This window comes from Asticcacaulis sp. YBE204, from assembly GCF_000495855.1.
GTDB lineage: Bacteria > Pseudomonadota > Alphaproteobacteria > Caulobacterales > Caulobacteraceae > Asticcacaulis.
Map to the genome: position 1 here is coordinate 57672 of NZ_AWGF01000010.1, position 57363 is coordinate 115034.

Sequence of the window (57363 nt, forward strand, 5' to 3'; positions counted from 1 at the left end):
AGGTCATGGTCATGGCCGTCATCGTCGGTATCGGCTCGGGATTTTTCGACACCTTCATCACAGCGTTGGATGGTGCGGACCCCGACCTGATGCAGGCCATGACCCTAGTGCTGGCCTCGCTCACTCTTCTCGGCCTCGGACTGTTCGGCCCAACGGTCGCTTCCGGCCTCGTATCCGGCGCACCCCAACTTGGCGCGGGTTCCGTCGCCGGTACACTCGGTGCAGCGGCGGGTGCCGGTCTGTTGGCCGGAGGTGCGGTGACGGGTGCCGCCCGCGCTCTGGCCGGAACTGGCGGCGGTGGCATGCACGCGATTGCCTCGGCCGCGTCCAAACTCGGTGGCGGCTCAGGCGGGACGTCAGGAGGGGCAGGGGCATCGCAACCTCCACCGCCCACGCCGCCGCCGTCACCCGGCGGCGGGCAGGGCAGCCCGTCGAGTGCCACAGCGGGCGCATCGGCCTCCGATGGGGCGACACCGCCTGACTGGGCCAAAAAAATGCAGTCCGAACAGCGCACGCGCGCCCGCATTCAGATGGTGCAGGCCGCCATTCTCGCCGGCGATCAGGCCTCCGGTTCGGCCTCTCCCAACCTCTCGCAAAAGGACTAGACCATGTTCAAACGACCCGTTCAGCGCTTCGGCGCGACCCCGGAGCCCGTCACGCCCTACCAAAAGGCCGCGCAGGTCTGGGATAACCGCATCGGCTCTGCGGTCACGCAAGCGGCCAACTGGCGACTGCTGGCTCTGGGCGCGCTCGCCCTCAGCTTTGGCCTCGGCGGTGGGTTGATCTGGAGCAGTACGCAAAGCCGTGTTGTGCCCTATGTCGTCGAGGTCGATGGTCTGGGCGCAGTGCGGGCGGTTGCCCCGGTCACGACGACCTTCAATCCCACGGACGCGCAAATCGCCTGGCATCTGGGCCGCTTCATTACCCTGGTCCGATCCCTGCCGACGGACTCGGTGCTGGTGCGTGGTCAGTGGCTGGACGCCTATGACATGGCCACAGGCGATGCCGCGGCCTTCCTCAGCGAGCACGCCCGGTTGAACGATCCGTTCGCGAATGTCGGCCGCCGGTCCGTCACCGTCGCGCTCAACAGCGTCGTCCGGGCCTCGAAGTCGTCGTTTCAGGTGAAGTGGACCGAGCACGCCTTTGAAAATGGTCAGCTTGTGCGAACAAGCCGCTGGACAGCAATTGTCGGCATCAAGGTTCAGACGCCGACACGCGAGGACGTTCTGCGCAAGAACCCACTTGGCCTTTACGTCACCGACCTCGCCTGGTCGACCGATTACGCCCCCGACACCTCCAAACCCAATCCCTGAAAGAGAGACTGATGAAGCCGCATGTCCTGTGGGGCCTTGCGCCCCTGTCCCTGGTCGCCACGTTGGCCGTGGCCGCCCCCGCCAAGAAGCCGCCTGTCAAATATACCGTCGCGCCGTCGGAAGCGTCGATCCACGTCGAGAAACTGCCGCCCACCGGCAGAGTGGAAGCGGCCAACCGGGCGGCTATCCGTGAACCGGCGAGCGAAAGCTACCTCAATGCGATCCAGACCTATCCCTATATGGAGGGGGCGCTCTACCGCGTTTATTCCGCCCCCGATCGCGTGACCGACCTGATGCTAGAGCCGGGTGAAACCGTGCAGGCGATTTCCGCAGGCGATACGGCGCGCTGGATTATCGGTGACACGAAAAGCGGCGAGGGGGCCGCCGCCCGAACGCACATCCTTATCAAGCCGCACACGTCAGGCCTGAAAACGAACCTCGTCGTGCTCACGAGCGTCCGCACCTACCACCTCCAGCTTGAAAGCACGCCATCGACCTATATGGCTGCGGTCTCGTGGCGGTATCCCAGTTCGCCGGTCGTGACCGTACACACGCCGGCAAAGGCCGAACCTCTTGAGGGAAATGGTCCGTCGCCCGATTTGACAAAGCTGAACTTCGGTTACGTCATCGAGGGGGCAACGCCGGCTTGGCGACCGCGGCAGGTTTTCGATGACGGTCGCAAAACCTACATCGTCTTTCCGCGTGAAGCGGCGACCTCAACTGCACCGGCCCTCTTCCTTGTGGCGAATGACGGCCAGTCGCAGCTCGTCAACTATCGCGTCGAGGCCAATGGGATATACGTCCTTGACCGCCTGATCGAGGTGGCGGAACTGCGACTAGGCACGACTCCGCAAACCGTCGTGCGCCTCCACCGATCGGATGCCGCGATCGTAACGACCAAATCGAAGGGTCGTCGCCATGACTGATCCCGTTGTGACCGAGAAAGTCGATCCGGAGACCCTGGTGTTGCGGGCCAAGCCTCGCCGTGCCGTGCGCTTCCGGCGCAACCTGATGATCGGCGTTGGCGCTGTAGGGGCATTGCTTTTAGCGGGCGTCACATGGCTGGGACTGTCGCCGCCGCTCATCAAGGCAGTTGAGGTTGCCGAAAAATCTCAAGACCTGGCGAAGCGCGTTCGACCACCCGTCGAGACCTTGGGTCGCCTGCCGAAGACCTATGCCGATGCCCCGGTCTTGGGGCCGCCCTTGCCAGGCGATCTCGGCGGGCCGCTTCTCGAAGCGGAACGAGACAACGCGTTGGACGTAACCGACAGTGCTACGGACCTCAGATCAGCCGGACGCCAAACGGCCCCGTCGTCTGAAGCGTCCCAGCCGGCGGTTAGCGGGCTTTTCGTGGCGGTGGCCATGCGCCTCAGCCCGCCACAAAGCCCGGCTCTTGCAGAGGCGTTGGGCAAGGCCAGCAATACGCCAACTATATCCGTACCAGCGGGCACGATCCTGGCAGCGACGCTCATAACCGGGCTGAACTCAGATCTCCCGGGTGTGGTGCTGGCCCAAATCACCGAGGCAGTCTTTGATGGGAAAGGACAGCGTGTCGTCATTCCGGCGGGCAGCCGTCTCATCGGTCGGTACGAGCGGGTCAGTATGGCGCGGCAGGCGCGTATCAATGTGCGATGGGAAACACTGGTCCTGCCAGCGGGCGAGGCTCTGACGCTGACAGATGCGGTCGCCGCCGATGGCGCTGGTTATGTCGGCTTGGCCGATCACGTTGACTACCACCCCGGAACGCTCGCCAAAGGCGTTGGCCTGTCTACCATGCTGGCGCTGGCAGATACCCGATCGGAGGGCGGAGATGATCTGAGCGGCGCGCTGCGCGAGGCGGCAGGCCGCACCTTCAACCAAGCCGGTCAACGAATCGTACAGCAGGCTATCGACATGCCAGCCACCATTACGGTGCGGCCTGGATGGCCGGTCAGGATTATTCTTGTCAAAGGACTGGCACTGCCGGTCGAAAAAGGGGGGGCGACCAATGGCTGAACTGAAGTTGCCCAAGCTGCCCGATCGGACGCCCATTAAGCTGACGATCGTTATCGGGGCTGAGTTGAACGAGGCGCTGAAATCCTATGCGGATAGGTACGCTCAAGCATATGGCTCTACGGAACAGATTGTCGACCTGATCCCCTTCATGCTCGACGCTTTTCTGGCCAGCGATAAAAGCTTCAATCGGACGGGGAGGCGATAAGTTCAAGCGTCCCGCTCTGGAGACTCGTCCAAAAGTTGAAAAGGGATGCGAGCATCTCACGCACGGCGTTCACCTTATGACCGTCAACATGCCCCGGCCTCTAAAGCTTAGCGATACCGGATTAGGCCTGTAAACCGGTACCTAGACTGGCCCAAGAACATTTTGAAAATCTTCGAATTGTCCGTATATCTGGATCAAAGACGGAACTATGACAACCATGACCTCGAAGTCTCCTGACTTAAACCAGTTCGCTGCCGCAGAGCTTACTGGCATGTCGCCCGAACTATTGGAGTGGCTAACAAAGCACGCACCAAAAACGGGCGAAAACCGGAAACTGAAGTTGCTAGTGTCGTTCAAGGGGCAAGATTTTACGCTAAAGAAGAGCTGCTGAGTTTCGACTCGTACTTGCGGGCCCCATGGCCGTCGAAAGGAGCCAATAGGCCTAATGTTCCGGCAGGAATTAAGAAGGAAATCAAAATCGAGGCGAACAACAGTGCGCTTTTTGGTCGGGGCATTCTGACAGTTGTGAGGCGGCCCATATCGAGCCCGTCGCGAAGACCGATAGCAACTACCCTTCCAACCTGATCTGGCTCTGCGCAAATTAGCACACAGTATATGATAAAGGCATTTTTGGTCCTTGACCGGAGGACCTCGAATTTATCCCGAGTTTAAGAAGCGGCTGCTTTCTTACAACGCTTACAATGGGGTACACAGGTTGCACACGGTCCGTCTCCTCGTTTGCGACAGGAAACGCTATCCAGGACGGCTTGCCAAGGGCCAAGTGCCAACCGAATGCAGCCACGCCACATAATGGGCTGCCAAGCCGTCTCGGCTGATGCCATAGAACTCGTCGGTCGTGTCCGACCGGATGACGCTTAGACGCGATTCCGGTCGCTCCCACCGACAGATCCAACATCTACAGAATTCATAATCAGGCGGCCCCGATTCAGAGCGTCAGGCGCCTGGAATGCGTGAACACCTCAAAACCGTCGGAACGCGCAACGGCAATGAGCGTCAGGTTGGCGGCTTCGGCGACCCGCACCGCCAGCGCCGTGGGCGCAGAAACGGCAATAAGAATGGGCGCACCGATGGCGACGGTTTTCTGAACCATTTCGACCGACACCCGGCTGCTGAGGATCACGACGCCATTGTGCCCTTTAATCGCGTGTCGCGCCAGAGCCCCGGCCAGCTTGTCGAGCCCATTGTGCCGGCCGACATCCTCGCGGATCAGAAAGGCCGCGCTTTCAGGGCACCAGAACGCCGCCGCGTGCGTGGCGCGCGTTTGAGCGCCCAGACTTTGGGCGGCACTGAGCCGCGCCACCGCGTCGATCACGTCCGCACCTGCAATCTGCCGATTCGAGGTCAGCGGTGGCGGGCGTCGAACGGCTTCTTCGAGGCTTTCCACGCCGCACAGGCCGCAGCCGGTCGGACCCGTGCGCAGGCGACGCCGGGTGGAGAGCACCTCGGCCACTTCGGTTTTCAGCCACATCCGGGCTTCGATACCGTGTTCGCCGCTGACGATGTCCAGCCGCCGGATATCGGCGGGTGTCGCGATCAAACCCTCGGTCAGGCTGAATCCGACCGCAAAGTCTTCGAGGTCGGCGGGCGTCGCCATCATCACCGCTTCGGTCGAGGCATTATAGACGAGCGCCACGGGGGTTTCTTCGGCGATGTCGCGATCGCCATCGGTGAACGCGCCGTCTCGCCACACGCGCCGACCGGCGCGCCGTGACGGCGTGCGGGCAATCGTTTCCGCAAATGACATCGTCTCGGCCATGACTCAACCATCCGGCACGTTGCGTCACCATGCAAGACCGGGCGCCCGCTGCGGATCAAAACCCTATCCGATACTTATTTTCCAGACCGGCGCATGACGCCTTCGCCATCGAAAACTTACCCCGCTTTCGGGCCTCCTGCGCTGAGGCGCGCGGCTTCCGATCGCGCGCCATCAAACCGAAGGATCACCCCATGTCTGCACCCGTGCCTTATAGCGCCGACCTCGAACAGATCGAGGACGACGAAGCCGAGGTCGCGCGCGATCTTGTCGATACCCTGCTCAAGATCAGCAAGAAGACGCATGAGGATTCCGGCCACGGCTGGCGCAGCGTCCACGCCAAGAGCCACGCTCTGGTGACGGGTAAGCTTGAGGTGCCGGGCAATGCGCCGGACCTGGCGCAAGGCCTGTTTGCGCAGCCCGCTACCTACGACGTAGTACTGCGTTTTTCCACGACCCCGGGTGATGTGCTGCCCGACAGCGTCTCGACCCCGCGCGGTCTTGCGATAAAGGTACTGGGACTGGACGGCGGCGCAACCCAGGACTTTGTCATGGTCAATGGCCCGACCTTTCAGGCGCCCAATGCCAAGGCGTTCCTCGCCAATCTCAAACTCCTGGCGGCGACCACCGACAAGGCCGAAGGCGCCAAGGTCGCCGCATCGGCGGTGCTGCGGGCGACCGAAGGCGCGCTCGAAGCCATGGGCGGCAAGAGCACGATGCTGCGGGCACTAGGCGGAGAACCGCCGCATCATCCGCTCGGCGAGACCTATTTCGCGCAGGTGCCGATTCGTTACGGCGACTATGTGGCGAAGTTCCGCGTCGTGCCGGTGGCGCCCGAGCTGACCGCGCGCAAGGGCGAAAAGATCGATATCACTCATGATCCGCTGGCGCTGCGCAAGGCGATGATCGCGCACTTCGCCGATCAGGGTGGGACGTGGGAGATACAGGTTCAACTGTGCACCGATCTTGAGACCATGCCGATTGAAAAAGCCAATGCGGTATGGCCTGAAGACGAAAGTCCCTTCGTGACGGTAGCGACCCTCGTCGTGCCGCCGCAAGTGGCCTGGTCGGACAAAACCTCTCAGGCGATGGATGACAAGCTCTCGTTCAGCCCGTGGCATCATATCGAGGCGCACCGTCCGCTGGGGCAGATCATGCGCCTGCGCCGGCCGGCCTATGAGGCGTCGTCGCGCTTCCGCCGCAGTGAAAACGACCAGCCGCTGGCCGAACCGACGGATGTGAGCGAGCTTAACGCGTAAGCGGTTTTTCGATGCGCACCGGTATCGATTTCGATGCCGGTGTCTTCGACAGCCGGTCGTGGTGCGTCACCGGCATCAGGACATTGCATTCCGGATAATAGGCCGCGATCGTACCCACCGGAATGTCGTAGGGCGTCAGGACCAGCCCGCTCAGTTCGCGGCGGTGGCCGTCCTCGACATCCGTGACCAGCCGCAGCACATCGCCGACGCTGTATCCGGCGGCGTCGATGTCCTGCGGATTCATGAACAGGATGTCGCGCGTCCCTTCGATGCCGCGAAAGCGGTCGGAATAGCCGTAGATCGTCGTGTTGAACTGATCGTTGGAGCGCAGGGTGACGAGGCGGTAGCGCCCCGGCCGGTCTTCGAATCCATTGGCGCTGAGCACGTCCGGCACGGTGAAGATCGCCTTGTTCGTCTCGGTCTTCCAGATGCGCTCATGCGCCGGATTGCCGCGATAAAAGCCGCCGGGCGTATAGAGGCGGGCATTGTAGTCGCGGAAATCTTCCGGATAGGTCTGTTCGATCAGGTCGCGGACCAGCGCGTAATCGCCGGTCCATCTTTCCCATTCGACCTTCGGCTGGCCCGGTAAGGTGGCGCGCGCGATCCCGGCGATGATAGCCAGTTCGCTTTTGACATGCTCCGACGGCGGCTTGCGTTTGCCGATCGAGCCGTGGATGTGGGAAAAGCTGTCTTCGATGGAGACGGTCTGCGGGCCGGTTGCCTGTGTGTCGATCTCGGCACGACCGAGACACGGCAGGATGAAGGCCGTCTTGCCGGGATAAAGATGGCTGCGGTTGAGCTTGGTCGAGATCATCACCGTCAGGTCCTGTGCGGGCCAGGCGGCTTCCATGCGGGTCTGATCCGGCACGGCGCGCAGGAGGTTGCCACCGAGACAGATGAAGGCCTTCACCCTGCCGTCGAACAGGGCTTGGGCTGCTGCCGTGATATTCATGCCGTCCTTAAGCGGCGGCTCGAACCCGAACAGGGCCTTGAGCTTGTCGACCGGGATCAGCTCGATCTTTTCGGCGATGCCGACCGTGCGTTGTCCCTGCACGTTGGAGTGCCCGCGCACCGGGCAGATACCCGCGCCCAGACGTCCGATATTGCCGCGCATCAGCAGCAGATTGACCAGCATGGCGACGTTGAGATGTCCCTCGGCCTGCTGGGTCAGGCCCATACCGTAGACACCAATGGCCTTTTCCGCCGCCATATAGATGTCGGCGGCGCGGCGAAGGTCTGTCTCGCTGAGGCCACTTTCCTGTTCGATCTGTACCCACGGCGTGTAGCGGATTTTCGCCATGAAATCGTCGAAACCCGACGTGTGTTGCTCGATGAAGGCGATGTCGATGACGCGCGCCTTGCCCGCCTTTTGCGCCGCGTCGTCGGCCTCGACGATGGCCTTGCACAGACCGAGCATGGCCGCGATATCGCCGCCCGATTTGACCTGAAGATAGAGGTCGGAGATCACCGTCTCGTGCCCGGTGGCCATGGCCACCGCGTCCTGAGGGTTGACGAAGGACACCAGACCCTGTTCGCGGAGGGGATTGAAGGTGACGATCTTCGCGCCGCGTGTCTTGGCGTCCTGAAGCGGGTGCAGGAAGCGCGGGCTGTTGGTGCCGGGGTTCTGCCCGAAAAAGAAGAAGGCGTCGCAGGCTTCGAGGTCTTCCCACACAACCGTGCCGACGGGCGAGCCGATGACCTTTTTCAGGCCGACCGAGGTCGTCTCGTGGCACATGTTCGAGCTTTGCGGCAGGTTGTTCGTACCATAAAGCCGCGCCAGAAGCGCATAGAGGTAGGCGGCCTCAAGCCCCGCATGACCCGATGAGTAGAAGACGACGCTGTCCGGGTCGAGCGGTTTGAGGATCGCCCCGATTTCAGCAAAGACGGCTTCCCACGACACGGGCCTGTAGCTGTCGCTGGCGGCGTCGTAACGCAGCGGATGCGTCAGTCGGCCGAGCTTTTCGAGGTCGTGGTCCTTCCAGTCGCGGAGCGGCGTGACCTTGTGCGTGTCCCAGAACCCGGGCGTGCAGCGCGCCGAGGTTAGCTCCCAGAGGGTGGCCTTGGCCCCGTTCTCGCAAAACTCGAACGGGTGGTAATTGGCGGGCTTCGGCCAGGCGCACGACACGCACATGAAGCCCCTCGGCTTGTTCTGGTGCGTAAGGGTGTCGATGACAGCGGGCGAGGGGCGCTCGCTGAGCAAGGTCGTGGCGATCCCGGCCAGCGAGCCCCAGCCCCCGGCGGGGCCTTCGGAATGTGAAGTGTCGTCAGTCACCATGTAATCCTTTGAAGCTTGGTCACGAACAAGGCATTTAAGGTCTCAGGTGAATGCGGTTTTCGGAATGTGGGTGATCCGGCACGCCAGATCGGCTTCACCTGAGGCCACGACATAGACCTCGCCCCCGTCGGCGATACCGGTCGTAAAGACGACATCCCTCAGATACATCTGATGCTCGATGGGCTGCGTCAGATCTGGGGCAGCCTCCAAAATCGCCTGTTTACCGGTCTCAATCGTCAGGCCGGGGTCTTCCTTATCAAGAATCGACCAGTAGGTGCGATAGATGCCGACGATTTCTTTGGGCTCGACGCCATGCCACAGGGTCAGCCAGCCCTTGTCGGTCAGGATCGGCGGGGTGCCGCCCCCCATCCGTTCCATGGTAATCGTGCCGGAATGAGCGCGGATGCCCGGCTTCTCATAAGGCTTCCAGTGCAGGGCGTCGGGCGACGTCGCCAGATTGATCGACGGCCCGGCACGCCAGTCACTGCCCGGCGGATAGGCGAAATAGAGCGAGCCGAGCGGCCGCGTCTGCGCCCAGTACTGGCCATCGATCAGGCCTTCGAAGATCAGCATGTCCTTGTTCTGATGGTCGAGGACGATACCCTCGAACGTCCAGTCGAGGCCGTTGGTCGAGCTGTAGAGGCAGGTCGAATGCCGCTCCGGACTGACCGAGCAGGTCGTCATCAGCCAGCGGTCGCCGACCTGGCTTATGCGGGCGTCCTCGACGCCGTAGCATTGAAAACTGAACTGCGGCTGGATCGCCTTGTCGTAATGCAGTTCGACGATATCGAGCCCGTCGGGCGTCAGCTCGACCGGCAGCAGCCAGGACAGGGAGGTGAGGGCCATGACCTTCCACGCACCACCGTGCAGGGTAAACTTGCGCGGGTCGGCGGTGTCGGCATGCTCCACCGGCCAGGCGTCGAGCATATAACGGTTGTTGTCCCAGCGAATGGCATGGACGTGACCGTCGATGATCGGCGTGCGCAGCGCTTCGGCGACGCGCACCATCATCAGTAGATTGCCGTTGGCCAAACGCAGCAGACCCGGATTGAAGACGCCCAGAATATAGGTCTCGGCATCGAAATGCCCGGCCAGCGGCGAGCGGGACAGATCGATGTCGTCGGGCACCAGAACGAGGCGGTCAATATCAAATTTCATGCTGTCTCACCGAACTGTGCGACACCAAACAGGGCGCGCCGCAAATCTGCGCGAACCTGCCTGCCACGGCGTAAACGTAACACTGGACTAAGGCTGCTGTTCGCAAGCCTAGCGTACGATCGAAGTCGTTGCGAAGGCTGAAATAGCTGCATTATAGTCCTCAAACCGTTCCAGGAATCCCATATGATTGGCGTCCTCAACCTTCAGCAAGCTACCGCGAGGGGCAATGGACGCAATGGTTTCGCTGGCCTCTACTTTGGTGACGAGATCGACCTTGCCGCCGATGGCGAGGACCGGCACGGTGGAACCTGCAAGGGCCTCAGTGGCATCCCAGTGGAACATGGACAGGTTGCCAAGCGCCTGTGCACCGGGCGAATTACGGGTGCTAAGGAGGGCTGTGTGTTCGAGCTGGCTGTGCGTGACGCTCGATCCGAAGCCGATCCGGTTGGCCAGGTGCGACATACCGTTAAAATAACTCTGCCAGCCGCTTAGCCACGCCAGTGGCGTCAGCCAGCGCGTGATCATCATCATCGGCTCGATCAACGGCTTTTGCAGCGCCAGAACGAGTTTCGAGAGGATCATGGTCTTAAGCGGGTTGGTATAGCTTGTGTTGAGCAGGACGACACCGGCGACGCGAGCCTCGAAAAACTCGGGATAATCGCGCGCCAGGGTCTGGGTCGTCATCCCGCCGATGCTATGGCTGACCAAGATGACCTTGTCGTAGGACACCTGTTCGATCAGGTGTTTCAGATTGGCGGCAAAGGCCGGCAGGTTGACACCGTCCTCACCCGGTTTCGACATGCCCATGCCGGGCAAGTCCCAAGTTACGACATTAAAGGCGGAAGATAGGTCTTGCTTGGCATAGCCCCAGATGGTGCTGTCCAAACCCCATCCATGCGTCAGAATAAGGGTAGGCAAGGTTTTCGACCCGTGCGATTCTACATAGAGCGAAGCGCCATTGACGCCTGCCATCTGACGGCTATTTTTTCGTTCTGTATCGAGCACCCGGCGGTCGCGTTTCGACAACAGCGGCTTGACGATCATTCCGCCGACTACAGACCAGAGCAGCAGGACCGCAGCGGTCCAGAGCTGCCAGTCTTCCCGTACCCGGATCAGGTCACCGTCGACGCTACGTAAAAGGTCGCCCTCGTACCAGGACCACCCGAGATAGATCAGGGCGGCCAATAGGGCCCAGGACAATAGCGACGTGAAGAAACGCGCGAATAAAATGAGAGGCATCATATATCCTGAGAATAGACCTATGCGGCCAGCGCCGCTGAGGCACGGGGACGCAACAGATGCAAAAAGTGCCCCTGCTGAAGGAACCTAACGGTTTGGAGGAGGGCGAGAGGATCGTGCATCATGCTGTCGTGCGACGTCGGCAGGACGATGTGGTCCGTCATCTGAGCGATCTTTGTGCGTCCAACGCTGATCTTGCCGTCATGGGGCGGCGGTACGAAGAACAGCGGAAGCAAGTCGAAAGAGACGCAACCGGCGATGATGCCGACCTCATAGTCGACATGGTGAGGGAGGTGCGTGGCAAAGCCATCCGATCCAGTGCCTGATTGCCGGGCGGCGGGCCCGTAGAGCCAGCTGAACAGCGGGTTTCGACGAAAGACCTCCAGGGTTTCGCTACCGTGGAGGCCGGGAGCCTGCATGACCACCCTTCCCAGATTGTCGAGACGACGGCCCTGCAAAAAGGCGTGGAGGAGTACGCCACCCAGCGAATGCGTGACAAAATGCAATTTCGACCCGTCAGCCGCCAAGGCGTTGATCTGGGGTGCGATGTGGTCTGCGATCAGGTTTTCCATCGGCAATAGCGTCGATGGATAGGTCACCTGTGCAACCTCATAGCCAGCCGTAGCCACCGCAGCCGCAATAAAACGCATATGATACGGCGTTTCGGCAAGGCCGTGAATCAATATTGCTTTATCCGCCACGATTTACCCCATTATCTATTGAATAAGCTCTTCATAATGAAGGTTATATAAAGACGACATACCGATATCAGAAGTCATCGGAGAAAACGGGAAATAAATAACCGATGTGATTATTGTATTTTGATCTGCCTCCATCTTGACCCTTTAAGCTGCCTGTGACCCCTTTTGCGCCATAATCTGGAAATGCAGGGGGTCCCATGCCAAAGTCAAAATCCACAAATTCCGATGTTGTTGCGAGTGAATCAGTGCTTGAAACCGTCGGCGCCGGTGGCGAAACCCATCAGCAGGCGTCAGGCGGCTCATCTGTCCTGACGACTGATCAGGGCATGCCCGTCTCCGATAATCAGAACTCGCTGCGTGTGGGCTTGCGTGGGCCGATGGCCATGGAAGATCAGGTCTATCGCGAGAAGATGTTTCACTTCGACCATGAGCGCATCCCGGAACGGGTCGTTCATGCGCGTGGCTATGGCGCTCACGGCTTTTTCGAGACCTATGACAGCCTGGCCGATGTGACATCGGCGGACCTGTTTCAACGCGCCGGCGAAAAAACCCCGGTCTTCACGCGCTTCTCGACGGTCGCCGGCAATAAGGGCTCGTTCGATCTCGCGCGTGATGTCCGTGGCTTTGCGGTCAAGTTCTACACTCAGGAAGGCAACTGGGATCTGGTCGGCAACAACATCCCGGTCTTCTTCATTCAGGACCCGATCAAGTTTCCCGACCTGGTGCACGCCGCCAAACAGGAACCAGATCGCGACTTTCCGCAAGCTCAGACCGCTCACGACAATTTCTGGGACTTCATCTCACTGATGCCAGAGTCCATGCACATGATAATGTGGACCATGTCGGACCGGGCTATCCCGCGCGGCTTCCGCTTCATGGAAGGCTTCGGCGTCCATACCTTCCGCATGGTTGATGCCGAGGGCAAGTCGACCTTCGTCAAGTTCCACTGGCGGCCCAAGCTCGGTATGCAGTCCGTCGTGTGGAACGAAGCCGTCAAGATCAACGGCGCCGATCCCGACTTCCACCGCCGCGACCTGTGGAACGCCATCTCGAAGGGCGAGTTTCCGGAATGGGAGCTGGGGCTGCAACTGTTCGACGAAGACTTCGCCAACAGTTTTGCCTTCGACGTGCTGGATTCGACCAAGCTCATCCCCGAAGAACTGGTGCCGCTGCGCATTGTCGGGCGTCTGGTCCTCGACCGCCTGCCGGATAACTTCTTCGCCGAGACTGAGCAGGTCGCCTTCTGCACGCAGAACATCGTCCCAGGCCTCGACTTCAGCAACGATCCTTTGCTGCAAGGGCGGAATTTTTCCTATCTCGACACCCAGATCAAGCGTCTGGGCGGTCCGAACTTTACGCACCTGCCGATCAATGCGCCGAAGTGCCCCTTCGCGCACTTCCAGCAGGACGGCCACATGGCCTATCATAACCCCAAGGGTCGCGTGAACTACGAACCCAATTCGTGGACGCCGGCGCTGGGCGCCGAGCCCGGGCCGCGCGAAACGCCGATGGGCTTCAAGACCTTCCCCGAAGACGCGTCGGGTGCAAAGCTCCGCATCCGTCCGGACAGCTTCGCCGACCACTACAGTCAGGCGCGGCAGTTCTATCTCAGCCAGACCCTGATCGAGCAGGGTCACATCCAGAACGCCCTCATCTTCGAACTTAGCCGCGTCGAACGCCCGGACATCCGCCTGCGCATCGTCTCACACCTGCTTAATATCGACGCCGAACTGGCCACCCAGGTCGCCAGCGGCCTGGGCATCGCCGAGCTTCCGGCGCCCGCCCCGTCGGCGGTTGCGCCGAATATGGACCTGCCCCTGTCCGACGCCCTGAGCATCCAGAAGAAAAACCCGAAGGTCCTGACGGGTCGCAAGTTCGGAATCTTCGTCACGGATGGCGCCGATGCGAGCCTCGTCAACGGCCTGAGCGCTGCGGCGATCAAGGCCGGGGCGGCGGTCGAATATATCGCCCCCGTCATCGGCGGCGTCGAACTGAGCGACGGCACGTGGCTGGCCGCCCAGTACAAGATCGACGGCGGCCCTTCGGTCCTGTTCGATTTCGTGGCGGTCATCGCTTCGGCCAATGGAGCAGCAAGAGCGGCCAAGGTCCCGGCGGCCAGAGATTTCGTGTCGGACGCCTTCGGGCACTTCAAGTTCCTCGCCTATTCGCCGGAGGTCAAACCGCTGCTGGTCAAGGCCGGGATCGTCGAAGACCTCGACGAGGCCTGTGTGGAGCTGTCCTCGGCCAAGGCGGTCAAGGCCTTTGTCGAGGCCTGTAAGGACATCCGCCACTGGACGCGCGAAGCCGGGCTGATGGAGGCCATGAACGGCGGCACGCCCTGATGGGCGCATCTGTTGTCTGCGGGCGTATTGAAATTCGATCAGGCGGATGCGGACCTGATCGGCACTGACGACATGCCGTGGTCAGCGCACAAGTCGCACACTTGAAGGAGCGAATATGAGCTACGAGCAAAATCAATCGCAGAGCCAGACTCCCTTTGAGGAGAACAAGCTTACACCGCAAGCAAGTCCTGTGGATGGCGAAACCGAAACCACGCCCTCGGCCGACCCGCTCGCTGACATTGCGACGAACGGCGAAGATCAGCCGGTCGGTACTGATCCTGCGGACATCGATGTCGAAGATGAGGAAGACGACGTCGACGTCGACAGCGAGGACGACCTCGAAGAGGAATAAACTTTGCCTCGGTGGCGAAGACCCCGCTGATAGTTTTCTGACGCGTTAGACCTGTAGCCCGAATATTTTTTTGCACGAGGTCACCATAATTTTCCGTCCCCCACAACTAATGGAGCTCAACATGCCTAAGATCAAAACCCTCGAAGAAGCCTTTGTCCACGAACTGTCGGACATCTACAGCGCCGAAAAGCAACTGACCAAGGCCCTGCCGAAGCTGGCCAAAGCATCGACCAACGCCGACCTCGCTGCGGGTTTCACCACCCATCTCGAAGAGACGCAAGGCCAGATCGAGCGCATCGACCAGATCGTCGAAGGCCTCGGCATTAAGCTGAAGCGCATCAAGTGCCTGGCCATGGAAGGCCTTGTCGCCGAAGGTGCTGAGACCATCGAAGAGATCGAAAAGGGACCGGTGCGCGACGTCATGTTGATTGCTGGCGCACAGAAGGTCGAGCACTATGAGATCGCCTCCTACGGTGCTCTGATCGCCATCGCTGACCAGCTTGGCTATAAGGATGCCTCGAAGCTCCTCGCCGAGACGCTGGCGGAAGAAAAGGCCACCGACGAAAAGCTGAACGGTCTGGCCATCTCCGACGTCAACAAGGCCGCCCTGTCGGCCGCTGCCGAAGTCGAACCGGCGGAGTAATAGACTTGTAGACGAGGCCCTGCATCGATCGGGGCCTCGTTTCACTTATTAGGAGCGCACTATGGCCAAAACTGATGATTTACCCGCGCCAAACGGAGGCGGCAGCGAAGACAACGGCAATGTCCACGTCGATCTGAAAAAAGAATGGAAGAAGCGACCCGGCCAGTATCCTGAAGCCGGCAAACAACTGGGCGCGCATGATACGGGCCGCAAGCCCGTTTGAGGGCAGTTCGACCTAGACTAACGCCCCTTTAGGCCCTTGAATATCCATAGACACCCGATGTCGCCAGGATGTGCCAACGTCCAGAACGGCGAGCGGTGTTTGGTGATTAATTCGGGCGCGACACTTTCTCGTTATACGCTGCCATATAATCCACCACGCCGGGGTCTTTCAGATGAGCCTTTTCGTAGAGAGATCTCAATTCCTCGATCGCCTCATCTCGGTTGAGCGCTTGATCGTCGATATGACCTAGAACGGCCGTGACATAGACCTGTACGGGATCCTCCAAAGCCGTCGAATCCACACCCGCATTGCGACACGCAACCTTGAAGGCGGCGACGAGTTCAATCGCGGCAAGCGCCTTCGATTGAGTTCCGGCAAGGTAGGATTCGATACTGCGGGTGATGCGTTCCAAGGCTTGTTTCATGAGCGCTTTTTATCGCTTTATCCAGCCTTTGAACAGCTCCTATGTTTCACAAGCGCCAAATTGAAAGTAGCTTTTAGGCAGTATCAGGGACGCGCGTCACGCTTCATTTACCCATTCAGACGTAAGCTTACGGTTCATCCTCAGTCGACAGTCATATATGATCAGGCAAGTCGTTTATCGTAGTGAATACAGCCGACGGCACGGCGGTATAATCTCCACCGTGTCATCCATTTTGGCAGCCTCCCGGCAGAACAACCTTCGCGACGGAATTACGGGATATCTTATTTTTGATAAAACGCACTTCATGCAGATTCTGGAAGGTGAGGCAGAGGACGTGCGCGCATCGTTTATGCGTATCCAGAATGATCCGCGGCACAACGATATTGTGGTGCTGTATGAAGGCACGACATCCCATCGTGCGTTCGCTGATTGGTCGATGGGAGGCACCGCCCGATCGCCCGAGCTGGAACATATTTTCGAACAGCACGGGATCGTTGGTTCCCTGAAGGCAGCCGATGTCGGAGACACGTTCATCGCTCTGGCACATGACGTTGCATTGTGGGAACAGAAGCGGGAAATGATCCGAGGCTTATCTACCCGATAAAGTGTGCCAGAAACTGGCGCACTATAAGATGTACGAGAATTCTGAAATAGGTTTTGAAAACGGGCTATATCAGGTCTGATGGCGCATCGCCGTGCGAGCGCCATCAGATCTAGTTAGAAGGGTTGACACCCTGATTAAAATAATATCGGGTTTGACTATTCACGGGCCTTGGTTGACACGCCCGAGGCTGATCCCGGCTTCGCCATGTCGGCGTGCATTTTCGCCTTGACGGATTCAGGCAGGAGGTCGTTGCCCATATTCATCGCCTTGGTTTTGAAAGAGCCGGCGATGATCTGGTCTTTCCCGGCCATCAGGGCGTCAAAACCCTGACGGGCGACTATGGCGGGATCGTCTTTTTCAGACACAGCGGCCTTGGTATCGTCCATACCCGCACGATGGAAGAAATTGGTATCTGTCGGGCCAGGCATCAGCGCGGTGACGGAAATGCCGTATTCTTTTAGTTCGTAGTGCAGCGCCTCGGCGAACGAATGGACGAACGCCTTCGAGGCATTGTAGACGGCCGAATAACTGCCCGGCAGAGTCGCGGCAATTGAGGCCGTGAACAGGATTTTGCCCCCGTGGCGATCCTGTTTCATGCCTTGAACAATGTGCTTGGCCAGATGCACGGTGGAAATAACATTGAGCTTAATGACGTCCAGTTCTGCCATAAGTTCCGTCTCGGCGAACTTGCCGCCATGGCCAATACCGGCATTTAGGGCCGCTGCCGCCAGGGGGCGCTCCTGCGCGCCGATCTGTTCCAGCAGGGCGTGGACACCCTGAAATTCCGTCAGGTCCGCCCGCACGGGAAACACGTTGCCACCAAACGCTCGCAGCCCATTGGCAGCCGACAGAATTTCGTCGGTCTCTGAAACGATGATGAGATCGTAGCCTTCTTTGGCGAAGACAGCAGCTAGTTCGTAGCCGATGCCGGACGAGGCGCCGGTGACAAGCGCAAGTTCGCGGGAATTGGTCGTTTCCATAATGATGTTCCTTTAGGGGGTGAGGACAACCTTGATGCAGCCGTCGGCTTTGTCGCGGAAGGTTTTGTAGAGGTCGGGCGCGTCGTCGAGCTTGGCGCGGTGGGTGATGATGAAAGACGGGTCGATCTCGCCCTTTTCGATCTTTTCAAGCAGAACAGGCATGTATCGGTGGACATGCGTCTGCCCGGTCTTGAGTGTCAGACCCTTGTTCACGAATGCGCCGAACGGGATGCCATCGAGCGTTCCAGCGTAGACACCCGGCATCGAGATCGTGCCGCAACAACGGCAGGACATGAAAGTCTCTCGCACCACATGCGGCCGGTCCGAGGCCAATTTCAACGCCTGCTTGACCTTGTCGATGGTCGCATCCACCGACCCATGTCCTGAGGCTTCCGTGCCGACAGCGTCGATGCAGCGGTCCGGACCGCGACCGCCGGTAAGTTCATTCAGCTTGTCGTAGACTCCGTTCGGTTCGTTGGAGAAATCGAGCGTTTCCGTCCGTCCATCGGCAGCGGCGAGCGCCAGCCGCTCCGGCACTTCATCAATGGCGATCACCCGCGCCGCGCCAAACATCCATGCCGACTTAATGGCGAACTGCCCGACCGGTCCGCAGCCCCAAATGGCGACCACGTCGCCGGGTTCTATTTCTGCGTTCTCGGCCGCCATATACCCCGTGGGGAAAATGTCGCTGAGAAACAGAACCTGTTCGTCGGAGAGGTGATCTGGAACCTTGAACGGTCCAATATCGGCATAGGGAACACGAACATATTCTGCTTGCCCGCCTGAAAACCCGCCCAGCATGTGGGAATAGCCGAAGAGTCCCGAGGGCGAATGGCCCATGGCTTTCGCGGCCATCTCGGCGTTGGGGTTTGAGCGTTCGCAGCACGACGTGAAGCCCTTTTTGCAGAAGAAGCATTCACCGCAAGCAATGGTAAAGGGGACGACCACCCGGTCGCCGATGTTGAGATTGTGAACCGCCGAGCCCTTCTCAACGACAATCCCCATGAATTCATGGCCGAGGATGTCACCCGATTTCATGGAGGGCATGACACCGCCATACAAGTGCAGGTCTGAACCGCAAATGGCGGTGGACGTCACCTTGATGATGGCGTCGCGCGGATCAAGAATGACGGGATCGGGAACGGTATCGACGCGGACATCACCCACGCCGTGCCAGCAGAGCGCCTTCATGGTCAAACTCCTTATTTGAAATGGTGCATAAAAAAAGTGCCGCCACGGGCGGTAACCCACACTATGCGATGCAAGGTAAGGAAGGTGCACCTGACGTAAATCGGCCTGTCAATTACTTGCAAGGGTCGGCATTATGCTCTCTTTGCATTGACCTTAAAAGATGTGGAGGGTGGCGGAAAAAATCTGCTTCGAATCATACAGTGTGGGCTGCTGTAGAGGATCAATAATGGGTCTATTTCTATTAAGAGAGTTCGAACTATCCAATTTTGCCATCCGCCGCTCGTAGTCCTGAGCCAATTCGGATAAGTAATATTGCACCCTGCGTTCTTCAGATATCAGTTAAAACAGAAAATCGAAGAGCAGTTTGACGTTCAGCGCTACAATGACAGTCGCGACGATCCAGGCCAGCCACTTTACCGCATTAGGTATCGCGAACTGCCCCATCTTGCTGCGATCGCTGACGAAAGCCACCAGCGGAATGACGGCGAAAGGCAACTGCATCGACAGGATGACCTGACTGAGAACGAGCAGGTGCGCCGTCCCCGACTTGCCGTAAAGCGCGGTAACGACCACGACCGGGATGATGGCCAGCCCTCGCGTCAGCAACCGCCGCGCCCAGTGCGGCAGCCGCCAGCGCATGAAGCCTTCCATGACGATCTGCCCGGCTAAGGTCGCGGTGACGGTCGAGTTCAGACCCGAGGCCAGCAGGGCGACGGCGAACAGGGTGGACGCGATCCCTAATCCCAGCAGAGGGGACATCAACTGATAGGCCTGTTCGATTTCTGCGACGCCGGTATGACCCTTACCATGGAACACTGCGGCAGCGAGGATCAGGATGGCGGCATTTATGAACAGGGCCAGCATCAGGGCCACAGTGGAGTCGATCGTCGCCCATTTGATCGCATCGCGCTTGCCGGAATCGGTGCGCTCGAAGGCACGGGTCTGGACGATGGAAGAATGCAGATAGAGATTATGCGGCATCACGGTCGCCCCCAGAATGCCGATGGTGACGAACAGCATGGCAGGATTGGTAACAACCTCGGCCTTGGGGATGAAGCCGCCCAGAACGGCCATCACCGGCGGCGAGGCCACGACGATCTGGATCAGGAAGCAGACGGCGATGACGCCCAGCAAGGCGACGACAAAGGCTTCGAGATAACGAAAGCCCTTTTGCATCAGGAACAGGATCAGGAAGGCATCCAGTGCCGTAATGATCGCCCCGGCCACCAGCGGGATGCCGAACAGTAAGTTGAGCGCGATGGCCGTGCCGATGACTTCGGCCAGATCGCAGGCGATGATGGCCAGTTCACACAGAATCCACAGCCCCGTGCGCACCACGGGCGGATAGGAGTCGTGGCAGGCCTGCGCCAGATCGCGACCCGTGGCGATCCCCAGCCGTGCGGCCAGAGCCTGCAGCAGGATGGCCATCAGGTTGGACAGCAGGATGACCGACAAGAGCGTGTAGCCGAACTGCGACCCGCCGGTCAGGTCGGTCGCCCAGTTGCCGGGGTCCATATAGCCGACGCTGACCATATAGCCGGGCCCGACAAAGGCCAGCAGCTTTCGCCACCAGACACCCTGCGACGGCACACTGACCGAGGCATTGACCTCAGCCAGGCTTTCACGCGTTGTGCTATGGGCATCGGCGTGTTTCCAGGCGTCGGGCGAGGTATCTTCCGGAGGGGTCATCTGTGTTTGGCTCTAACGGCTACAGCGACCAGCACGGATGTCGACAATAGGATACTGCTCACCAATCCGCCAATCGCCAGAAGGCCGCCGGGTGTGACCCTGACGGAGGCGTGGAAAGACACCTTCCCACAACGGAACAATGCCTTTGCGGTCTGGAAATTTCGGGGTCGCCGGTGGCTTGGCATTTCCGTCACGCCACGTTCCTAGATTTGGCAATTAGAAGCGTGGCATCAGCCGGGACATCGTAGTCGTGAAAATCCTTGTCACTGTCGCGGGCGGCGATCTCGATCTCCGTCTGGGCGAGTGTCACCGTGACCTTGGGCAGGACGCGGCGCGCCTTTCGCATCAGGCGTAGACGGCCCGCCTGTCCGGTCGGACCCTGAAGCTTGACGCGCAGGTCGCCGTCGTCCGTCGCCGTTACCTCCGTCGGAAAGTCGCAGAACAGGCGGAACGGTTTGTCGCCGCAAATGTTGAAGGCGCGCGTGGCAAAGATGAACGCACCACCCGCACCGTAAATTTCCTGCCCCACCTGTCCGGCGGGTTGCCCGTCGCCGTACAGGTCTTCAAGGGGGAACGACAGGGTGCGGTCGTTATAACCGTTGCGGATATCGTCTTTGGCGATGGCCTCTTCCGGCAGGGCGTCGGGATAGAAGTACCAGGTCAGATCCTGCGCGAAGCGACGGTACTCGCACAGCAGCAGCTTGGCCGCAGGCGGGATATCGTCATAGCCCAGCCGCAGGAATTCGTCGAAGGCGGCGAAGGTCTCGAAACACTCATAGGCCGCCATATAGGGCGCATCGTGCAGGCAGGTAACGCCGAAGAAGTTGGTATAGTACTGCGCGTGCTCGTTCTGGGAATCCCACAGCTCGCAATTGTGCAAAAAGCTGGCGATAAAGACAAAACTCTGGTCGAGATAGCCCGATTGTCGGTCCATCAGCCACAGTTTGAGACAGGCCACCGCCCCCCAGGCCGTCAGATTGGTCTGGTAGGCAAGATTGAACCGATTACCCTCCAGCGCCTTCAGGGCGGCTTTCGCCTCGTTCAGATAGGTCTCGTCGCCGGTGATCTCAAAGGCCAGCAGCATGACATAGGCATAGAGCCCGCCGGCATCGGTCTGACCGCGGCCCTGCGGGCTGCGTTCTTCGGTGATGACCGAAAAATCGGTGATGTTGAACTGGATCGGCCAGACATAGCCGAAATGCTGCGCCGATCTGACGGTGTAGCCGAGCGAGTCGCGGAACAGCTTTTCAGCCTTTTTGTCGCCTGCCTGCGCCAGTCGCGCCAAGTTCATCAGCGGGTGGAACAGATACCAGGAATCGACCGCATCGGCGTCTTTGTCGTCGCCGACATTGGGCAGGTAGCGTCGGATCGTGCCGAGCTCTTTATCGAAAAAGCGGCCCAGCCCCTCCGAAAGTTCGGTCGATAAGGGCTCGACAATGCCCTGCGTGAGCTCCCATTCGCGTAAGGATGCCAGCACCGATAACTGTACCATGGAATCGGGGTATTCCGCGTCGGTATAGGCGTGCAGATAAGTGTGGCCGTAATGCTCGATACGCGCCTGCGGGGCGTCGGTCAGGTCTTTGATCGTGCGCTGCGACCGCTCGATCCAGTCGTGGAACCCGACCTCGGGCTTGTCGAGGTGCGGGTAGATTTCCGCCAGCATCTCGACGAAATACCGCGCGCTCTGCATCTCGTCGGGCGCGCAGTCGGGCCGAAAAGCCAGAAGGGCGTCCGACACCACGATCTCTTCGCCCGCCGTGAGCGGATATTCCGGCGGCGCATAGCCCATCGGCGAGGTCGGCGGCTGATAGCCGAGCGACGGCCAGCGCCCGCCTACCACGCCGTCCGGCTTGGTTTTGGTCGCCTTGAAGTAGGGATTAAGCGCCGTCAGATTCTGAACATAGAGTACCGGGCCGAAGCCGGGGTCCTTGACGCAGAAATAGCAGAGGCCGCCATTGACGCCGCGTTGCGCCGCCTCGACCTCGCCGATGGCCGTCGTCGGATCGTCCTGTGCATCGAGGACATAGAGGTCGCGCGGCCAGAAGGCGAGCAGCAGATCGGCCACGGGCTTCAGGCTGACCTTGACGCGCAACACCTTGTCGTCGAGCACGGCGATCTCGATCGTCCACGTCCCTGCACTGGCGGTCACCTCAAGCACCGCGCGCGCGTCGGACGTGTCATTTACCTTGAGGACATAGGGGCCCGGCCACGGATTGGTGCGCAGGACGATGCCGCCCTTGTCCTTCCGGCGTGCGATGACCCAGATCGTGTCCCGCCCGGGGCACAGGTCGATGGTGACGCCGCCGATCCGGATAGTATGGATCGATTTGGGTTTTTCACTCAGATCGGTTTTCACCGACAAGGTCTCGGACGATAAGCCCGGCACGTTCGGTGCCGGTTTGGAGTGTCTGGTCATGGATATCTTTTTAAAAAAGGAAAATGGCTAAGACATTGCTTTTTTCCGCACATACTGGCGGTCAAAATCGTGTCGATATCCGGTGACGGCGGGGCGTAAGAAGTCGTCAGGGGCACGCTTAGCGCCAGCACCAGTCCGATGACATAGCGACGCCGGACCCGTGCGGCTTCCATCGTCACTGCTCTGCCTGCAAGAGAGGCTCGACCCGCAGTACCGTAATGTCAGTGCGAGCCGACCGCGTCAGGGCGAAAGCGATGGTGTCGGCCAACTCCTCGGCATAAAGCATTTCATTTTTGGCAATGGCCTCACGCTGTTCTTCGGGGCTTTTTTCCTGCATGTCGGCGCCGACCGAGCCAGGCTCGACGAGCGTGACTTTGATGTTATGCGCCATCACTTCTTTGCGCAGAGTCTTGGCATAGGTCGCGATGCCGGCTTTTGTTGCGGCATATACGCTGGTCCCCGGGATATTGAATTCGGCAGCGATGGATCCGACAAAAACGATGTGCCCCCCGCCCGTTCTTTTCATGCGGTGAATGGCTTCTCTTGCACAGGCGATGTACCCCTGAAAATTGGTGTCAGCGGCGCGGCGCCATTCTTCGTCGGATGAATCCTGTGCGCCTCCAACGGCCAGTCCGGCATTGTTGATCAGAACGTCAAGACCCCCAAGGTGGGTATCTACCGCCGTGAAGGCGTTCGCTACGCCTTCACGTGTCGAAACGTCGGCCGTCAGACCATAAATTTCTACATCAGGATTGGTGGCAAGGGCATGGGCCAGTGAGTCCTGAAGTTCAGGTTGGTGACGGCCAAACGTAACAATCCGCGCGCCATGCTCGGCAAGGAGTGCCACGGTTGCGCGACCAATGCCCGTCGTACCGCCCGTAACGAGAATACGCTTGCCAGCAAGTGATGTGATTTCGACTGCCACAGTATGCTCTCCGTTCTTCGCCTAAGTCGGGTAACCCTGACATTTGAGAACATCAAAAGGAAATGTGGTTCGTCCTGAAGTCTAGTTATTGCATGAAGTTAAGGTGACAGAAGTCGAGCGAATACTTGCCGCAGCCTTTAAGCTACGGATTATCCTCATGGGGCATATCGACCGGTTTAGACTCCGGCGAGCCATGCTGACGAAGCCATATCGATAGAATAACGATACTGGCAATCGCAAGAAATTCGCTTTGCCAGTTTTGAAATGACTCAAACCAGAAGGTTGGGCCGCCGAGAAACGTTACGAAGGTATCCGCCGGATGTCCTTTCAAGATCGCTTCTTCGACCTGATTCTTGTAGCTGCCGTAGAGGTGAAAGACGAAGCAAAAGAGGAACAATGCGAGGAAGGCCAGAGCGAGCGACTGCTTATAAAGCGCCAAGACCCAACCGCCTCTTCGAACAGGCCATGGCGCGCGCGGGTGCGCCTTGGGCTCGGCATCGACATCCGATTTGCCTTCCACGGGTTTTGACTCTGACGACCCTTGTTGTCGCAGCCAAACCGTGGCGAAAACATAGAGGCACATCTGAAAGAATTCACTTTCCCAGTTTTCAAAGGTGACCTCCAGAAAATTGCCCGTTGCGAGGTAGGCGGAGAATCCCAATGCCGTTGCCGACTCTTCTGCCCGCATTTCATTGTAAACCTGCCAGCCGGTTACCGCCTGAGCCGCCCAAAATAGCAGGAAAAACCCCAAAACAAATATTGAGAGGCCGTTTCGTTGGAAAAAAGAGGGTTTACGGCGCATCAATGGAATCCTTTGCATTCGGACTCCAGTTGCCTCCTTCGTCCCTAAAAAGTCGATGAGTTCCTCAGTCAGTTGATTGGCTTTAATTCCGTAAACCGACGTAGTCCGAAAATTTCACGACTGGGGCGTTTTCTACACCATGCGAGGGGGGGGCAGGGGAGATCAGATCCCGGAAAAATGCAGCAACCTGACGCGGTTCGAAGGGCTTTGGAATGAAGTCGTTCATGCCGGCATCGAGACATAGCTGCCGATCTTCACTTCGCACATGCGCGGTCACCCCGATGATAAGGGTGGGGTCTTGTCCCGTCTCGGATTCCCTGCGGCGAATACGGCGCGTGGCCTCCAGGCCATCCATTCCCGGCATCTGAACGTCCATCAGGATGATATCGAAGTGCGTATCCGATGTCGCCCGTACCGCATCGATACCGCTTTCTGCCGTCATGATTTCGTAGCCGAGATCTTCGAGTATGCTTTCCAGCACCATGACATTAGGTGCATAATCGTCGACAATGAGAAACTGGCAGTGGGCACGGTGCGCGACCGGCGCCAAGGGCCGGTTGCGGGGGCTTCGCGCCATGGGCAGTCGAACCACGAAGGTCGATCCCTGGCCGGGCGTACTGGTCACACACACCGTGCCGCCAAGGGATTCGACAAGCGCTCGAGTGATCGATAGTCCGAGCCCAGACCCACCATATTTGCGTGTCATGGAACTATCGGCCTGCGTAAACTTATCGAAGATTGCCTCGATCTTGTCAGTCGGGATGCCGATACCCGTGTCCGTCACGTCGATTGACACGCCATCGACGTCGGCGAGGGTACTGACTGAGATGAGGACCGTACCCTGTTCGGTGAACTTGACCGCGTTACCGACCAGATTGGTAAGCACCTGTTGCAGTCTGAATTCATCACTTTCCCAGAGATCGCCGACAGTAGGATCGAACTGGACCGATAGTCCGATGCCTTTGTCGTGAGCGCGTGGCTGCAACATATCGACCGTTTTTCTTATGCTGCCTGGCAAATCGAACTCCTGAAGCTGAATATCGATCTGCCCCTGGTCGATCTTCGCGAAGTCCAGCAGGTCATTGATCAGCGTCAGCAGATTTGCGGCGCTGTCGGACAACAGCCGCATGGCTTTTATCTCTTTGGGTGTCAGCGCGGCCGACTTTGACACAATGTGCGATAGCCCAATGATGGCATTCATCGGCGTGCGTAGCTCATGGCTCATATTGGCCATGAATTCGTCTCTTCGCCGATTGGCTTCAGCCAGTTGACTTTGGGTTTGTCTTTGTTCCGTCACGTCGCGGGCAATTTTCGAAGCACCGATTATTGTTCCGTTTGAATCGCGCACGGGCGAAACGGTGATCGATACATTGATGAGGGTTCCGGCTTTGGTGAGACGCACTGTCTCGAAATGTTCAAGCCGTTCTCCTGCCTTCACTTTGGCAATGATGGTGGCTTCTTCGCTGTGATATTGGGGTGGGATAATCAGGGTGATGTGGCTGCCGATCGCCTCATCCGCCGTATGTCCGAAAATCGTCTCCGCGCCTCGGTTCCAGGACGTGATTATCCCGTCGAGCGTCTTGCTCACAATCGCGTCTTCGGAGGAATCTACGATGGCGGCCAGATGCGCCGCTGCGCGTTCGGTTAGCTTCGCCTGTGTAATATCTTTGCCGATCTTTGAAACCCCGACGATTACCCCCTCATCGTTCCGTATTGGCGAGACGGTGAGGGACATGTCGACAAGACTCCCATCCTTACGTCGGCGTACGGTCTCGAAATGATCGATGCTTTCACCATTCCTAACCTTACCGAGGATCACATATTCTTCGTCAAGGCGGTCAGGCGGGATGATGAGTCCGATATGATTACCGATGGCTTCCTCAACGGTGTAGCCGAACAGGCGCTGCGCAGCCCCGTTCCATGATCTGATAACACCGTCCAGGCTCTTGCTTATGATGACGTCATCGGACGAATTAACAATGGCTGCCAGCCAGTTACGTGCGTCGGAAATATGGGGCGTTATATCTTGGGACATCTGTTACTCTAAGCTTCCGTGACTCGATCAGCGAGCGTCGAAATTGTTACGTACTCGGTATTCATTTGGTGAGCCTAAAGAATAACCCAACATGGTTAAGATTAAGGCGTAACCCTACATGGCGGCCTACTTTGGCGAGTCTGAACCCGACGAAGCGGACGCCGGCCCCAGAGACGCACCCGTAGTCGTCAATTCCAGCTTTTGGGGCACAGTGCCGACATCGATACCTTCCTTGTAGAAACGCTGTAGCAGATCGATCAGTATTGAGCTTCGAGCGCCGTAAGCATCGCGCGGACCGGCCACGTGCGCAAAGCAGTTGAACCGTACCCGTCCGTCGGCAATGCCATCGATGAAAACTGACGGTTCCGGCTCAGCCAGCACCCGGCTGTCGTTTTGAAACGCCGCGAGAACCATGCCGCGGATCGGGGTGATATCGAGCCCGATCGGCACCGAGAATTCAATTTGGATGCGACCCAGCGGGTTGGCGTGGGTCTTGTTGAGCACCGACTTGGTAATGAGTTCGGAGTTAGGCACGATCAGCGTCGAGTGGTCGCCCAGTTCGATCTCGGTCGATCGCACATTGATGCGTCGGACATCGCCTTCATCATTGCCGACGCGAATGAGATCGCCGATCTTGACGGGACGCTCGGCCAGCAGGATCAGACCCGACACGAAATTTTGGGTAATGGCCTGTAGCCCGAACCCGATACCTACCGACAGGGCGGACAACAGCAACGCAATGCGCTCGACCCCGATCCCCAGCGATGCCAGGGTCCACAAGATAACAAGGAGGAAGGCTGCATACCGCGTGATGAGACTGATAGAATTGCGTGCGCCGGCGTCGAAGGCCGTGCGCGGGAGATATTTGTTTTCCAGCCAGGATTGCAACAACCGAACCACGGCCACGCCGACCATGAACACCAGAAGTGCTCGCCCGATTGCGCCCGGAGACAGCGTAAATTCCCCGATCGTAATGCCGTCCGCCAAGCCGCGAATATTGTCGACAATGGCTTCAAAGCCGGTGCCGAAGGGGAACAGCAGGGCCGCCACCGCAATCAGGGTCAGGCTGATGCGTAGGAGTGCCGAAAGAACAATGCCGGCTTGATCGACCAGACCGCTGCGGACGCCCAGGCCCGACACGAGCAGACGTCCGATCCGCCCCGACGAACAAAACATATTGGTCATCAGATCGTCGGCAAACAGGCAGGTCAGATAGTAGGTGGCGCCGATGATCAGGGCCCAGGACACTATTCGTACGGTGAAAAGCCCGAGTGCGACGTACCCCGCCAGCATGGCGAACAGGCTGATAAGGATCACGAGCCAGGCGACGATTCGCAGCAGGGACAGGGCGGTCTGATGCAGGTCCCTGGCCTCGACCTGTGCCGCCAGCCTCAGGCGGGCCAGCGTGACCAGCATGCCGGCGAACAGCACGACCTGACAGGAGACGATGAACATTTGCATCAAGCTCATGGCCGGCGCGCTGGCTGACATGGCAACGCTGACGCTTTGGAGCACCATATAGAGCAGGGACAAGCCTGCCAGAAGCCACGTCCAGCGTCGGAGGCCGCCAGCCAGATCATCCTCGATTGGCAGTAATCGCCACGATTTCTGACCCCGCATCAACACGGCGCCTGCCAGACTGGTCAGATAGGCACTGATGCCCACCCCGGAGGAGAACGCATCGATGATCGGCTCCCAGCGCGGATGAATCAAACTCGCCCAGCGCAGCGATGTCGTCAGAACCCAGACGGCAATGATCGCAAGACCGGTTTCGACCACCAGTCGCCACAGGGCATAGGCCGACCGGCGTATTCGACCTTCGGGGGCCACTTTCAACAAAAGCGTTTGACCCAGCCGTCGGCTGAGGAGGCGCAAGGGAATCTCTATAGTCAGAGCGGCCAGAAAGCCCGCCAGGCCGATCCAAGATTTCGGGCCTCTCAGGCTGACGGCTAGTGTGCGCAACTCGGCATCGATGAGCCGAGACAGACGCCCGATATCGCCGCCGGCATGATTGGCAAACTCAACCCAGAATCGCGGTAGCAGTGGTGACTGTACGCGTTGGGCGACTTCCGTCGAGATCTGTTCGGCGCGGCTCGCCTTCATTCGGTCGGCCAGTTGCTGCGCCTCCACCGCCACCAGTCGGCCTCGCTTGATCGCCGCCTCCAGCATCCCCCGCCGTTGGGTCAGGTCCTGCCGCTGAGCCAGAATGTCAGGGGGCTCGCCCTCGCCGGGCTTGGGACCTAGCTGCGCTTCGCGCTCGCTGACCAGTTCAAGCTCTTTCTGCATGGTCTCCACAGCATCGAGCGCCGTGCTACGGGCACCGGAGACGCGCAAACGCAACTGATTGAGTTCGTCCTCCGCCAGTTGGTCGTTGAACGCCGCATCGACCGAACGCAGCTCCTCTGCGGCGGTGGCGACGGTCGTGACGTAGTCCGCCGGTGGCGCGTCCTGCCCGCGGCTGATGGTGGGCACGAGACTACTGGCAAGCACCAGCAGCCAGAAAGTGGATAATAGCCGAAATAAACGAAGGTGAGCGGGCATTTTTTATCAGACGGCGGAAATAACCAGCTTACGGTAGCGACAGTTTCATAAAAAAGAGATGTGCCGGACCACTTGGATCTTGAGACCGGGCGCGCGTCCGATTAGCGAAAAACGCCGTGCACAATTCACTAAATATCGTCCAGCATCGACCTGATCTTCGCCGCTAGTTCGTCGAGGGAAAAGGGCTTACCAATGAGCTCCACGCCTGGGTCTAAAACGCCATTGTGGACGACGGCATTTCGCGTATAGCCCGTCGTATAAAGGACCTTGAGATCAGGGCGAATGACACGCGCCTGATCTGCCAGTTTGCGCCCATTGACCTCCGGCATGACGATGTCGGTGAACAGTAGGGAAATTTCCGGTTCGGCCTCGATATAGGCAAGCGCATCTGCGGCATTACTGGCAGAAATTACGCGATAGCCGAGCTCCGTGATCGCATCGACGGAAAACTGCCGGACAGCGTCCTCATCATCAACGACCAGTATCAGTTCCTTGAGGTCGCCCCGCAGAAGGGCCTGGGAATCTTCCTTGGCACTTAAGGCAACGTCGTCGGCATGATGACGAGGCAGATAGATTTTTATTGTCGTGCCTTGCCCAGCCTCTGAGTAAATACGGACATGGCCACCAGACTGCTTCACGAAGCCATAAACCTGGCTGAGGCCAAGGCCAGTCCCTTTACCCACGGGCTTGGTCGTGAAGAAGGGATCGAAAGCCTTGGCCATGATTTCCGGTGGCATGCCTGTACCCGTATCGCTGACCGCGATCATCACGTACTGGCCCGGTTCGACGCCCGGTTCTGAGACAACATAGCGCTCGTCTATATGTGCGTTCTGGGTCTCGATCGTTACCTTCCCGCCATCGGGCATGGCATCACGGGCGTTGACGGCCAGGTTGAGGATGACGTTTTCCAGTTGATTGGGATCGACATTGACGCTCCACAACCCGGCGCCATGAACGGTCTCCACGCGTACCGCGCCGCCGAGGGCATGCGACAGAAGTTCCGACATACCACTCACCAGGCGATTCACATTGACGGTTTCGGGTTGAAGGGGCTGTTGCCGCGAAAACGCCAGTAAACGCTGTGTCAGGGTTGCGGCGCGTTTTGCGCTATCCAGCGCGGACTTAACGAAATGGCGGGCCCGCGGGTCGTCGACGACGCGCCGGTTGAGCAGTTCGAGTGAACCCATCACGACAGCGAGCATATTGTTGAAGTCGTGCGCAATGCCACCTGTTAATTGCCCCACAGCCTCCATCTTCTGAGCCTGACGCAGGTGGGCTTCCGCATCGGCCAGGCGCTGTTGTTCCTCCAGCCGGTCGGTTACGTCGTAAACGAACTGGTAGGCGCCGATGATGCTGCCCGCCTTATCCTTCAGGGGCGTAAGGTTCATTTCGTAGAAGCGACAGCCGTATTCCGGATGGGGGAACTCCACGACGGACGTAAACCGCTCACCCGCGAAGGCGCGCGCCCACAGGGCCCGCCCGCCTTCCAGAAGCTGGGGACGGTTCTTGAGCGCTTCCAGCATGTTCGCACCGATGCGCGGGCGAATGCCGACGACCTTTTCGAATTCATTGGCGCTGGAACGATTGACGCCAAGCCAGTTATAGTCGAGATCGACCACCTGTATCATGGCATCGGTCGTTTCGACGATGTCGGCGAGAAGGGCTTTTTCTTCTAAAGCCGCCTCGACGCGACGCTCAAGATTTGCGTTCAGTTCACGTAACGCGTTGTCGCTACGGATGCGTTCGGTCGCCGTCCGAGTCCGCGCGGCGACCTCCTGGATGAAGTCCACTTCGTCTTCGCTCCAGTGGCGCACGTGGTCATGGTTCACGAATAGAAGTGCGACCAAATGGCCGCGCTCGATAACAGGCACGTTGACGAGCGAGCGCGCCCCCGCCTCAGACCAGCGCTCAGCGACGGCACGACTGCGATCATCGGCGTACACATCGTGAATATGGACAATCTCGCCCGCCTTCAGACAGGCGATGAACGAATCGTACCCCGCAAAATACAGCGTTCCCTCAAGGGACCGGACGCCGGTGCTTACCCAGTCACGCGCAATCGTCAACGTGGTGACCTGCGAGTCTACTGAGCCAAAGCCCACTCGACTCGCGCCTAACGTCTCTCCAATGATTTTTGCCGCCGTGTATTCCACCTCATCCGGCGTTTCGATCTGGCGAATAGCATCGGTGAGATCAATAAGTGCGTCGCGACGGCAGTCAGCATTTTTCTTTTCGGTAATGTCGATCGCGGTTCCGACAACCCGGACCGCGCGTCCGTTCGTGTCGAAGATAGCCTTGCCCTTGGCTGCAACCCAACGCACCTGATTATCCGAGGCACCGATGGCGCGATATTCAACATCGTAAGGCGCCCGAATGTCAGGGTTCAGCGCAGCTTCGAACGCCGCTTTGGTGGCGTCAAGATCCAACGGATGGAGGCGAGGATAGAAATCACCCATGCCGACTTCCGCATCGGCCGACAGGCCGAACATAGCTTTCACGCGCGGCGTCCAGTATCGCCGACCGGCGACGAGGTCTATATCCCAGAGCCCGATATCAGCACCCTCGGTGGCCAGCCTGAGCTGTTCTTCGCTATGGCGTAGAGCCGCTTCGGCGTTATAGCGGTCTGTAACGTCGCTACCCTCGACGAAGATGCCGGTGATCTGTCCTTCGGCTTCCTTGATAGGCTGATAGACGAAATCGAGGACTCGGGTCTCGGCCGGCAGCCCCTGCGCTCTGCTTAAATCGATGCGGGTGCCCAGCGCCTTATAGGGCTGGCCTGTGCGCAGCACCTCATCGAGCAGGCCAATAAATCCCTGCCCGACCGTTTCCGGCAGAGCCTCTGCTACGGGCTTGCCAAGAATGTCGCGGTTTCCAATCAAGGTCATATAGGCGGGATTGGCATACTCAAAAACATGATTTGGCCCGGTCAACCACGTCATGAAGTTTGGCGATTGATCGAATAACGCTGCCAGTCGCGCCCCGCTTAAACGGGCTTTTTGCTCCGCCGCCACCATTTCAGTCGTTTCGGAACAGACCACGAGAACACCGCCTATGCCGTTAGGCGCGGTTTCGTCATCGATTGGGCTGTAGCTATAGGTCCAGTATACATCGTCGCGCTGGCCGTTTCGCGTTATGGGGACGAGGGCATTTTCAAACCAGGTTGGCGGACCACCATCCAGAACCTGCCGTATCTGGGGGCCTATGATATCCCAGATCTCCGCCCAAACCTCATGGCCCGGCTGGCCAAGCGATGCCGGATGCCGCTCGGTGCCAATTGATCGACGGTAGGCGTCGTTGTACAGGCACGCGCTTTCGGGTCCCCAAAATATATACATCGCGTGGCCGGAATTGAGCATCAGCCTGACTGTGGTCCGCAAGGCCTGGGACCAGCTTTCCGGCGGACCGAGAAGCGTGGAGTGCCAGTCCTTTGTTCGCAAGAGCTCGGCCATCTCCCCTGAGGCAGCGAGAAACGGCAAGGCAGAGGCAGTCGGTCCAGGCATGTTCGGTTGTCAACGCTTCTAAGGCGCCACCGCGCGGGAGTAAATACGCTACTGGCTTGGAAGCAGAGTCGCAAGTGTCTATCGTCACAGCTTGGATGAGCTAAATAAAATTCCACCTTTGCGGTTAGCGAAAAGGTTGTCTGTCATCGATAACTTATTCGAAAGACGGCAATACTCGACCTCTTCGAACTTAAGCTGGGCCTGTCGGCCCTTCGGGGCGGTTCTTCAAAGGTCACGATTATGTCTTCCCTGAACGGGGCATCGAAAAGATTGCTTCGAATTTTAGTTGTCGAGGACGAACCCGATCTACGCGCGCTCGCCTTGATGGTCCTGGAGGAAGACGGTGGCTTTGATGTGCTGATGGCTGAGTCCGCCGACGCCGCCTTTGCGATCCTAGCTTCAGACGATGCCATCGACTGTGTTTTTACGGACGTTAATATGCCGGGCCTTTTTGACGGATTGGATCTCGCCGCAGGGATAATGAAACACTTTCATCTCACCAAGGTCGTCATAACCTCGGGAAATGGGTATGTCAGCACACCCGTCCCCGGCGTACCGTTTGTCCCCAAGCCTTATAACGTCACCAACTTGCCAGACATACTTCGTTCTGCCGTTGCGTCTTAAAATCCTCAAACCCCATATTTGGTCTGCTATTTCCCACAGATGATCGAACATTGACGCGGATTAAGCGGACGCGATCTGGAGTATGATGACGCCAACGACCACGCTCATCATACCTACCCAGCCTGCCAAGCCAGGACGTTCTTTCAGCCATAAAAAGGCCAGGAGCGCACTTACGGCTGTGGAGGTAGAACTGACTGCGGAGCCAATCGCCACGTCACCACCTTTCAGAGCCAACATCGTGGCGACAAAACCGCTTCCGCTCAGTAGGGCCGTCAATACCAGTGCGCCTATTTGTCTCGAACCGTCAAAAGTGAATAAGGGTCGGCGGATGACAATTGCCGTTAGTGTAAAAAGGATCGCAGCGTGGAGGTAGTATAGCCAGATGGTCGGTCCTGGACCGAAGGCCGGCAGGACGAACGTTCCCTGTAGCCAGTAGCCGAAGCCAAACAAGAGCGCAGATCCCAAGGCAAAGCTGAGGCCGCTCGATGTGCCTCGCCCTTTGGGTTCCGACTGCACAGCCGAGAGGATTGCGCCCACCACAGTGAGCGTGAGACCGGCAAAGGTAAGGGATGTCGGCGGCTCGCCTGTTGTCATAGCCAGTAGGCCCGTCACCGCCCCATAGGCGGACATGATCGGAACAACTACGGTCAACCGGCCGGTTGCAACCGCCCTATATAAACAGCCCGTGCCTACTACGATCGCGACGGCAGACGCAGACGCAAACATATATTCGCGATGCGAACCCTGGGGCCACGATCTGAAGTAAAAGGAGACAACAGTTGCCGCAAAAAAGAGAAGGATCTGGCTCCATACAAGAGTGGGAAGAACGCCTCCGGATTTCCCTGAAATACGTGCGACGAAGTTGGATGTGCCATAGCAGAGCGCAGCGACGAGACCAAAAAGAACCGCAATTGCCACAGTCTAAACTCTCGTGAGGGCGAAGCGGACTTCGCGGCGGCAGAATGGCAACCTATTGGCCATAAATCGCAAAATGGAGACGAACGAAGCCTGAAGGCAATCGGGGCGAGCGTTCACATAGGTTTGTCGGTTACCCAAGGCGAGCGGCCCTTTAAGCTAACGGTGACAGGATCGGGCAAACCTAGGCGGGGCCTACATCGGAGCGTTAAACAAAGAAAGGTCAGACGACTAAGTGTCCTCTGACCATCGAAATGAAAATTATCAGACGTGATTTATAGTTTCTGCTGCGGGCAACACCTCGTAGTGAATGGGTTTGAAGGCGTAATTATTCGATTGCAGCGCCGAACAGGCCGTAAGTGCCACGATAAGGTCCATATCGGCTTCGAACAGAATATGGTCGCCGGCCTTGCTCATAGGCGGATCGACCTTTAGTTCGCCTGTTTCCCCATTAACCTGCACGTTCATGAAAATATTGAAGGCGACCGGAATCTGATCCGGCTTTATGCCGTAGGGTTCGAGCGCGTGCGACAGATTGCCGAAGCAGCCGTGATGCGGATGTTCGTCGCCATAGATGATGCGGAAGGTATCCTTAGAGCACGGCGTCAGCAGGAAGTCGTGACGCCCGACCGTATCTTCGATAATGCGCAGCATTACATTGCTGCGGTTTGAATAGAGCGGATCGCCGACACTCAGAAACAGCTTGCTGGCATAGTCGAGCGTCCGGCCCGACGAAATGACTTCGTCGGTATCGGCGGCATTGAAGGCCAGCATGTCGGAGACCTGCTCGCCATTCGGGTCGATGACCCTCAGACGTTCGCCTTTGTTGAGTTTGAACGCAGCGCCCGAACGGGCCGGTATCTCGGTAATCATATAGAGCCTTTTGAAGCATGTTGAGTGTGGAAGGGGCACTTCCATTCGCCGGAGACCTGACGGCCGCTGTACTGGATCGCTTCGGAGGACTCGCCGTGCTGAGTCAGCATCGGATTGACCGAGCCGTTCGACCTCAGGTCCCGCGCAAGGATCGTCTGGCGGAACTTTTCATAGGTGCCGGAGGCGCGTAAATTTTCAAACTGGTTGTGCAGATTGAACACCAGTGCCGGGCGGCTAAACCGCCGACCGGGCCGCGACGCAGCAGGGTGTAGGCCGACGACGTAAAAGGCCTTGCCGCCGAGGCTCAGGCTGAAAGCCGCGTCTTCGGGGTCGCTGCTGACGCTCGAATCCCAATCGTGTTCAACCGCGTCAAGGTCATGGAAGGCCTGAAGGCGCTGCCACAGCTTTTCCTCGAACCACACCTCATCTGGTGTGCTAAGGTCATCGAAGATAATGGCGAACGATACGAACATCTTATCGCGGGGCGTCTGTGCCGCGAAGCGCTGCAAGGCTTGCACGATGGCCTTATCATGACGCGGGCAGGCGATCGAACCGGCTTCCATCACTTCGATCTGGTCCTTTGCGGCGGCGGAGCGAGCCCCTACACAGGGAAAGGCGGAGTCGAGTACGAACGCGTGCAGGGCCGCCTTTTGCGAAATGGATTTGCCGTCATCGAACATAGGTATTCTCTCATTGGAGAGGCAATCTACAAGGTGACCGATAAGCCCAATACAGGAGCAACAATGTCCGAAGGCAAGAAGGGGGTTAAGAAAAAAATAATAGTATCAATTATTTATTTTTATGAATGCATAAGGTGGATGATTGGCATATACGGCCTCAAGGGGGAGCTATGATGGACTTGCGCACCGAGCCCGATCTTACCGAGGCGGCCGTCGAAACCGAGCCTCCCATTCTCGTCGGCAATCGCGAGCAGCTATTCCATCTTCTGGCTGAAGCGTCAGAGATCGAGCATGCCTTGATGTGCAGCTATCTCTACGCCCTTTTTAGCCTGAAGCCTGCCGCCGATCCTTCATTCTCGCATGAAGAGTCCACTGCGGTTGCGCGCTGGCGCGAGACCATACGCAGCGTCGTCATCGAGGAGATGGGGCATCTGGTAATCGTCTCCAATCTGACGGCGGCATTGGGCGGGCGCCCGCATTTTAACCGGCCCAATTTTCCCGTAACCTCTGGTTATTTTCCGTCGGTCCTTTCTCTACGTCTGACGCCGTTTTCTCTGGAAACACTTGACCACTTCATCTTTCTGGAGCGGCCGCTAGGTGTCGAGGTGCCCGACGGCGAAGGCTTTGAGGTGCGCGACGCGCCGCCGCGCGAGCAGGTTTTCCACGGCTTGATGCCGGGGGCGCAGGACTACGCGACGGTCAGTCATCTGTACGAAGCCATCCGGGCCAACCTGATAGGCTTGGCGCGGCTGCTGGGCGAGGCCCATCTGTTCATTGGCGCGGCGGCCTCCCAGATGGGAGCCAATGTGATCAAGATGAAAGGCGTGCGGGAAATCTCGACGCTTGAGGATGCGCTGAAAAGCATAGACATCATCGTCGAGCAGGGCGAGGGCGCCTCGGTCGCCTGTGATGACTGCCATTACAGCCGCTTCGTCGCCATCCGGGACGAATTTTTAGAGCTTAGCGCCCGTAATGAAAAATTCCGACCGGCCTACCCGATGGTTTCAAACCCGGTGACCCGCCGACCGGAAGCCTCGGATGAGCGGGTCTACATCTCGAATCCAGAAGCCGCCCAGGTGCTTGATTTCGGCAATGCCACTTATAATCTGCTCTTGCGGGCTCTGGTGCAGGCCTTTTGTCAGAACCGCAGCGATGCGACGCAGGAACGGTTCATGACTCTCGCCCTCGGCCTGATGCACGTCTTGTCCTCCGTGGCGCAGACCCTGGCGTCGATACCGGCAACGGAGGGGGGACGTCTGACAGCGGGCCTAACCTTCACAACGCTAAGAGGGTTGGAGCCTTTGGCGACCGGCGAAGTCGAGACAATCCTTATTCAGGAGCGGCTGCTGCTACTTATTGCCGCCACACGTGATATCTGCCCCCGACACCCGGCCTTCGCTGCCGTGCTGACGCAAATTCAAAACGTTCTGGAAGGCTTTTGCCGCCGGTAGGAATGGCTGTCTAACAGCGGTCTTGCGCCGACGACATAGCGCGCCAGTGTCCGTCTCTTTTTTTCGAAGAGATATCTTAATGTGGAGCTTACTCAATGGGTAGTTTAAGCGCCTGTAGGATTTCCGGACGCAGGGTTTGGCGCACAGCAAAATAGTCGGCCCAGGGGTCGGATGTCTGTGCCTTCAGACGCCTGAAAATCGTTTGAAGATTGAAGGCTGACGGCTTGAGACTGACCTTCAGTTCGCTCCAGTTCAAAGGCGTTGAGACGCCGGCGCCGGACCGCGCCCGAACGGTGAAGGCGGCGGCGGCCGTAGAGGTCAGGTCATTGCGCAGATAGTCGATGAAGATCCGCCCCTTGCGCTTCGCCTTGCTCATATTGGCGATGAAGCGATCCGGGCTGTCATGGGCCATCGATTCCGCCACCGCTTTCGTAAAGCCCTTGATGGCGGGCCAGCCGAATTTCGGCACAATGGGAACGACCACGTGCAAGCCCTTGCCGCCGGTTGTCTTCAGGAAACTGATCAGACCGAATTCATTCATGCGGTCGCGCACCTCGGCAGCACCCTCGATGACACTGGACCATGGCGCTTCGGGATCAGGATCGAGGTCGAATATCATTCTATCCGGGAGGAGGGGCGTGTCGGCCTGACACCCCCAGGGATGGAACTCGATGCCGCCCCACTGCACGAGCGATAGCAGGCCGCGCGCGTCTTCGATCTTCATGTAATCTTCGGTGCGGTTCTTGATCGGGATTTTCACGTCGGAAACATTGGGCACGCCACCGTGCTCAGGCAGATGGCGCTGAAAGAATTGCTGCCCGTCGACATTGTCCGGGACGCGCAGAAGGGAGAGCGGGCGGTTGGCGACGTGCGGCAGGATGCGCTCGGCGATCTGCTCGTAGTAGCGGACCAGTTCTAGCTTGGTGACGCCAAGGTCCGGGAACACAATGCGATCGGGGTGGGAGATGCTCACGCCACCGACATCGACGCGGCCCGCCTTGCCCGGTTTTAGCGGTGCGGCAGGATGGCGCCGTTTAGGCTTTTCCGCTGCAACTTCGACCTCGGCTTGGGCGGCTTTTGCCGCTATCTCGACCGGTAGGGCCTTGTCGCGTCCAATGGTCGTGGCCGCCTTATCTTCGCGCAGGCCCTGGAACGAGGGATGGCGCAGTCGGCCCTCCGGCGTCCATTCAGTGAACTCGACCTCGCAGACCATGGACGGTTGGACCCAAGTGCCCGGTCCAACATCTGGCGGCAGCTTTTTAAAGGGTTTTGGTACTGCCTTCAACTTATCGAGCTTCTTGCGGATGTCGAAAAGCGTGTCCTGATTGAAGCCTGTGCCGACCTTGCCGGCGAATTGCAGCTCGCCGTCCTCATAATAGCCCAGGAGGAGCGAGCGAAATCCGCGTCCGGCGTGGTCCGACTCGGTGAAGCCAACGATGACGAATTCCTGGCGCTTATGGCATTTCACCTTAAGCCAGGCCTTGCTGCGCCGACCCGTATAGATCGAGTCTCCGCGCTTGGAGACGATCCCCTCCATGTCTAGGCTGCACAGGTGCGGGAGGAAGTTCGCTTTTTCGGCAAAGTGTTCACTGTAGATGATATGGTTTTCGAATTCGGCGGTCGCCAGCAAGGTTTCCAGTCGGCGCTTGCGCTCGACGAGCGGCTGCCGTGTCAGATCCTCATCATCGAGGACCAGAAGGTCGAACAGATAATATTGGAGGTCTTCGCTGCGCCCGGCGCCCAGCTCGGCCTTGAGTTTGGAAAAGCTGGAGGCGCCGTGCGCATTGAGCGCGACAATCTCGCCGTCGAGGATGGCGTTGCGCACCTTCAACGCCTTCAGGCGTCGGGCGATCTCGGCGTACTTTGTTGTCCAGTCGAGACCCGAACGCGAATACATTGTGACGGCGCCGTCGTCGATCACCGTCAGAGTACGATAGCCATCGAACTTCACTTCGTGCACCCAGCCGGGTCCGGCGGGCACCGCATCGGCAAGCGTGGCCAGTTCCAAATCTCTGAATGCCAGCTTAGCGACAGGCTTGCTTTTGCGCCGATAGCCCTGATCGTCCATCACTACCCGACCTTTCTGGAGGTGGGCTTAGTCGCAGGCTTGGCCTTAGCTTTGGGTGCGGCCTTCGCAGGCGTCTTGCCGTCATCGTCGTTGGCCGCACCTGTATCCTTGAGGCTGGCGCGAAGCGCGTCCATGAGGTTGACGACCTTAGCCGCCGGGCGCTCTTCCTGTTTGACGGGCTCGCGATTTTCGATGCGCGCCTCGACCAGTTCTTTCAGCGCGTCGGTATAGCGATCGTGGAATTCACTGGGCTCGAAGTCGCCGACCTTGCGCTTAATGAGTTGCTTGGCCAGATCCTTCTCGTCGGTATCCGCCTTCACATCCTTGATGTCGCCGAATACGTAGCCGCTTTTTTTGATTTCGTCGGCGTAGTGCAGGGTTTCTAACAACAGCCCTGGGCCGCACGGCTTGATCGCGCAGAGGCGTTCACTGCCGGCAATGACGATCTGGCCCAGCCCCATGACCTTCATCTCGCGCATCGAGTCACGGATAACCGTGAAGGTGGCGAGGTCGGCCTTTTTGGACGGCGCCAGATAATAGGGGGTGTCGAAATAGATGGCGTCGACCGCGTCGTAGGGCACGAACCGGACCAGCTCCATGGCTTTCGAAGACGGGATCTTCAGATCCTTGATTTCATCGGGTTCGAACAGGACATACTCGTCCTTGTCGACCTCGTAGCCTTTGACGATATCGGCACGATCGATTTCGATCTCGCCGGCGACCAGCTTCTGCCTAACGCGTTGGCCGGTCGGGCGATAGATCTGGTGAAAGGCGATCTTTCCCCTCGAATCGATCGCCGTGAACATGTCCACCGACAGGGAGACGAGCGACACGCGGATCGTGCCGCTCCAGTAGGGGCGTATTGCCATTTTAGCCTCGCATTTTTCGAGGTAGATGTGACTCACAGGGCTATCGCATCCGAGGTAAGTTTTCAGTGCGATTGCAAACCTACTTTTCTCATTGCCCCTTTATCGAATCACTCGGCACGCTGGTGACATGGGAGGTGGTTCATGCACATTGTCGAAATCTTTCTGCCGTTGACCGATAACGAGGGGCATCCGCTTGCCGACGCGCTGTTTGCCAGCGAGCGCATGGTGCTAATGGACAAGTTCGGGGGTCTGACGGTCTATGCCCGTGCCCCGGCCAAAGGCCTGTGGGCACAGGGCGCGGCGGTCGTGGCCGACGAGATCGTCATCTTCGAAGTTATGGTCAAGGGCTTCGATGCCGCCTGGTGGCGCCAGCACAAAATCCACCTGGAAGAAGCCTTCCGGCAGACCTCTGTCCTCATCAGGGCCCAGCCCGTCACGATCGTCGATTAGCCCATATGAGCAAATCGCATATCGTGTTTATGCAGCTCACGGCAAACTGAACGCATGAAGATTGCCACCTACAACGTCAACGGGGTCAATGGCCGCCTGTCAATTCTGTTGCGCTGGCTGGAGGAGCGACAGCCGGATGTGGTCTGCCTTCAGGAACTGAAAAGCCCCGATGAGAAGTTCCCGCGCAAGGCCATAGAGGCGGCGGGCTATGGCGTTGTCTATCAGGGTCAATCGCGCTGGAACGGCGTGGCCATCCTGGCGCGGGATGCCGATCCGATCGAGACCCGGCGTGGCTTGCCGGGATACGACCACGACCGGGAAAGCCGATATATCGAGGCGGCGGTCAACGGCCATCTGATCGCGTGTCTCTATGTCCCCAATGGCAATCCCTATCCGGGTCCGAAATTCGAGAACAAACTGCGCTGGTATCAGCGCCTTCAAGACCATGCCGCCGAATTGCTTGCCAGCGGTGCGCCCGTCATCCTCGCGGGCGATTTCAACGTCATGCCGACCGATCTCGACGTCTATGCACCCGAGCGTTGGCAGAATGACGCCCTGTTTCGGGTGGAGGTGCGGGACGCCTATGCCAGGCTTATCGCGCAGGGCTGGACCGATGCCGTCAGGCATTTGCATCCGAATGAACGCATCTACACCTTTTGGGACTATCTCAGACATAGGTGGGAGCGCGACGCAGGTCTGCGGATCGACCATTTCCTCCTGAGCCCGGATGTCGCCCAGCGCCTTAAAAAGGCGGAGGTCGATCGGCACGTGAGAGGATGGGAGAAGACCAGTGACCACGCCCCCGTGTGGATTGAAATCAAACCGTAGGTTCAGGGCTCTGCTTTATCGGAGGGCTGATGCGTGGCCGCAAATTGACGGACAATAGTCCTCAGCGCTTCAAGATCGATCTTCCCCAAGGCTGTAAGCGTGTCGCACCATAGGATCTGGCGCTGTCCAAACTCCGGCCATAGCGTCAGGGTGCCTGTTACCTTCAAAGGATAGACCTCAACGCCGGGCACAAAGCGCTCGGTTATCTGGCCCTGATCTTTCACGTAAGCAAACCGGCCAATCGGCGCGTCGCCAATGTCCCCCTGGACGCCGGCCTCTTCGAAAGCTTCGCGCGCAGCCGTCTCCGCCGACGTCATGCCCGCGATCGGCTTTCCTTTTGGGATAATCCATTGCCCGCTGCCGCGTGAAGTGATCAGCAGAAACTCCAGATTGCCATCGGCGGTCAAGCGGTATGGCAGAGCCGCGTACTGGTTGGCTGGCGGAGTAATCTGTTCTACCTTTTCCGCCAAAAAACCACCCTCTAAAATATCCGTGTACGGGCTATTTCTATGCCGAGTTTCGTAAGGGCACAATAGGTCGCCTTGCCGCGACGATAGGTGGCTGCGCTACCACCTGCGGTATATAGGGTGCGACATGTCCGATACGAAGCGGCGCAAAATGCTGGATGAACGCAGAGAGTGGAAAGCGCAGCTTGAGGGCTGGAAACAATCTTAACGCGGTCGGCCCAGTTGACGGCATAACATCTGGAAGGATAAGCCGTTGAAATAATAGCCTTGAAGATTACATTACTCGCACGCTTTCCGCCTACGTGTACGCCATGCCCCGACCTTTTCCAGACCTCAGTCCTGACACGGTGCATCTGTGTGTAGATATGCAGCGGGTCTTCGCCGAGGATACGCCCTGGCGGACGCCATGGATGCCAAAGGTGGTGCCCACCGTGCGCCGGCTGATTGCCGCTAAACCTGACCTTTATCCCGGCGCAGTCTCCCGACGCCGCGCCGGGCGCCTGGCGCGACTATTACTGTAAATGGAAATCCTTGACGCTGGACCACATAGATCCGGGACTTCTCGACCTAATACCAGAGCTGCGCGCGGTGAGCCCAAAGGCCCCGGTGTTTGATAAGGTGACCTACAGCCCTTGGGCGGACGGTAAACTGCATGATTTTTTAAAGGGTTGCTCAATCGATACGGTCATCGTGTCCGGGGCGGAAACGGAAGTCTGCGTCGCGGCCACCGTGCTTGGAGCTGTCGATCTCGGCTATCGGGTCGTGGTCGTGACCGACGGCATTTGCAGTTCCTCCGACGAGACCCATGACGCTATGGTGGATATCTATCACCAGCGCTTTAGCGTCCACGTGTCCGCCGCGACTGCCGATACGATCCTCAAGCACTGGAAGACGTAGATGGGCTATAATTCCGAAGAGATGATGATGATGCGTAAGCAGGAGCGCGAATGTGCGCATCTCGACGTGTGCGATGTCGCGTCGCGCGTCCGGCGCATAAAGCACCTATGGGGTGAAAGCCCATGGGGCAGCCGATATCGATGACGTCCACTACGTCCGCGCTATCGTTCGGGCCCCTTAAGCCGACATCGCTACGGTGCTGCGGGCCAAACAGAGCTGTCGATTGGTGATCAGGGCCGAACCCGCTTGCTTAGCGCTATGGATTTGCTGGTTGAAGCGAATTAACGATCAAGTTGGGCCCGACGCCCCACCCGTTGTTGTAAGGCTTAATGTCCGTGTACACGACTTTCGTTGTTTCGATATTCTGACCTGCCGACCATGCGGAACCAGCCATTCTTAGTAAAAGCGTGGTAACCGCACCAAGAACGTCGTTCCGTTTCAAACTGGACGTGGCACTAATCATCCAGGGGCATTGACGACTTCACGCGAAATGAAAAGTCGCAGCCCCAGATGTTGCGTGTCTAACGTTGGCGGCGTGACATGGCCGAAGCCCCGAGTGAAAGATTCGAGTAAACTCCTCATTGGTGAAGCCGACGGCGTGCACATATCGATGTTCTGCGCGGAAACCCACCCTAAGCGCAAGCCGTCCAGCCTCTGAAGGTAATCAACCATTTCGGTCCTATTCAATTGTTTGGAGGTCAACCGTCCTCCTGGTGAATACGGGTACGTGATCCTGACTCGAACCACGCATCAAGCGCGGCGCGACTGTAGCGGATGTGCCTGCAAACCTTTGAGTAGACGGGGCCGCGGCCGCTTATGCGCATTTTTTCCAAGGTGCGGTGTGAGAGGCCAAAAAGCGCTGCGGCCTCTTTCGTCGAGTAGTAGAGCTTGGGAGCGGGCACTGTGGAATCTTTCATAAGTATCTCCTCTGGAAAAGAACGGAAAAGGGGGACGTTGTTGGACTTGCTAATCTGCGTGTGAGGACGTCACCGAAGGCGGGATCGGGCCTCGTCGAAATCGATCAATTGAACCATGTTTGGGCGAGACTCATGGTCGATGGGCTCCATCGGGGACTGTGGTGGCTGTTTGAACATATCGATGACAAACGCGTTCCAGACATCCATCGCTTTGCGCTTCTCGGGCATGTAGGTCCACCGGTCGTAGTTCTTGGAACTCACATCCTGAAGCGCGTGGTTTTGGATTCGGTCCCGAATTTCCTTCGAGATGCCCGCCTTACCCGCTAAGGTTTTCCAAGTCCGTCGTAGATCTCGGTTCGATGCGTATGGGATGACACCTCGTTCTCGCTGCCGCCACGTGAAGCTATAAAGTGTACCTGCTGTCACAGGGTGCGACGGGTCGAACTGCGAAGGGAAAAGCCAGCCGAATTCGTTCGGGACTATCTCGTCAAGCAATTCTGCGGCAAGGGCCGGCACCGGGATGGCGTGAGGTCTGTTGTTCTTTGTTTTAGACCAATCAATGATGCGCTCGGCGCTATCCCATTGCGAAATGTGCAATCGAGCGATTTCCTCCACCCGCTGCCCCGTCAACATGATGACCCGCGCCGCGCGGGTGTAAGGGGGATGAACAGGGACATCTGGGCATTCTAGCCAGCGGAAAAGCCTCACAAACTCGTCTTCATTCAACCAACGGGTTCCAACGACCTTCGGCTCAGTCGGTATGGTTGCGGCTGGATTGCCCTTAAGATGAAATCTACGAGGAGAGGTCGATCGATAATCGTGCTCCGATTTGAGTCCCCAGCCGTAAGCAGACCGAACGTGGCTTCGTACGTGGTCGGCCATTGAGCGCTTTCCACGTAGATATATGGGGCGAATTGCCGCGATGATATCCTCGGCCTCGATGTCTCGTGCTGGGCGCTTCGGTCCCAACAGAACGGCGAGCTTACCGAGTGTGTACTCGATCTGAGACCAAGAGGGTTTGTTCGCCTCTTTCAGATGCAAGACGTACCCAGCGAAGAGGTCCGCGACCGACCCCGCACGGGTATCCATTGCTATTTTGATACTCTGACCTTTTTCAATGACCTTCGCATAGTCCCGGGAGAATATCTCGCGGGCTTCGGCAAGTGTCATTGTCGGATAGGTGCCGATCTTGCGTTTAACGCGTTTGCCATCCCGGTATTGCTGCGCCATCCAATCGGACGTAACGCGCGATGGCATGAGTTTGATACAGAGAAGAAGACGACCCGTCCCTCGGCCTTCACCGTCGACAAGGTTCTCCTGTTTTGCAGTTTGAGCCACCCGTTTAATGGCGTGGACGATCTGTAGATTGGTTAGATATGGCACCTCGATCACCTCGATTTTTACTGGGATCAATTTCCCGAGACGCGATGTTAATTGGGATCGACAGCCCAAAAAATTACCGCCTCACGGTGCCAAAGAGTGCTTCTATACCCTTACATTCCGCAAACGAAAAAAATTAATGATATCAAAGGGTACGAACGGGCCGAAGAGGTAATTCATACAGTGGTTATGACCCAGGATAATAGACGACGCCGACAGTTCCAGCGTCCGGCGCATGATCTCGCGCGGATAGGCCGGGGCGTGATCGACCGTACCGTGGTTCATGATCTCGTCGGCGATGAGTTGGTTCTTCTTGTCGAGGAACAGGATGCGGAACTGTTCGCGCGGTTCGTGCGCCAGTGTCACGCGCAGATAGCTGACGAGCGACGCCCAGCTTGAGATGACCGTGCTGCGTTTGAGCGGTTCGGCCAGCATCCGGCGGGTCGACTCGAACATCAGAGCCAGATCGAGCGCGATATCCGCCGTCATCTTCAGCGCGCGGCCTTTGTTGTCCAACGCCGAGACCTGAAGCATGTCCTCCAGCGGTGCCGACAAGGCCGCAGGCAGGGAGCCGAACCGCGCCAGCAAGGCCTTGGCCAGCGGTTTGACATCGCGCTGAGGGATAGAGCGGAAGAGAAACAGTTCCAGCAGTTCGTAGTCGGGCAGGGCCGAGACGCCGCCTTTGCGTGCCCGGTCGCGCAAGCGCTGACGGTGGCCGCCATGATCGGGCAGGGTGGTCTCTAAAGATGTTTCGACGTCCCCCCCGGCCATCGGATGTTAGATCACCGGCAACGGGCGGAAGAGATCCGACGCGGTGAAGATTTCCAGCCCGTCCTTGGTGACGCCGATGCTGTGTTCGCACTGCGCCGTCAGGGACTTGTCGCGGGTGACCGCCGTCCAGCCGTCGTTGAGCACCTTCACTTCCGGGCGGCCCAGATTGATCATCGGCTCGACGGTGAAGAACATGCCTTCCTGCAAGACCGGGCCGGTACCGGCGCGACCGAAGTGCAGGACGTTGGGGTTGTCATGGAAAACCTGCCCTAGTCCGTGACCGCAGAAGTCGCGCACGACCGAGCAGCGCTGGCTTTCGGCATAGACCTGAATGGCGTGGGCGATGTCGCCGAAAGTGTTGCCGGGCTTTATCTGTTCAAGGCCCAGACGCATCGACTCATAGGTCACATCGACGAGGCGCTTGGCCTTCTGGTTGACCTGACCGACCTCGTACATGCGCGAGGTGTCGCCGTGCCAGCCGTCGACGATGGCGGTGACGTCGATATTGACAATATCGCCTTCTTTCAGCGTCTTATCCGACGGCATGCCGTGACAAACGACGTGGTTCGGCGAAATGCAGACCGTATACTGATAGCCGCGATAGAAGACGCAGGCGGGCAAGGCGCCGTGATCAAAGATGAACTGCCGCGCCAGATCGTCGAGATAGGACGTCTTCACGCCCGGCACGACATAGGGGATCAGCATGTCGAGGCACTGGCTGGCGATCTTGCCGGCGCGGCGCATACCTTCGAAATCCTCAGCCGTATGGATGCGGATGGTGTCGGAGCGGGTCATATAGTCTGAATCTACGGTCATGGCGGCAATATAGTCGCTTGAATGCGTCAAGGCTAGAGTGCGCGCTGGTTTTCGGGGCGCGATTCTCCCCAGTCAAATTGTTAACGAATTATTGACGCAGGATGCGCGCGGCCCGACAGTGAAAGCTTGGATCGGGTCCTGATTCGGGTGTGGAGTAACCGTCATGTCGAACGCGCGCATTCTGGTTTTTGGCAATGAAAAGGGCGGCGCGGGCAAGTCCACCGTCGCCATGCACGTCGCCGCCGTCCTGCTGCATATGGGCAAGCGCGTGGCGATCATCGACCTCGACCTGCGTCAGCGCTCGCTGTCGCACTTCTTCGAGAACCGCAAGAAGTGGGCCGCCGCCAACGAAAAGATCCTGCCGCACGCCGTCGAGCCGTTCCTCTACGCCAATCCGGCCAAGTTGGTCGACGCCCCCGCCGCCGAGGCCAAGGCGGCCTTCGACCGCGCGTTAAACGAGGCGATCGACGTGGCGGACTATGTGATCATCGACACGCCGGGCGGCGACTCGCTCCTGTCGCGTCGGGCTCACGCCGTCGGCCACGTCATCATCACGCCGATGAACGACAGCTTCATCGACTTCGACCTGCTGGGGCAGGTCGATCCGGTGACGCTGGAGGTCAAGCGCCCGTCGATCTATGCCGAAACCGTGTGGAATTCGCGCAAGCAGCGCGCCCAGTGGGATGGCAAGACCATCGACTGGATTGTCCTGCGCAACCGTCTGGCCACCAATCAGGCGCGCAACGGCAAGCGCATCGACGACCGTTTGCAGGCGCTTGGTAAGCGCATCGGTTTCCGCGTCGCATCGGGACTTCGCGACCGGGTCATCTATCGCGAACTGTTCCCGTTCGGACTGACCGTGCTCGACCTCAGCAACGAGATCAAGCCGGTGGCCGTATCGATGGCCCACGTCTCGGCGCGCAGCGAAATCCGCGCCGTCATGCTGGCGCTTGATCTGGAGAACGAAGAGGCCGTGTCGGATCAGTTGACCGAGCTGGGGCCTCAGATCGAGGCCGACGAGGACGATTTCGAGGCGGCGGAGTGATTGAGCCCGCGCGCGTCCTGTGCCACAAGCGGTTGGCATTTTAAGGAAACGCAACGGTGTATCTGCTTATTGGGGCGGCGGCGGTCTTCGCCTTTCTGGTCTGGGTCGGGCGTCAGTCGCGCCTCGGCAAGCTGAAGGCCGGACCGTGGATACGGCAAAAACGCGCCTTGATCGCCATCCTAGCCGTTATCGTTGCCATGGCGGGCGTGGTCTGCGTGGCGCGTGGGCAGTATATTCTGGCCAGTATCCTTGTGACCATCGCCTTCGGCATGGCCGGGGGGGCGCGCTATCGCGGCCAAACTCAGCCGTCGACGGACGGCACCCATAGTCTGGCGGAAATCGAAGCCTATCGCGCCTTGGGCATTCCGGCAGGCTCCGACCGCAAAACCATCCTCAAGGCGTGGAAAGCCCGCATGAAAGACGCTCACCCGGATCAGGGCGGCTCGGACGCGCGCGCCGCGAAGCTGAACGCGGCACGGGATGTGTTGTTGAAGCGAAAGTAAATTATACCTCCCTGCTTTGCGGGGAGGGGGACCATTGGCTTTGCCAATGGTGGTGGGGTGTCTTTCGGAGATTCAGCACCCACGTTCGCAAGAAAGCCAGAACTCTCACCACCAGATCTCGTCTGCCTCGCAGCCTCGTGCGGTAAGTTAGGAGGTATAATAAAGTTACGACTTCACTATTGATGTTTTCAAACGCCGATTGCGCCGGCGGATAAACTCATATCCGAGGCCGACCAAGAGGTTGATGATACCGAAGCCCAGACCTTTCCATATATCGCTCGATGTGAAGCCACCGTCGTGAGCCTCTAAGGCGACCCAGAGACAGGCTACCACCGCATAGCTAAAGATATGTAGGGACAGTGTCGGATGCCTGGACCAAACCGGAAATGTCAAGCGGAACGCAAGTGTAACAATGGCCGCGCCACCCAGACTGTCGAACACGTCGTGCACAGTTAAACCGTTATGCGCCAGAAAGATCAGGAACAGCGGTACAAACAGCACAGCTATAAGAAGAAACCGGCTCTCGCTTTTCAGTTCCGTCGTTCCCCCATCGGCCATGACTAGCTCTTAACCACCATGCAATCCAGACGCTTGGCCTCGATCGCCTTGCAGGCCTTTTGCGCGTCGGCCTTGGTCATGTCGACAAAGCGCGTGCGGTAACGGCCCGCATCGTTCTTGGACACGTCCGTATCGACGCCCTTGAGCAAGGTAAAGCGCTTCTGTACGTCCTTGGCCCAATCGGCGGCCTGAGACTTGGCCTTGAAAGCGCCAACCTGGATCGCCCAGATGGCGTCGGGGTCTTTTTTCTTCTTTTTGGCGGCGGCGGTGGTCGAGGTCTTTTTGGCAGCCGCCTTCTCATCGGCGGCTTTCTTGGCTTCGGCCTTGGTCAGGGCGGCGACGACGCCGGGAGCCGGGGTCTTCTGGCTCAACCGCTGGACACTGGCACCGTCCTCGTCGTCCTGCGCATCGAGCGCGGCCATCAGCGTCGCATTGTCGCCCAGCACTTCGTATTTCGGCTTAGGCGCGATGACGCTGCGGAATTCGTTTTGGGCGACCTGAATATTCTCGCCCTTGTCGCGGCGGGCAAAGACCGTGAAGCCCGTGTTCATCAGGGTCGTGACGTGCTCGCGGCGCTGGGCCTTGTTCGAACCGCCGAGCATGACCGCGATCAGGCGGTGATTACCCTTGCGCTGCGAGGCGACGAGGTTGTAACCAGCGGCGTTGATATAGCCGGTCTTCATGCCGTCGACGCCGGGATAGGCGAGCAGGGGGTTGTGGTTCGGATAGGTGCGGCCGCGAAACTCGATCGAGCGCACGTGGAAATATTCGTAATATTGCGGGAAGTCACGCATGACTGAACGGGCCAGCACGGCGAAGTCGCGCGCCGAGGACACCTGACGGCTGTCAGGCAGGCCGGACGCATTGACGAAGTTCGAGCGTGTCATGCCGATTTCCTGCGCCTTGACGGTCATCAGGGCGGCGAAGCGCGACTCGGTGCCGCCGATATGTTCGGCCAGGGCAGCGGCAAGGTCGTTGGCGGAATAGGCGGCGATCAGGCGCATGGCCATGTCCACTGTGATGGTATCACCGGCCTTGAGGCCCGAATTCGTCGGCGGCATCGAGGCGGCGTGCGGCGAGATGGTGATCAGGTCGTCGGGCTTGAGGCGGCCCTGGGCCATCTCCTCGAACGCCATGTACAGCGTCATGATCTTGGTCAGCGAGGCCGGATAGCGCGGTGAGTCGGCGCGCATGGCGTAGAAAACTTCGCCGGACTGGGCATCGACGACGATGGCGGCGTAGCGCGCGGAATCGGCCGGGTCCTGCGCGCGCGCGGGCGACACGATAAGGGCGGCGACGATCGCCAGCGCCGTGATCAGCCACAGTCTAAGGGCGCTGAAGTCCTGAGCAATGGCCTTAGCCTGAACCATAGTCTTACGCATTCCACTTTTTCCCGCTCTTACGCATTGTACAAAATCGGAAGCCAGTACACCGCAGGTGCGGGAGGCGACCGGATGGGAGAGAGTCCGCTGAACCTCAGGAAAGAGGTTTAACCATAACACCATGAAAGCCGCGCGCTGTCAGGTGCAAATTAATGCGGTCTTAACAGGACACCGCGAAATCCTTACCAATTGCTTATAGTGGGGGACATATTTGTCGAAAATGCGCCCGCTTACATCCCTGAGGCGAAAGAGTGGCATCACGATTTCGTTAGCGTTTTGTGCAGCGCACAATAATCCTTGACCCAATGCTGCACATGCGTTATTTATGATCGCAACGAAGGGTGGCGAAACAGATTTGTCAACCCTGAAACCCCGACTAACCCGCGTACCTCAGGCGTTTTCTGAAAATCGCCGAACCTCAAGGAGACTATCATGGTTGATACCGAAGCCTACAAGGCCACCGTCGAAAAAGTGTCCGCTGCCTCGAACCAGGCGTTCAAGGACGGCGTCGAAAAGACCCTCGGCGCGCTGAACGAAGTCAACGCCCTGTCGAAGTCGAACGTCGAAGCCGTCGTCGAATCGCTGACCGCCGCCACCAAGGGCGCGGAAACGGTCGGCGCTCAGGCCGCCGCCTTCACCAAGAAGAACTGGGAAGAGGCCGTCGCTGCCGCCAAGAGCCTGTCGACCGCCAAGTCGGTTCAGGAAGTGATCGAGCTGCAATCGACCTACGCCAAGTCGTCGCTCGAAGCCTATGTCGCCGAAATGAACTCGCTGACCGAAACCCTGTCGGCCTCGTTCAAGGATACCTTCAAGCCGATCAACGCCCGCATGACGGCGACGGTCGAAAAGTTCCAGTCCTATCGTTAAGGCCGGATCACGTTGATGTGAGGTCTTGCACCCAGCATCCGCGATACCAAATAGAAAATCCCCGCTGGCTTGGCCGGCGGGGATTTTTGTTTTCCGCTTATCCCTCAATCGCTTTATCCCGCTAGGGATTTGTAACGCATGTGCGTAAACTGTGATCAATATAACGCAAATATGTCACGGCCTGCCTCTTAACAGGAATAAAGTTTGTACTATCTTGAAGTGAGGCGGAAACTGTTGAAGCATGGGCTGACGCAGTGTTCGCTTAAGGTATATGAGTCTTTAGGGCCGGTGGCGTTTTTACCGGCCTGACGCACACAGGACAGTTTGTTGACCTCGACACCGGACCTTTCCCGCCCGTTTCCCCCGGCAGTTTCGCTGCCGATCAAGGCCGCGCGCGCGCCGAAATCACCGATCGAGGATTCCAGCAAACCGGCCAATGCGCCCTTCGCGATCATCGACGCCAAGCCCAAGCCGCAGAAGCCGTCGCTTTATCGCGTGTTAATACTTAATGACGACTATACCCCCATGGAATTCGTCGTGTACGTGCTGGAGCGTTTTTTCAACAAGTCGCGCGAAGAGGCTACCCACATCATGCTGCACGTCCACCAAACGGGCGTCGGGGTGTGTGGGGTGTTTACGTATGAAGTCGCCGAAACCAAGGTCGCGCAGGTCGTGGACATGGCCCGGCGGCATCAACACCCGCTCCAGTGTACTATGGAGAAGGATTAGGGATTTCTGATCCCGCCTTTCAGCCCAGGTTCATCAAGGAGAGACGATACTAACTGTACTGCTTTTTGCTCTAAGTTCTGCATTCGCGATATTGTAGCCAAAAACCGCTTACACTTTTTGGCATATCGCTCAAGGAGAGGCCGACATGCCATCGTTTTCCAGCGCCCTCGAAGAAACCCTGCATCGCGCGGTGAGTCATGCGAACACTCACCACCATGAATACGCGACCTTGGAGCACCTGCTGCTGGCCCTTGTGGACGACACCGATGCCGCCGGCGTTATGACCGCGTGCAATGTCGATCTGACCAAGCTCCGCACCGCCCTTGCCGCCTATATCGAAACCGACCTCAAATCGCTGGTCGTGCCGCATTCCGAAGAAGCCAAGCCCACCGCCGGGTTCCAGCGCGTCATTCAGCGCGCCGTGATCCACGTGCAGTCGTCGGGCCGCGACGAAGTGACCGGCGCCAATGTGCTGGTCGCCATCTTCTCCGAGCGCGAATCCCACGCGGCGTTTTTCCTGCAAGAGCAGGAAATGACGCGCTACGACGCGGTCAACTATATCGCCCACGGCATCGCCAAGAAGCCGGGGGCCTCCGAATCGCGTCCCGTCCGCTCGGCCTCCGAAGACAGCCCCAGCGGCGAGGAAAAGTCGGGTAAGGCCGCATCGAACGACGCGCTGGCCGCCTACTGTGTGGACCTGAACGAGAAGTCGCGCCACGGCAAGGTCGATCCCCTGATCGGCCGCCACGCCGAGGTCGAGCGCGCCATCCAGATCCTGTGCCGCCGCACCAAGAACAACCCGCTGCTGGTCGGCGATCCGGGCGTCGGTAAAACCGCTATCGCCGAAGGTCTGGCCAAGAAGATCGTCGACGGCGAAGTGCCCGAAGTGCTGGCCGGGGCGACCATCTTCTCGCTCGACATGGGCACGCTGCTGGCGGGTACCCGCTACCGCGGCGACTTCGAAGAGCGCGTCAAGCAGGTCGTCAAGGAACTTGAGGCCCATCCGAACGCCGTTTTGTTCATCGACGAAATCCACACCGTTATCGGTGCCGGTGCGACGTCGGGCGGGGCGATGGATGCCTCGAACCTGCTTAAGCCTGCGCTCGCTTCGGGGGCCCTGCGCTGCATGGGTTCCACGACCTATAAGGAATACCGTCAGCACTTCGAGAAGGACCGGGCGCTGGTCCGTCGCTTCCAGAAGATCGATGTGACCGAGCCGACCGTGGACGACACGATCAAGATCCTGAAAGGCCTCAAGCCGTACTACGAGACCTTCCACCATCTGAAATACACCGACGCCGCTATCAAGACGGCGGTGGAGCTGTCGGCGCGCTACATCACCGACCGCAAGCTGCCGGACAAGGCCATCGACGTCATCGACGAAGCGGGAGCCCTTCAGGTCATCCTGCCGGAATCGAAGCGCAAGAAGGTTATCGGCCCGCGTGAGATCGAGACGGTTATCGCCAAGATCGCCCGCATCCCGCCGAAGTCGGTCTCCAAGTCCGACACAGAATCGCTGCGCGACCTGCAAAACGACCTGCAACGCGTCGTCTTCGGCCAGAACGAAGCCATCGAGCAACTGTCCTCGGCCATGAAGCTGTCGCGGGCCGGTCTGCGCGATCCGCAAAAGCCCATCGGCTGCTACCTGTTCGCCGGTCCGACCGGTGTGGGTAAGACCGAAGTGGCCAAGCAACTGGCTTCGACGCTCGGCATCGAACTGCTGCGCTTCGACATGTCGGAATATATGGAACGCCACACGGTGTCGCGCCTGATCGGTGCGCCTCCGGGCTATGTCGGCCACGATCAGGGCGGTCTTCTGACCGACGCCGTCGATCAGCAACCGCACGCCATTGTCCTGCTCGACGAAATCGAAAAGGCGCATTCGGACATCTACAACATCCTGCTTCAGGTCATGGATCATGGCGTGCTGACGGATGCGGTGGGCAAGAAGGTCGATTTCCGTAACGTGGTCCTCATCATGACCACCAATGCGGGCGCGTCGGACAACCAGAAGAACTCGATCGGTTTCGGCCGCGAAAAGGTCTCCGGTGAAGACGAAGCGGCGATCAAACGCCTGTTCACGCCGGAATTCCGCAACCGCCTCGATGCGATCGTCAACTTCCGTCAGCTCAAGCCGGAAGTCATCGGTCAGGTCGTCCAGAAGTTCATCCTGCAACTGGAGATGCAACTGGCCGACCGCAACATCTCGATCGAACTGACCGAGGACGCCGAAAAGTGGCTGGCCGAAAACGGTTACGACGAACTCTATGGCGCGCGTCCGCTGGCGCGGGTCATTCAGGAGAATATCAAGAAGCCGCTGGCCGACGAGATACTGTTCGGCAAGCTGGTCCGCGGTGGACATATCCTGGTCAAGCTGGCGGATGGCAAGATCGCCTTCGACATCACGCCGGCTAAGGATAAGAACTCGTCCAAGGCCGAGGCGGTGGACTAGGGGCAAGCCCCTAGGACCCTAACTTGGAGCAGGTTGATAGGCCGGTTCTAAAAATGAAAGCCTCCGGAGCGATCCGGAGGCTTTTTTGTTCATCGTGACAGGATCGTATCGCCGAGCAGCAAATCGTCAATTTTGGCGGGTTGGCGGGAAATGCGACCTTCGCGGAAAGCCGTAATGTCTTCGTTATCAAGACTGTAATAGGTATTGAAAAGTGTCCATTTACCGTCGTCGATTTGATAAGCCTTAAGTACCTGGCCTTGCAGGATCAGAACTTCATCCTGACCATCCCGCGTCATGTCCAGCAAAGCCACTTCGCAAATCTCATTGCCATTGTCGCCTTTCAGGCAAGGTATTTCATTTCGGGTGAAATCTGTGGCCATAAAGCTCTGCGGTACGTGCGCTGCCTTAGGGAAAATCACCTTTATCTGTTGCGGATCGGGGCGATAGGTGATGGTCTGGCGCTCGGTTCGGGCCTCCCATCGATCCTCGTCTTTCCATGTCGAAGCTTTTTGGGTAGCGGTCCGAATGGCTTCGACCTTGCTACTGACGAGCCTCTTCAAGGCGTCCCGGCCATAGGTTCCGCTCTCGTAGCGCAGGAACGCCCAGTCGAACCTGTCCGTTGTAATCTTTCCCTTTTCCAGCCGCGCCACCTGCGACCCAACGCTCAACCGCGCCGGATCGGCAAGCGGCGTCAAAAGCGCCAGAAACACCAGAGATTTCAGCATGGCCAGCCCGATATTGACGGCCTTAAGCCCGCGCATCCACCGCCCCGGCCAGAACACCGACACTGTATAACCGACACCATAAAAGAGCGCGAAGGCCGCGCCGACCGCCGCCAGAACGCGTTCCGGCGTCAGGCCGTACTGACCGATGCGCAGGCTCAGACTATAGGCCGCCAGTGCTGCCAGTATCAGCAAAAGCCCGCTACTCAGGCGCACGGCCCATTTGAGGACGATATGGACCTTGCGTTCCTCGTCGCCCAGTTGATAGGCGGCGTTGATTAGCAACACGAACAGCCCACACGCACTCAACAGACTGAAGGTCGCGGCACCGGTTTTCCATAAGGGTGCCAGACCGCTTACCGCCAGCGAACCGACAAAGATCACGCCGATCAACCCGATCACCGGCAAAAGCCAGCACAAAACGCCGAGCGCCAAAGCCCGCGCGCTGGTCAGAAGTTTGGTCTGAACATCGCCCAGATGCACGGCGCTGGCCAGGGCCAGTCCGCTCAGGGGCCAACTGATATAATCGATGTCCAGCAGCCATTTCAGCCATTTGAACCCGATGGTCTCCAGCAGGTGCGAGCCGAGAAACAGGATGCCCCAGAACAGACCCGTAAAGGCCACGGCCAGCGCCAGTTGGATGCCGCGTTTCCACGCCTCGTCGAAATAGAGGTTGAACGGGGCGACTGGCTTGCCCGCCTGATCGGCGCTGGAGATCAGCTCGTGGCTGATGAACAGGAACGGATATATCAGGAAAAACTGATTGATAAAGAAAGGGTTGTAATGCCTGTCGTCGAAATGGACGGCCTGATGCCACGAGATGAAGGCGATGATGCCTAACGCGACCGCGCCCCAGATCAGCAGGCTCAACCGTCGCATCGCCCCGGCTCCGGCCCATAGGACGAACGCCCCCAACGTCAGCGCGCCGACAATCGCCGCTTTCCACGGCACCAGATGCGCGGCACCGGAATCATCCGGCAGCAGCAAGCCGATGGTCACGCCGAACACGAGACCGACGGCAAGGCGCACGTACAGGGCCGTCGATTTGGATAAAGGCTGATTGGCGATCATGATTTCCCCCTCATGTGTGGCGGCAAACTATCACGCGAGTCTGTCGCGAGAAAGGCGCGAATTTACGGTGACTGACCTCGCAATCGTAACCGGATCGCCTACATAAGCCTGAGCAGTTTATGAGGTGCCGCATGATCCCGTTTTCCATCCTTGACCTGTCGCAGATCGGCGAGGGCGGCACCGCGTCGGAGGCTCTGGCCAATTCGGCACTGATGGCGCGGCAGGCCGAGGCCCTCGGCTATAGCCGCTACTGGCTGGCCGAGCATCACGGGATGCCGGGGATTGCCTCGGCGGCGACGTCGATCGTCATTGCCCATGTCGGGCATCATACGTCGAAAATCCGCATCGGGTCTGGCGGTATCATGCTGCCGAACCATTCGCCTCTGGTGATCGCCGAGCAGTTCGGCACGCTGGAGGCGTTGTTTCCGGGGCGTGTCGATCTGGGGCTGGGGCGCGCCCCGGGGACCGATATGAAGACGGCGCGGGCCTTGCGCCGGAATATGGAAAGCGGCGTCGATAGTTTCCCTTACGATGTCGCGGAACTTCAACAGCTTATGGACACTCACGCCGATGATGCGCGGATCATGGCCGTGCCGGGGGCGGGGTGTCAGGTGCCGATCTGGGTGCTGGGGTCGAGTACCTACGGCGCGCAACTGGCGGCGCAGATGGGCCTGCCCTATGCCTTCGCCTCGCACTTCGCACCGGATATGCTGCATCAGGCTTTGCGCATTTACCGGACACAGTACCGGCCTTCGGAGCGTAATCCGGAACCGAGGGTAATGGTCGGTATCATGGGCGTGGCGGCAGACACCGACGAGGAAGCGAAGTTCCTCTATTCGTCGATGGAGCAGTCCTTTGCCAATCTGCGGCGCAACGACCGCAAGCCATTTCCTAAGCCTCAGCACGGGTTGCAACTGGCACCGGAAGAGCGGCAGATGGTCGATCACATGCTGCAATACGCCGTGGTGGGGTCGCCGGAAACGATCCATCGCAAGCTGGAGAATTTTCTGGCCGCGACCGAAGCCGATGAGTTGATCGTGTCGATGCCGATCCACGATATTGCCGCGCGTTTGAAGTCGGTGGATATCTTCGCGGCCTCGCCGTTGATGGCGAAGGTTTAGAGCCGGTTTCGACGGCGGTATACCCCTCCGTCTTTTTGCCTTTGGCAAAAATTCCACCTCCCCATCTGCGCCCAAGGGCTTGATAGGGAGGAGGGAGCGCAATGAAAATGGCCGGTGATGCACCGGCCTTTCTTTTTGCTCCAAGTTAGGGGTGCAGGGTCTGTGACCCTGCCTTGCCCTTACCCGACGCGGATGCCGGACAGCGAGCCCAGCACGCCGAAGACCTGAAGCAGCCAGATGACGACGGCGATGACGACGACGGCGTTGAGGATGTTTTTGATCTTGGGGTCCATCGGGATGTAGGTGTTGACCAGCCAGAGC

51 protein-coding genes (2 of these 51 running past the window's edge) are annotated in these 57363 nt (G+C 58.7%); 22 read left to right on the forward strand and 29 right to left on the reverse strand.

All coding sequences use genetic code 11. From position 1 onward, the window contains the following. The 5 genes in view from trbL to AEYBE204_RS32290 are tightly spaced (at most 11 nt apart) and all read left to right on the forward strand, a layout consistent with a single transcriptional unit that may run on beyond the window. Positions 1-605, forward strand: partial view of a P-type conjugative transfer protein TrbL gene (gene trbL, locus AEYBE204_RS32270; RefSeq protein ID WP_023462701.1) — the end only. 616 nt of this gene lie to the left of the window's left edge; only the last 605 of its 1221 coding nucleotides appear in the window; its start codon lies off the left edge, out of view; the stop codon is at positions 603-605. 3 nt (positions 606-608) lie between these two features. Beyond that, on the forward strand, positions 609-1313 hold the full coding sequence (trbF, locus tag AEYBE204_RS32275; protein ID WP_023462702.1) for a conjugal transfer protein TrbF: 705 nt from the start codon (positions 609-611) through the stop codon (positions 1311-1313). 11 nt (positions 1314-1324) lie between these two features. Beyond that, on the forward strand, positions 1325-2239 hold the full coding sequence (gene trbG / locus AEYBE204_RS32280) for a P-type conjugative transfer protein TrbG (protein ID WP_023462703.1): 915 nt from the start codon (positions 1325-1327) through the stop codon (positions 2237-2239). Then, entirely contained in the window at positions 2232-3308 is a 1077-nt protein-coding gene (locus tag AEYBE204_RS32285; RefSeq protein WP_023462704.1) for a TrbI/VirB10 family protein, read from the forward strand. The genes trbG and AEYBE204_RS32285 overlap by 8 nt, the downstream gene beginning before the upstream one ends. Continuing rightward, entirely contained in the window at positions 3301-3513 is a 213-nt protein-coding gene (locus AEYBE204_RS32290) for a DUF2274 domain-containing protein (protein WP_023462705.1), read from the forward strand. The genes AEYBE204_RS32285 and AEYBE204_RS32290 overlap by 8 nt, the downstream gene beginning before the upstream one ends. 946 nt (positions 3514-4459) lie before the next feature. Here the strand turns inward: AEYBE204_RS32290 and fdhD are convergent. Further along, a complete protein-coding gene (fdhD, locus tag AEYBE204_RS32300; protein WP_023462707.1) occupies positions 4460-5290 on the reverse strand; it encodes a formate dehydrogenase accessory sulfurtransferase FdhD in 831 nt (276 codons plus the stop codon). Positions 5291-5481: 191 nt separating this feature from the next. Between fdhD and AEYBE204_RS32305 the strand changes: the two genes are divergently transcribed. Then, positions 5482-6546, forward strand: coding sequence for a catalase family protein (locus tag AEYBE204_RS32305; protein ID WP_023462708.1), 1065 nt, complete (start codon positions 5482-5484; stop codon positions 6544-6546). Here the strand turns inward: AEYBE204_RS32305 and AEYBE204_RS32310 are convergent. The 4 genes from AEYBE204_RS32310 to AEYBE204_RS32325 form a co-directional block, all read right to left on the reverse strand. Further along, positions 6536-8821, reverse strand: a complete 2286-nt coding sequence (locus AEYBE204_RS32310; RefSeq protein WP_023462709.1) for an FdhF/YdeP family oxidoreductase — start codon at positions 8819-8821, stop codon at positions 6536-6538. The genes AEYBE204_RS32305 and AEYBE204_RS32310 overlap by 11 nt on opposite strands. Before the next feature lie 42 nt (positions 8822-8863). Further along, entirely contained in the window at positions 8864-9979 is a 1116-nt protein-coding gene (locus AEYBE204_RS32315; RefSeq protein ID WP_023462710.1) for a glycosidase, read from the reverse strand. Between the two features lie 108 nt (positions 9980-10087). After that, the gene (locus tag AEYBE204_RS32320; protein ID WP_162148411.1) at positions 10088-11164 is read right to left on the reverse strand and encodes an alpha/beta fold hydrolase; all 1077 of its coding nucleotides are present in this window, start codon (positions 11162-11164) and stop codon (positions 10088-10090) included. 74 nt (positions 11165-11238) lie between these two features. Continuing rightward, the gene (locus tag AEYBE204_RS32325) at positions 11239-11919 is read right to left on the reverse strand and encodes a triacylglycerol lipase (protein WP_023462712.1); all 681 of its coding nucleotides are present in this window, start codon (positions 11917-11919) and stop codon (positions 11239-11241) included. A gap of 197 nt (positions 11920-12116) precedes the next feature. Between AEYBE204_RS32325 and AEYBE204_RS32330 the strand changes: the two genes are divergently transcribed. The 4 genes from AEYBE204_RS32330 to AEYBE204_RS40735 all read left to right on the forward strand — a co-directional run bounded on the left by AEYBE204_RS32330 (position 12117) and on the right by AEYBE204_RS40735 (position 15479). Next, positions 12117-14261 carry a catalase gene (locus AEYBE204_RS32330; RefSeq protein ID WP_031230848.1) on the forward strand — a complete coding sequence of 715 codons (2145 nt, stop codon included), beginning with the start codon at positions 12117-12119 and terminating at the stop codon, positions 14259-14261. A 115-nt stretch (positions 14262-14376) separates the two neighbouring features. Next, the gene (locus AEYBE204_RS40365) at positions 14377-14613 is read left to right on the forward strand and encodes a hypothetical protein (protein WP_023462714.1); all 237 of its coding nucleotides are present in this window, start codon (positions 14377-14379) and stop codon (positions 14611-14613) included. Positions 14614-14734: 121 nt separating this feature from the next. Continuing rightward, positions 14735-15256, forward strand: coding sequence for a ferritin-like domain-containing protein (locus AEYBE204_RS32335; RefSeq protein WP_031230850.1), 522 nt, complete (start codon positions 14735-14737; stop codon positions 15254-15256). A 61-nt stretch (positions 15257-15317) separates the two neighbouring features. Beyond that, positions 15318-15479 (forward strand): hypothetical protein, encoded by a 162-nt coding sequence (locus AEYBE204_RS40735; RefSeq protein WP_023462716.1) that lies wholly within the window; start codon positions 15318-15320, stop codon positions 15477-15479. A gap of 106 nt (positions 15480-15585) precedes the next feature. On the opposite strand, the gene AEYBE204_RS32340 is transcribed toward AEYBE204_RS40735, so the two are convergent. Beyond that, the gene (locus AEYBE204_RS32340) at positions 15586-15903 is read right to left on the reverse strand and encodes a hypothetical protein (protein WP_023462717.1); all 318 of its coding nucleotides are present in this window, start codon (positions 15901-15903) and stop codon (positions 15586-15588) included. 157 nt (positions 15904-16060) lie between these two features. Here AEYBE204_RS32340 and AEYBE204_RS32345 point away from each other — a divergent pair, with 157 nt between their 5' ends. Continuing rightward, positions 16061-16507 carry a BLUF domain-containing protein gene (locus AEYBE204_RS32345; RefSeq protein WP_023462718.1) on the forward strand — a complete coding sequence of 149 codons (447 nt, stop codon included), beginning with the start codon at positions 16061-16063 and terminating at the stop codon, positions 16505-16507. A 155-nt stretch (positions 16508-16662) separates the two neighbouring features. Here AEYBE204_RS32345 and AEYBE204_RS32350 read toward each other — a convergent pair whose 3' ends face one another. From AEYBE204_RS32350 to AEYBE204_RS32390, 9 genes are all read right to left on the reverse strand, one after another. Further along, entirely contained in the window at positions 16663-17487 is an 825-nt protein-coding gene (locus AEYBE204_RS32350; protein WP_023462719.1) for an SDR family oxidoreductase, read from the reverse strand. Positions 17488-17499: 12 nt separating this feature from the next. Then, positions 17500-18678, reverse strand: coding sequence for a zinc-dependent alcohol dehydrogenase (locus tag AEYBE204_RS32355; protein ID WP_023462720.1), 1179 nt, complete (start codon positions 18676-18678; stop codon positions 17500-17502). 339 nt (positions 18679-19017) lie between these two features. After that, positions 19018-20367 (reverse strand): Nramp family divalent metal transporter, encoded by a 1350-nt coding sequence (locus tag AEYBE204_RS32360; RefSeq protein ID WP_023462721.1) that lies wholly within the window; start codon positions 20365-20367, stop codon positions 19018-19020. A 190-nt stretch (positions 20368-20557) separates the two neighbouring features. Beyond that, a complete protein-coding gene (locus tag AEYBE204_RS32365) occupies positions 20558-22783 on the reverse strand; it encodes a hypothetical protein (protein ID WP_023462722.1) in 2226 nt (741 codons plus the stop codon). Between the two features lie 175 nt (positions 22784-22958). Continuing rightward, a complete protein-coding gene (locus tag AEYBE204_RS32370) occupies positions 22959-23708 on the reverse strand; it encodes an SDR family oxidoreductase (RefSeq protein WP_023462723.1) in 750 nt (249 codons plus the stop codon). Between the two features lie 142 nt (positions 23709-23850). Further along, positions 23851-24510, reverse strand: coding sequence for a DUF6766 family protein (locus AEYBE204_RS32375; RefSeq protein ID WP_023462724.1), 660 nt, complete (start codon positions 24508-24510; stop codon positions 23851-23853). An 82-nt stretch (positions 24511-24592) separates the two neighbouring features. Continuing rightward, positions 24593-26545: a PAS domain-containing hybrid sensor histidine kinase/response regulator gene (locus tag AEYBE204_RS32380; RefSeq protein WP_023462725.1), complete on the reverse strand. Its 1953-nt coding sequence runs from the start codon at positions 26543-26545 to the stop codon at positions 24593-24595. Between the two features lie 126 nt (positions 26546-26671). Beyond that, positions 26672-29086, reverse strand: coding sequence for a DUF3772 domain-containing protein (locus AEYBE204_RS32385; protein WP_031230855.1), 2415 nt, complete (start codon positions 29084-29086; stop codon positions 26672-26674). A 128-nt stretch (positions 29087-29214) separates the two neighbouring features. Further along, on the reverse strand, positions 29215-32535 hold the full coding sequence (locus AEYBE204_RS32390) for a PAS domain-containing protein (protein ID WP_035442081.1): 3321 nt from the start codon (positions 32533-32535) through the stop codon (positions 29215-29217). Positions 32536-32826: 291 nt separating this feature from the next. Here AEYBE204_RS32390 and AEYBE204_RS32395 point away from each other — a divergent pair, with 291 nt between their 5' ends. Next, positions 32827-33210, forward strand: coding sequence for a response regulator (locus AEYBE204_RS32395; RefSeq protein ID WP_023462728.1), 384 nt, complete (start codon positions 32827-32829; stop codon positions 33208-33210). A 60-nt stretch (positions 33211-33270) separates the two neighbouring features. On the opposite strand, the gene AEYBE204_RS32400 is transcribed toward AEYBE204_RS32395, so the two are convergent. The 3 genes from AEYBE204_RS32400 to gntA form a co-directional block, all read right to left on the reverse strand. Further along, the gene (locus tag AEYBE204_RS32400; RefSeq protein ID WP_081724695.1) at positions 33271-34128 is read right to left on the reverse strand and encodes a DMT family transporter; all 858 of its coding nucleotides are present in this window, start codon (positions 34126-34128) and stop codon (positions 33271-33273) included. Positions 34129-34389: 261 nt separating this feature from the next. Further along, on the reverse strand, positions 34390-34998 hold the full coding sequence (locus AEYBE204_RS32405) for a DUF1989 domain-containing protein (protein ID WP_023462730.1): 609 nt from the start codon (positions 34996-34998) through the stop codon (positions 34390-34392). Continuing rightward, positions 34995-35678 carry a guanitoxin biosynthesis heme-dependent pre-guanitoxin N-hydroxylase GntA gene (gene gntA, locus AEYBE204_RS32410; protein WP_023462731.1) on the reverse strand — a complete coding sequence of 228 codons (684 nt, stop codon included), beginning with the start codon at positions 35676-35678 and terminating at the stop codon, positions 34995-34997. The genes AEYBE204_RS32405 and gntA overlap by 4 nt, the downstream gene beginning before the upstream one ends. A 170-nt stretch (positions 35679-35848) precedes the next feature. On the opposite strand from gntA, the gene AEYBE204_RS32415 reads away from it, so the two are divergent. Continuing rightward, positions 35849-37129 carry a ferritin-like protein gene (locus tag AEYBE204_RS32415; RefSeq protein ID WP_031230859.1) on the forward strand — a complete coding sequence of 427 codons (1281 nt, stop codon included), beginning with the start codon at positions 35849-35851 and terminating at the stop codon, positions 37127-37129. An 88-nt stretch (positions 37130-37217) separates the two neighbouring features. Here AEYBE204_RS32415 and ligD read toward each other — a convergent pair whose 3' ends face one another. Together ligD and AEYBE204_RS32425 are read right to left on the reverse strand one after the other, a co-directional pair. Continuing rightward, on the reverse strand, positions 37218-39197 hold the full coding sequence (ligD, locus tag AEYBE204_RS32420) for a DNA ligase D (RefSeq protein WP_023462734.1): 1980 nt from the start codon (positions 39195-39197) through the stop codon (positions 37218-37220). Positions 39198-39199: 2 nt separating this feature from the next. Then, entirely contained in the window at positions 39200-40066 is an 867-nt protein-coding gene (locus AEYBE204_RS32425) for a Ku protein (RefSeq protein ID WP_023462735.1), read from the reverse strand. Between the two features lie 141 nt (positions 40067-40207). Here AEYBE204_RS32425 and AEYBE204_RS32430 point away from each other — a divergent pair, with 141 nt between their 5' ends. Next, positions 40208-40516 carry a hypothetical protein gene (locus AEYBE204_RS32430; RefSeq protein ID WP_023462736.1) on the forward strand — a complete coding sequence of 103 codons (309 nt, stop codon included), beginning with the start codon at positions 40208-40210 and terminating at the stop codon, positions 40514-40516. Between the two features lie 54 nt (positions 40517-40570). Further along, on the forward strand, positions 40571-41344 hold the full coding sequence (xth, locus tag AEYBE204_RS32435; protein ID WP_023462737.1) for an exodeoxyribonuclease III: 774 nt from the start codon (positions 40571-40573) through the stop codon (positions 41342-41344). Positions 41345-41346: 2 nt separating this feature from the next. On the opposite strand, the gene AEYBE204_RS32440 is transcribed toward xth, so the two are convergent. Next, positions 41347-41814, reverse strand: a complete 468-nt coding sequence (locus AEYBE204_RS32440) for an NUDIX hydrolase (RefSeq protein ID WP_023462738.1) — start codon at positions 41812-41814, stop codon at positions 41347-41349. Between the two features lie 441 nt (positions 41815-42255). Here AEYBE204_RS32440 and AEYBE204_RS32445 point away from each other — a divergent pair, with 441 nt between their 5' ends. Next, complete coding sequence (locus AEYBE204_RS32445) at positions 42256-42708, forward strand: cysteine hydrolase family protein (RefSeq protein ID WP_023462739.1); 453 nt, start codon at positions 42256-42258, stop codon at positions 42706-42708. A 698-nt stretch (positions 42709-43406) separates the two neighbouring features. On the opposite strand, the gene AEYBE204_RS41120 is transcribed toward AEYBE204_RS32445, so the two are convergent. The 4 genes from AEYBE204_RS41120 to map all read right to left on the reverse strand — a co-directional run bounded on the left by AEYBE204_RS41120 (position 43407) and on the right by map (position 46592). Next, positions 43407-43625 carry a helix-turn-helix domain-containing protein gene (locus tag AEYBE204_RS41120; protein ID WP_023462740.1) on the reverse strand — a complete coding sequence of 73 codons (219 nt, stop codon included), beginning with the start codon at positions 43623-43625 and terminating at the stop codon, positions 43407-43409. Between the two features lie 69 nt (positions 43626-43694). Further along, positions 43695-45008, reverse strand: coding sequence for a site-specific integrase (locus AEYBE204_RS32455; RefSeq protein ID WP_031230864.1), 1314 nt, complete (start codon positions 45006-45008; stop codon positions 43695-43697). 102 nt (positions 45009-45110) lie between these two features. After that, positions 45111-45776: a RadC family protein gene (locus AEYBE204_RS32460; protein ID WP_023462742.1), complete on the reverse strand. Its 666-nt coding sequence runs from the start codon at positions 45774-45776 to the stop codon at positions 45111-45113. 6 nt (positions 45777-45782) lie between these two features. Then, positions 45783-46592 (reverse strand): type I methionyl aminopeptidase, encoded by an 810-nt coding sequence (gene map, locus AEYBE204_RS32465; RefSeq protein ID WP_031230869.1) that lies wholly within the window; start codon positions 46590-46592, stop codon positions 45783-45785. Between the two features lie 163 nt (positions 46593-46755). Here map and AEYBE204_RS32470 point away from each other — a divergent pair, with 163 nt between their 5' ends. Together AEYBE204_RS32470 and AEYBE204_RS32475 are read left to right on the forward strand one after the other, a co-directional pair. Next, positions 46756-47637, forward strand: a complete 882-nt coding sequence (locus AEYBE204_RS32470; RefSeq protein WP_023462744.1) for a division plane positioning ATPase MipZ — start codon at positions 46756-46758, stop codon at positions 47635-47637. A 56-nt stretch (positions 47638-47693) separates the two neighbouring features. Then, a complete protein-coding gene (locus tag AEYBE204_RS32475; protein WP_023462745.1) occupies positions 47694-48140 on the forward strand; it encodes a hypothetical protein in 447 nt (148 codons plus the stop codon). A gap of 165 nt (positions 48141-48305) precedes the next feature. On the opposite strand, the gene AEYBE204_RS32480 is transcribed toward AEYBE204_RS32475, so the two are convergent. Both AEYBE204_RS32480 and AEYBE204_RS32485 read right to left on the reverse strand, forming a co-directional pair. Further along, positions 48306-48698, reverse strand: coding sequence for a hypothetical protein (locus tag AEYBE204_RS32480; protein ID WP_023462746.1), 393 nt, complete (start codon positions 48696-48698; stop codon positions 48306-48308). A gap of 2 nt (positions 48699-48700) precedes the next feature. Further along, positions 48701-50080, reverse strand: a complete 1380-nt coding sequence (locus AEYBE204_RS32485) for a D-alanyl-D-alanine carboxypeptidase (RefSeq protein WP_081724698.1) — start codon at positions 50078-50080, stop codon at positions 48701-48703. A 432-nt stretch (positions 50081-50512) separates the two neighbouring features. On the opposite strand from AEYBE204_RS32485, the gene AEYBE204_RS32490 reads away from it, so the two are divergent. From AEYBE204_RS32490 to clpA, 3 genes are all read left to right on the forward strand, one after another. Next, positions 50513-50947, forward strand: coding sequence for a phasin family protein (locus tag AEYBE204_RS32490; RefSeq protein WP_023462748.1), 435 nt, complete (start codon positions 50513-50515; stop codon positions 50945-50947). A gap of 411 nt (positions 50948-51358) precedes the next feature. Then, positions 51359-51676 carry an ATP-dependent Clp protease adapter ClpS gene (gene clpS, locus AEYBE204_RS0120445; protein ID WP_031230876.1) on the forward strand — a complete coding sequence of 106 codons (318 nt, stop codon included), beginning with the start codon at positions 51359-51361 and terminating at the stop codon, positions 51674-51676. Positions 51677-51821: 145 nt separating this feature from the next. Further along, a complete protein-coding gene (gene clpA, locus AEYBE204_RS32495; RefSeq protein WP_023462750.1) occupies positions 51822-54128 on the forward strand; it encodes an ATP-dependent Clp protease ATP-binding subunit ClpA in 2307 nt (768 codons plus the stop codon). A gap of 89 nt (positions 54129-54217) precedes the next feature. Here the strand turns inward: clpA and AEYBE204_RS32500 are convergent, their stop codons facing one another. Continuing rightward, positions 54218-55921: a DUF4153 domain-containing protein gene (locus AEYBE204_RS32500; RefSeq protein WP_023462751.1), complete on the reverse strand. Its 1704-nt coding sequence runs from the start codon at positions 55919-55921 to the stop codon at positions 54218-54220. A gap of 131 nt (positions 55922-56052) precedes the next feature. Here AEYBE204_RS32500 and AEYBE204_RS32505 point away from each other — a divergent pair, with 131 nt between their 5' ends. Next, a complete protein-coding gene (locus AEYBE204_RS32505) occupies positions 56053-57042 on the forward strand; it encodes an LLM class flavin-dependent oxidoreductase (RefSeq protein ID WP_023462752.1) in 990 nt (329 codons plus the stop codon). A gap of 179 nt (positions 57043-57221) precedes the next feature. On the opposite strand, the gene AEYBE204_RS32510 is transcribed toward AEYBE204_RS32505, so the two are convergent. Further along, positions 57222-57363: the 3' portion of a Thivi_2564 family membrane protein gene (locus AEYBE204_RS32510; protein WP_023462753.1), read on the reverse strand. It continues 47 nt past the right edge of the window; only the last 142 of its 189 coding nucleotides appear in the window; the start codon falls outside the window, past its right edge; it ends in the stop codon at positions 57222-57224.

Excerpts from the sequence above, each read along its gene's own strand:
- trbF (WP_023462702.1), top strand. The coding sequence starts at position 609 with ATGTTCAAACGACCCGTTCAGCGCTTCGGCGCGACCCCGGAGCCCGTC.
- trbG (WP_023462703.1), top strand. The coding sequence starts at position 1,325 with ATGAAGCCGCATGTCCTGTGGGGCCTTGCGCCCCTGTCCCTGGTCGCC.
- AEYBE204_RS32285 (WP_023462704.1), top strand. The coding sequence starts at position 2,232 with ATGACTGATCCCGTTGTGACCGAGAAAGTCGATCCGGAGACCCTGGTG.
- AEYBE204_RS32290 (WP_023462705.1), top strand. The coding sequence starts at position 3,301 with ATGGCTGAACTGAAGTTGCCCAAGCTGCCCGATCGGACGCCCATTAAG.
- fdhD (WP_023462707.1), bottom strand. The coding sequence starts at position 5,290 with ATGGCCGAGACGATGTCATTTGCGGAAACGATTGCCCGCACGCCGTCA.
- AEYBE204_RS32305 (WP_023462708.1), top strand. The coding sequence starts at position 5,482 with ATGTCTGCACCCGTGCCTTATAGCGCCGACCTCGAACAGATCGAGGAC.
- AEYBE204_RS32310 (WP_023462709.1), bottom strand. The coding sequence starts at position 8,821 with ATGGTGACTGACGACACTTCACATTCCGAAGGCCCCGCCGGGGGCTGG.
- AEYBE204_RS32315 (WP_023462710.1), bottom strand. The coding sequence starts at position 9,979 with ATGAAATTTGATATTGACCGCCTCGTTCTGGTGCCCGACGACATCGAT.
- AEYBE204_RS32330 (WP_031230848.1), top strand. The coding sequence starts at position 12,117 with ATGCCAAAGTCAAAATCCACAAATTCCGATGTTGTTGCGAGTGAATCA.
- AEYBE204_RS40365 (WP_023462714.1), top strand. The coding sequence starts at position 14,377 with ATGAGCTACGAGCAAAATCAATCGCAGAGCCAGACTCCCTTTGAGGAG.
- AEYBE204_RS32335 (WP_031230850.1), top strand. The coding sequence starts at position 14,735 with ATGCCTAAGATCAAAACCCTCGAAGAAGCCTTTGTCCACGAACTGTCG.
- AEYBE204_RS40735 (WP_023462716.1), top strand. The coding sequence starts at position 15,318 with ATGGCCAAAACTGATGATTTACCCGCGCCAAACGGAGGCGGCAGCGAA.
- AEYBE204_RS32340 (WP_023462717.1), bottom strand. The coding sequence starts at position 15,903 with ATGAAACAAGCCTTGGAACGCATCACCCGCAGTATCGAATCCTACCTT.
- AEYBE204_RS32345 (WP_023462718.1), top strand. The coding sequence starts at position 16,061 with ATGATCAGGCAAGTCGTTTATCGTAGTGAATACAGCCGACGGCACGGC.
- AEYBE204_RS32350 (WP_023462719.1), bottom strand. The coding sequence starts at position 17,487 with ATGGAAACGACCAATTCCCGCGAACTTGCGCTTGTCACCGGCGCCTCG.
- AEYBE204_RS32355 (WP_023462720.1), bottom strand. The coding sequence starts at position 18,678 with ATGAAGGCGCTCTGCTGGCACGGCGTGGGTGATGTCCGCGTCGATACC.
- AEYBE204_RS32360 (WP_023462721.1), bottom strand. The coding sequence starts at position 20,367 with ATGACCCCTCCGGAAGATACCTCGCCCGACGCCTGGAAACACGCCGAT.
- AEYBE204_RS32365 (WP_023462722.1), bottom strand. The coding sequence starts at position 22,783 with ATGACCAGACACTCCAAACCGGCACCGAACGTGCCGGGCTTATCGTCC.
- AEYBE204_RS32375 (WP_023462724.1), bottom strand. The coding sequence starts at position 24,510 with ATGCGCCGTAAACCCTCTTTTTTCCAACGAAACGGCCTCTCAATATTT.
- AEYBE204_RS32380 (WP_023462725.1), bottom strand. The coding sequence starts at position 26,545 with ATGTCCCAAGATATAACGCCCCATATTTCCGACGCACGTAACTGGCTG.
- AEYBE204_RS32385 (WP_031230855.1), bottom strand. The coding sequence starts at position 29,086 with ATGCCCGCTCACCTTCGTTTATTTCGGCTATTATCCACTTTCTGGCTG.
- AEYBE204_RS32390 (WP_035442081.1), bottom strand. The coding sequence starts at position 32,535 with ATGGCCGAGCTCTTGCGAACAAAGGACTGGCACTCCACGCTTCTCGGT.
- AEYBE204_RS32395 (WP_023462728.1), top strand. The coding sequence starts at position 32,827 with ATGTCTTCCCTGAACGGGGCATCGAAAAGATTGCTTCGAATTTTAGTT.
- AEYBE204_RS32405 (WP_023462730.1), bottom strand. The coding sequence starts at position 34,998 with ATGATTACCGAGATACCGGCCCGTTCGGGCGCTGCGTTCAAACTCAAC.
- gntA (WP_023462731.1), bottom strand. The coding sequence starts at position 35,678 with ATGTTCGATGACGGCAAATCCATTTCGCAAAAGGCGGCCCTGCACGCG.
- AEYBE204_RS32415 (WP_031230859.1), top strand. The coding sequence starts at position 35,849 with ATGATGGACTTGCGCACCGAGCCCGATCTTACCGAGGCGGCCGTCGAA.
- ligD (WP_023462734.1), bottom strand. The coding sequence starts at position 39,197 with ATGGACGATCAGGGCTATCGGCGCAAAAGCAAGCCTGTCGCTAAGCTG.
- AEYBE204_RS32425 (WP_023462735.1), bottom strand. The coding sequence starts at position 40,066 with ATGGCAATACGCCCCTACTGGAGCGGCACGATCCGCGTGTCGCTCGTC.
- AEYBE204_RS32430 (WP_023462736.1), top strand. The coding sequence starts at position 40,208 with ATGCACATTGTCGAAATCTTTCTGCCGTTGACCGATAACGAGGGGCAT.
- xth (WP_023462737.1), top strand. The coding sequence starts at position 40,571 with ATGAAGATTGCCACCTACAACGTCAACGGGGTCAATGGCCGCCTGTCA.
- AEYBE204_RS41120 (WP_023462740.1), bottom strand. The coding sequence starts at position 43,625 with ATGAAAGATTCCACAGTGCCCGCTCCCAAGCTCTACTACTCGACGAAA.
- AEYBE204_RS32460 (WP_023462742.1), bottom strand. The coding sequence starts at position 45,776 with ATGGCCGGGGGGGACGTCGAAACATCTTTAGAGACCACCCTGCCCGAT.
- map (WP_031230869.1), bottom strand. The coding sequence starts at position 46,592 with ATGACCGTAGATTCAGACTATATGACCCGCTCCGACACCATCCGCATC.
- AEYBE204_RS32470 (WP_023462744.1), top strand. The coding sequence starts at position 46,756 with ATGTCGAACGCGCGCATTCTGGTTTTTGGCAATGAAAAGGGCGGCGCG.
- AEYBE204_RS32480 (WP_023462746.1), bottom strand. The coding sequence starts at position 48,698 with ATGGCCGATGGGGGAACGACGGAACTGAAAAGCGAGAGCCGGTTTCTT.
- AEYBE204_RS32485 (WP_081724698.1), bottom strand. The coding sequence starts at position 50,080 with ATGCGTAAGACTATGGTTCAGGCTAAGGCCATTGCTCAGGACTTCAGC.
- AEYBE204_RS32490 (WP_023462748.1), top strand. The coding sequence starts at position 50,513 with ATGGTTGATACCGAAGCCTACAAGGCCACCGTCGAAAAAGTGTCCGCT.
- clpA (WP_023462750.1), top strand. The coding sequence starts at position 51,822 with ATGCCATCGTTTTCCAGCGCCCTCGAAGAAACCCTGCATCGCGCGGTG.
- AEYBE204_RS32500 (WP_023462751.1), bottom strand. The coding sequence starts at position 55,921 with ATGATCGCCAATCAGCCTTTATCCAAATCGACGGCCCTGTACGTGCGC.
- AEYBE204_RS32505 (WP_023462752.1), top strand. The coding sequence starts at position 56,053 with ATGATCCCGTTTTCCATCCTTGACCTGTCGCAGATCGGCGAGGGCGGC.